This window comes from Pseudoalteromonas sp. T1lg122 (assembly GCF_002964825.1).
Taxonomy (GTDB): domain Bacteria; phylum Pseudomonadota; class Gammaproteobacteria; order Enterobacterales; family Alteromonadaceae; genus Pseudoalteromonas; species Pseudoalteromonas gelatinilytica.
Window position 1 is genome coordinate 173,015 of sequence record NZ_PQCG01000005.1, and the last position, 57,061, is coordinate 230,075.

At 42.2% G+C, this 57,061-nt stretch carries 59 protein-coding genes and 2 pseudogenes (2 of these 61 cut by a window edge); 31 read left to right on the plus strand and 30 right to left on the minus strand.

Annotation, left to right across the window (positions count from 1 at the left end):
• From tatC to C2M33_RS05010, 7 genes are all read right to left on the minus strand, one after another.
• Nucleotides 1–463, minus strand: the 5' portion of a protein-coding gene (gene tatC, locus C2M33_RS04980; RefSeq protein WP_063700986.1) for a twin-arginine translocase subunit TatC. 278 nt of this gene lie to the left of the window's left edge; 463 of the gene's 741 nt are visible here — the first part of the coding sequence; the start codon lies at nt 461–463; its stop codon lies off the left edge, out of view.
• A 50-nt stretch (nt 464–513) separates the two neighbouring features.
• The gene (gene tatB, locus C2M33_RS04985) at nt 514–846 is read right to left on the minus strand and encodes a Sec-independent protein translocase protein TatB (RefSeq protein WP_105173902.1); all 333 of its coding nucleotides are present in this window, start codon (nt 844–846) and stop codon (nt 514–516) included.
• 5 nt (nt 847–851) lie between these two features.
• On the minus strand, nt 852–1,091 hold the full coding sequence (tatA, locus tag C2M33_RS04990) for a Sec-independent protein translocase subunit TatA (RefSeq protein WP_063700991.1): 240 nt from the start codon (nt 1,089–1,091) through the stop codon (nt 852–854).
• A gap of 78 nt (nt 1,092–1,169) precedes the next feature.
• Complete coding sequence (gene ubiB, locus C2M33_RS04995; RefSeq protein ID WP_105173903.1) at nt 1,170–2,771, minus strand: ubiquinone biosynthesis regulatory protein kinase UbiB; 1,602 nt, start codon at nt 2,769–2,771, stop codon at nt 1,170–1,172.
• 17 nt (nt 2,772–2,788) lie between these two features.
• On the minus strand, nt 2,789–3,394 hold the full coding sequence (locus C2M33_RS05000) for a ubiquinone biosynthesis accessory factor UbiJ (RefSeq protein ID WP_105173904.1): 606 nt from the start codon (nt 3,392–3,394) through the stop codon (nt 2,789–2,791).
• 28 nt (nt 3,395–3,422) lie between these two features.
• Entirely contained in the window at nt 3,423–4,178 is a 756-nt protein-coding gene (gene ubiE, locus C2M33_RS05005) for a bifunctional demethylmenaquinone methyltransferase/2-methoxy-6-polyprenyl-1,4-benzoquinol methylase UbiE (protein ID WP_063700994.1), read from the minus strand.
• Nucleotides 4,179–4,299: 121 nt separating this feature from the next.
• Nucleotides 4,300–5,286, minus strand: coding sequence for a GGDEF domain-containing protein (locus C2M33_RS05010; protein ID WP_063700996.1), 987 nt, complete (start codon nt 5,284–5,286; stop codon nt 4,300–4,302).
• 359 nt (nt 5,287–5,645) lie between these two features.
• Here C2M33_RS05010 and C2M33_RS05015 point away from each other — a divergent pair, with 359 nt between their 5' ends.
• Nucleotides 5,646–7,424 (plus strand): DUF885 domain-containing protein, encoded by a 1,779-nt coding sequence (locus C2M33_RS05015; RefSeq protein ID WP_063700997.1) that lies wholly within the window; start codon nt 5,646–5,648, stop codon nt 7,422–7,424.
• Between the two features lie 103 nt (nt 7,425–7,527).
• On the plus strand, nt 7,528–9,012 hold the full coding sequence (locus C2M33_RS05020; protein WP_063700999.1) for an FMN-binding glutamate synthase family protein: 1,485 nt from the start codon (nt 7,528–7,530) through the stop codon (nt 9,010–9,012).
• A 56-nt stretch (nt 9,013–9,068) separates the two neighbouring features.
• On the opposite strand, the gene mtnK is transcribed toward C2M33_RS05020, so the two are convergent.
• Nucleotides 9,069–10,286 carry an S-methyl-5-thioribose kinase gene (gene mtnK, locus C2M33_RS05025; RefSeq protein WP_105173905.1) on the minus strand — a complete coding sequence of 406 codons (1,218 nt, stop codon included), beginning with the start codon at nt 10,284–10,286 and terminating at the stop codon, nt 9,069–9,071.
• Between the two features lie 145 nt (nt 10,287–10,431).
• Between mtnK and mtnA the strand changes: the two genes are divergently transcribed.
• Nucleotides 10,432–11,457 carry an S-methyl-5-thioribose-1-phosphate isomerase gene (gene mtnA, locus C2M33_RS05030; RefSeq protein ID WP_063701003.1) on the plus strand — a complete coding sequence of 342 codons (1,026 nt, stop codon included), beginning with the start codon at nt 10,432–10,434 and terminating at the stop codon, nt 11,455–11,457.
• Between the two features lie 4 nt (nt 11,458–11,461).
• Here mtnA and C2M33_RS05035 read toward each other — a convergent pair whose 3' ends face one another.
• The 5 genes from C2M33_RS05035 to C2M33_RS05055 all read right to left on the minus strand — a co-directional run bounded on the left by C2M33_RS05035 (nt 11,462) and on the right by C2M33_RS05055 (nt 15,919).
• Entirely contained in the window at nt 11,462–13,630 is a 2,169-nt protein-coding gene (locus tag C2M33_RS05035) for a winged helix-turn-helix domain-containing protein (RefSeq protein ID WP_105173906.1), read from the minus strand.
• Between the two features lie 94 nt (nt 13,631–13,724).
• The gene (locus tag C2M33_RS05040; RefSeq protein WP_063701007.1) at nt 13,725–14,066 is read right to left on the minus strand and encodes a gamma-glutamylcyclotransferase family protein; all 342 of its coding nucleotides are present in this window, start codon (nt 14,064–14,066) and stop codon (nt 13,725–13,727) included.
• A gap of 1 nt (nt 14,067) precedes the next feature.
• Nucleotides 14,068–14,610, minus strand: coding sequence for a 1,2-dihydroxy-3-keto-5-methylthiopentene dioxygenase (locus C2M33_RS05045; protein WP_063701010.1), 543 nt, complete (start codon nt 14,608–14,610; stop codon nt 14,068–14,070).
• Nucleotides 14,607–15,293 (minus strand): acireductone synthase, encoded by a 687-nt coding sequence (gene mtnC / locus C2M33_RS05050; RefSeq protein ID WP_063701012.1) that lies wholly within the window; start codon nt 15,291–15,293, stop codon nt 14,607–14,609. Before mtnC ends, C2M33_RS05045 begins: the two co-directional genes overlap by 4 nt.
• Nucleotides 15,290–15,919 (minus strand): methylthioribulose 1-phosphate dehydratase, encoded by a 630-nt coding sequence (locus C2M33_RS05055; protein ID WP_063701015.1) that lies wholly within the window; start codon nt 15,917–15,919, stop codon nt 15,290–15,292. The genes mtnC and C2M33_RS05055 overlap by 4 nt, the downstream gene beginning before the upstream one ends.
• A 99-nt stretch (nt 15,920–16,018) precedes the next feature.
• Here C2M33_RS05055 and C2M33_RS05060 point away from each other — a divergent pair, with 99 nt between their 5' ends.
• Together C2M33_RS05060 and C2M33_RS05065 are read left to right on the plus strand one after the other, a co-directional pair.
• Entirely contained in the window at nt 16,019–17,161 is a 1,143-nt protein-coding gene (locus C2M33_RS05060) for a methionine aminotransferase (RefSeq protein ID WP_105173907.1), read from the plus strand.
• The gene (locus C2M33_RS05065) at nt 17,149–17,922 is read left to right on the plus strand and encodes an amidohydrolase (protein WP_063701019.1); all 774 of its coding nucleotides are present in this window, start codon (nt 17,149–17,151) and stop codon (nt 17,920–17,922) included. Before C2M33_RS05060 ends, C2M33_RS05065 begins: the two co-directional genes overlap by 13 nt.
• Before the next feature lie 85 nt (nt 17,923–18,007).
• Here the strand turns inward: C2M33_RS05065 and C2M33_RS05070 are convergent, their stop codons facing one another.
• Together C2M33_RS05070 and C2M33_RS05075 are read right to left on the minus strand one after the other, a co-directional pair.
• Nucleotides 18,008–19,321, minus strand: a complete 1,314-nt coding sequence (locus tag C2M33_RS05070) for a short-chain fatty acid transporter (protein ID WP_063701021.1) — start codon at nt 19,319–19,321, stop codon at nt 18,008–18,010.
• Nucleotides 19,322–19,435: 114 nt separating this feature from the next.
• Nucleotides 19,436–20,389: a chemotaxis protein CheV gene (locus C2M33_RS05075; RefSeq protein ID WP_063701026.1), complete on the minus strand. Its 954-nt coding sequence runs from the start codon at nt 20,387–20,389 to the stop codon at nt 19,436–19,438.
• Nucleotides 20,390–20,534: 145 nt separating this feature from the next.
• Between C2M33_RS05075 and C2M33_RS05080 the strand changes: the two genes are divergently transcribed.
• From C2M33_RS05080 to C2M33_RS05090, 3 genes are read left to right on the plus strand one after another with little or no spacing between them, the layout of a single operon-like run.
• Nucleotides 20,535–21,599: a potassium channel family protein gene (locus C2M33_RS05080; protein ID WP_063701029.1), complete on the plus strand. Its 1,065-nt coding sequence runs from the start codon at nt 20,535–20,537 to the stop codon at nt 21,597–21,599.
• A 6-nt stretch (nt 21,600–21,605) separates the two neighbouring features.
• On the plus strand, nt 21,606–21,818 hold the full coding sequence (locus C2M33_RS05085) for a hypothetical protein (protein ID WP_063701030.1): 213 nt from the start codon (nt 21,606–21,608) through the stop codon (nt 21,816–21,818).
• Between the two features lie 19 nt (nt 21,819–21,837).
• Complete coding sequence (locus tag C2M33_RS05090) at nt 21,838–22,443, plus strand: hypothetical protein (RefSeq protein WP_105173908.1); 606 nt, start codon at nt 21,838–21,840, stop codon at nt 22,441–22,443.
• A 91-nt stretch (nt 22,444–22,534) separates the two neighbouring features.
• On the opposite strand, the pseudogene C2M33_RS05095 reads toward C2M33_RS05090, so the two are convergent.
• Both C2M33_RS05095 and C2M33_RS05100 read right to left on the minus strand, forming a co-directional pair.
• Nucleotides 22,535–23,565: pseudogene (locus C2M33_RS05095) on the minus strand (cytosolic protein).
• A gap of 85 nt (nt 23,566–23,650) precedes the next feature.
• A complete protein-coding gene (locus C2M33_RS05100; protein ID WP_063701034.1) occupies nt 23,651–24,112 on the minus strand; it encodes an EVE domain-containing protein in 462 nt (153 codons plus the stop codon).
• A 79-nt stretch (nt 24,113–24,191) separates the two neighbouring features.
• On the opposite strand from C2M33_RS05100, the gene tesB reads away from it, so the two are divergent.
• Nucleotides 24,192–25,049 (plus strand): acyl-CoA thioesterase II, encoded by an 858-nt coding sequence (gene tesB / locus C2M33_RS05105; protein ID WP_063701036.1) that lies wholly within the window; start codon nt 24,192–24,194, stop codon nt 25,047–25,049.
• On the opposite strand, the gene plsB is transcribed toward tesB, so the two are convergent.
• A complete protein-coding gene (gene plsB / locus C2M33_RS05110; protein ID WP_063701038.1) occupies nt 25,046–27,496 on the minus strand; it encodes a glycerol-3-phosphate 1-O-acyltransferase PlsB in 2,451 nt (816 codons plus the stop codon). The two genes, tesB and plsB, sit on opposite strands and share 4 nt — an antisense overlap.
• 483 nt (nt 27,497–27,979) lie before the next feature.
• Between plsB and rpsJ the strand changes: the two genes are divergently transcribed.
• The 14 genes from rpsJ to C2M33_RS05180 all read left to right on the plus strand — a co-directional run bounded on the left by rpsJ (nt 27,980) and on the right by C2M33_RS05180 (nt 34,980).
• The gene (rpsJ, locus tag C2M33_RS05115; RefSeq protein WP_002957900.1) at nt 27,980–28,291 is read left to right on the plus strand and encodes a 30S ribosomal protein S10; all 312 of its coding nucleotides are present in this window, start codon (nt 27,980–27,982) and stop codon (nt 28,289–28,291) included.
• A gap of 27 nt (nt 28,292–28,318) precedes the next feature.
• The gene (gene rplC, locus C2M33_RS05120) at nt 28,319–28,954 is read left to right on the plus strand and encodes a 50S ribosomal protein L3 (protein WP_036974218.1); all 636 of its coding nucleotides are present in this window, start codon (nt 28,319–28,321) and stop codon (nt 28,952–28,954) included.
• Between the two features lie 17 nt (nt 28,955–28,971).
• Complete coding sequence (rplD, locus tag C2M33_RS05125; RefSeq protein ID WP_063701040.1) at nt 28,972–29,577, plus strand: 50S ribosomal protein L4; 606 nt, start codon at nt 28,972–28,974, stop codon at nt 29,575–29,577.
• Entirely contained in the window at nt 29,574–29,876 is a 303-nt protein-coding gene (gene rplW, locus C2M33_RS05130; RefSeq protein WP_063701042.1) for a 50S ribosomal protein L23, read from the plus strand. Before rplD ends, rplW begins: the two co-directional genes overlap by 4 nt.
• Nucleotides 29,877–29,893: 17 nt before the next feature.
• Entirely contained in the window at nt 29,894–30,718 is an 825-nt protein-coding gene (rplB, locus tag C2M33_RS05135) for a 50S ribosomal protein L2 (RefSeq protein WP_063701045.1), read from the plus strand.
• Between the two features lie 16 nt (nt 30,719–30,734).
• Nucleotides 30,735–31,013 carry a 30S ribosomal protein S19 gene (gene rpsS / locus C2M33_RS05140; RefSeq protein WP_010376377.1) on the plus strand — a complete coding sequence of 93 codons (279 nt, stop codon included), beginning with the start codon at nt 30,735–30,737 and terminating at the stop codon, nt 31,011–31,013.
• A gap of 14 nt (nt 31,014–31,027) precedes the next feature.
• Nucleotides 31,028–31,360: a 50S ribosomal protein L22 gene (gene rplV, locus C2M33_RS05145; protein ID WP_004588690.1), complete on the plus strand. Its 333-nt coding sequence runs from the start codon at nt 31,028–31,030 to the stop codon at nt 31,358–31,360.
• Between the two features lie 11 nt (nt 31,361–31,371).
• A complete protein-coding gene (rpsC, locus tag C2M33_RS05150; RefSeq protein WP_063701047.1) occupies nt 31,372–32,073 on the plus strand; it encodes a 30S ribosomal protein S3 in 702 nt (233 codons plus the stop codon).
• A 12-nt stretch (nt 32,074–32,085) separates the two neighbouring features.
• Nucleotides 32,086–32,499, plus strand: coding sequence for a 50S ribosomal protein L16 (gene rplP / locus C2M33_RS05155; protein WP_036974208.1), 414 nt, complete (start codon nt 32,086–32,088; stop codon nt 32,497–32,499).
• Entirely contained in the window at nt 32,499–32,690 is a 192-nt protein-coding gene (gene rpmC, locus C2M33_RS05160; RefSeq protein ID WP_054552371.1) for a 50S ribosomal protein L29, read from the plus strand. The genes rplP and rpmC overlap by 1 nt, the downstream gene beginning before the upstream one ends.
• The gene (gene rpsQ, locus C2M33_RS05165; protein ID WP_063701050.1) at nt 32,690–32,947 is read left to right on the plus strand and encodes a 30S ribosomal protein S17; all 258 of its coding nucleotides are present in this window, start codon (nt 32,690–32,692) and stop codon (nt 32,945–32,947) included. Before rpmC ends, rpsQ begins: the two co-directional genes overlap by 1 nt.
• A gap of 376 nt (nt 32,948–33,323) precedes the next feature.
• The gene (locus tag C2M33_RS05170) at nt 33,324–33,962 is read left to right on the plus strand and encodes a hypothetical protein (protein ID WP_063701053.1); all 639 of its coding nucleotides are present in this window, start codon (nt 33,324–33,326) and stop codon (nt 33,960–33,962) included.
• A 66-nt stretch (nt 33,963–34,028) separates the two neighbouring features.
• Entirely contained in the window at nt 34,029–34,319 is a 291-nt protein-coding gene (locus tag C2M33_RS05175) for a hypothetical protein (RefSeq protein WP_105173909.1), read from the plus strand.
• A 70-nt stretch (nt 34,320–34,389) separates the two neighbouring features.
• Nucleotides 34,390–34,980 (plus strand): hypothetical protein, encoded by a 591-nt coding sequence (locus tag C2M33_RS05180; protein WP_063701057.1) that lies wholly within the window; start codon nt 34,390–34,392, stop codon nt 34,978–34,980.
• Between the two features lie 42 nt (nt 34,981–35,022).
• Here the strand turns inward: C2M33_RS05180 and C2M33_RS05185 are convergent, their stop codons facing one another.
• Nucleotides 35,023–36,663, minus strand: coding sequence for an endonuclease (locus C2M33_RS05185; protein WP_105173910.1), 1,641 nt, complete (start codon nt 36,661–36,663; stop codon nt 35,023–35,025).
• A 347-nt stretch (nt 36,664–37,010) separates the two neighbouring features.
• Here C2M33_RS05185 and C2M33_RS05190 point away from each other — a divergent pair, with 347 nt between their 5' ends.
• The 5 genes from C2M33_RS05190 (at nt 37,011) to C2M33_RS05210 (ending at nt 42,734) form a co-directional block, all read left to right on the plus strand.
• On the plus strand, nt 37,011–38,825 hold the full coding sequence (locus tag C2M33_RS05190; RefSeq protein WP_105173911.1) for an assimilatory sulfite reductase (NADPH) flavoprotein subunit: 1,815 nt from the start codon (nt 37,011–37,013) through the stop codon (nt 38,823–38,825).
• A gap of 48 nt (nt 38,826–38,873) precedes the next feature.
• Nucleotides 38,874–40,571 carry an assimilatory sulfite reductase (NADPH) hemoprotein subunit gene (gene cysI / locus C2M33_RS05195; RefSeq protein WP_105173912.1) on the plus strand — a complete coding sequence of 566 codons (1,698 nt, stop codon included), beginning with the start codon at nt 38,874–38,876 and terminating at the stop codon, nt 40,569–40,571.
• Nucleotides 40,572–40,609: 38 nt separating this feature from the next.
• Nucleotides 40,610–41,350, plus strand: coding sequence for a phosphoadenylyl-sulfate reductase (locus tag C2M33_RS05200; protein ID WP_063701066.1), 741 nt, complete (start codon nt 40,610–40,612; stop codon nt 41,348–41,350).
• A gap of 100 nt (nt 41,351–41,450) precedes the next feature.
• Nucleotides 41,451–42,179, plus strand: a complete 729-nt coding sequence (locus C2M33_RS05205) for a substrate-binding periplasmic protein (RefSeq protein ID WP_105173913.1) — start codon at nt 41,451–41,453, stop codon at nt 42,177–42,179.
• A gap of 12 nt (nt 42,180–42,191) precedes the next feature.
• Complete coding sequence (locus tag C2M33_RS05210) at nt 42,192–42,734, plus strand: DUF4124 domain-containing protein (protein ID WP_105173914.1); 543 nt, start codon at nt 42,192–42,194, stop codon at nt 42,732–42,734.
• Here C2M33_RS05210 and C2M33_RS05215 read toward each other — a convergent pair.
• The 5 genes from C2M33_RS05215 to C2M33_RS05235 form a co-directional block, all read right to left on the minus strand.
• On the minus strand, nt 42,731–42,976 hold the full coding sequence (locus C2M33_RS05215; RefSeq protein WP_063701070.1) for a hypothetical protein: 246 nt from the start codon (nt 42,974–42,976) through the stop codon (nt 42,731–42,733). The genes C2M33_RS05210 and C2M33_RS05215 overlap by 4 nt on opposite strands.
• An 81-nt stretch (nt 42,977–43,057) precedes the next feature.
• Complete coding sequence (locus C2M33_RS05220; protein ID WP_105173915.1) at nt 43,058–43,945, minus strand: DUF4097 family beta strand repeat-containing protein; 888 nt, start codon at nt 43,943–43,945, stop codon at nt 43,058–43,060.
• 175 nt (nt 43,946–44,120) lie between these two features.
• The gene (gene acnA, locus C2M33_RS05225; protein WP_105173916.1) at nt 44,121–46,871 is read right to left on the minus strand and encodes an aconitate hydratase AcnA; all 2,751 of its coding nucleotides are present in this window, start codon (nt 46,869–46,871) and stop codon (nt 44,121–44,123) included.
• Nucleotides 46,872–47,090: 219 nt separating this feature from the next.
• Nucleotides 47,091–47,510, minus strand: a complete 420-nt coding sequence (locus C2M33_RS05230) for a hypothetical protein (protein WP_063701076.1) — start codon at nt 47,508–47,510, stop codon at nt 47,091–47,093.
• A gap of 70 nt (nt 47,511–47,580) precedes the next feature.
• Nucleotides 47,581–47,955: an RNA-binding S4 domain-containing protein gene (locus C2M33_RS05235; RefSeq protein ID WP_105173926.1), complete on the minus strand. Its 375-nt coding sequence runs from the start codon at nt 47,953–47,955 to the stop codon at nt 47,581–47,583.
• 236 nt (nt 47,956–48,191) lie between these two features.
• Between C2M33_RS05235 and C2M33_RS05240 the strand changes: the two genes are divergently transcribed.
• Both C2M33_RS05240 and C2M33_RS05245 read left to right on the plus strand, forming a co-directional pair.
• Nucleotides 48,192–48,479: a hypothetical protein gene (locus tag C2M33_RS05240; RefSeq protein WP_062566674.1), complete on the plus strand. Its 288-nt coding sequence runs from the start codon at nt 48,192–48,194 to the stop codon at nt 48,477–48,479.
• A 57-nt stretch (nt 48,480–48,536) separates the two neighbouring features.
• Nucleotides 48,537–49,199: a hypothetical protein gene (locus tag C2M33_RS05245; RefSeq protein ID WP_063701078.1), complete on the plus strand. Its 663-nt coding sequence runs from the start codon at nt 48,537–48,539 to the stop codon at nt 49,197–49,199.
• On the opposite strand, the gene C2M33_RS05250 is transcribed toward C2M33_RS05245, so the two are convergent.
• The 5 genes from C2M33_RS05250 to glnA all read right to left on the minus strand — a co-directional run bounded on the left by C2M33_RS05250 (nt 49,196) and on the right by glnA (nt 54,293).
• Nucleotides 49,196–49,654 (minus strand): Crp/Fnr family transcriptional regulator, encoded by a 459-nt coding sequence (locus tag C2M33_RS05250; protein ID WP_105173917.1) that lies wholly within the window; start codon nt 49,652–49,654, stop codon nt 49,196–49,198. The two genes, C2M33_RS05245 and C2M33_RS05250, sit on opposite strands and share 4 nt — an antisense overlap.
• Before the next feature lie 25 nt (nt 49,655–49,679).
• On the minus strand, nt 49,680–51,065 hold the full coding sequence (ntrC, locus tag C2M33_RS05255; RefSeq protein WP_063701083.1) for a nitrogen regulation protein NR(I): 1,386 nt from the start codon (nt 51,063–51,065) through the stop codon (nt 49,680–49,682).
• Between the two features lie 18 nt (nt 51,066–51,083).
• Nucleotides 51,084–52,154: a nitrogen regulation protein NR(II) gene (gene glnL / locus C2M33_RS05260; protein ID WP_063701086.1), complete on the minus strand. Its 1,071-nt coding sequence runs from the start codon at nt 52,152–52,154 to the stop codon at nt 51,084–51,086.
• Between the two features lie 80 nt (nt 52,155–52,234).
• Nucleotides 52,235–52,756, minus strand: coding sequence for a DUF4124 domain-containing protein (locus C2M33_RS05265; RefSeq protein WP_233999112.1), 522 nt, complete (start codon nt 52,754–52,756; stop codon nt 52,235–52,237).
• A 130-nt stretch (nt 52,757–52,886) separates the two neighbouring features.
• Entirely contained in the window at nt 52,887–54,293 is a 1,407-nt protein-coding gene (gene glnA, locus C2M33_RS05270) for a glutamate--ammonia ligase (RefSeq protein WP_063701091.1), read from the minus strand.
• Nucleotides 54,294–54,800: 507 nt separating this feature from the next.
• On the opposite strand from glnA, the pseudogene typA reads away from it, so the two are divergent.
• Nucleotides 54,801–56,623: pseudogene (gene typA / locus C2M33_RS05280) on the plus strand (translational GTPase TypA).
• 214 nt (nt 56,624–56,837) lie between these two features.
• Here the strand turns inward: typA and C2M33_RS05285 are convergent.
• Nucleotides 56,838–57,061, minus strand: the 3' portion of a protein-coding gene (locus C2M33_RS05285; protein ID WP_105173920.1) for an ATP-binding protein. It continues 1,933 nt past the right edge of the window; only the last 224 of its 2,157 coding nucleotides appear in the window; the start codon falls outside the window, past its right edge — the gene reads right to left on this strand; the stop codon is at nt 56,838–56,840.

Below are 57,061 nucleotides of genomic sequence, written 5' to 3' on the forward strand. Positions count from 1 at the left end.
AGTAGCTACTAATATCTGGTGCTAATGTCATCATATCAGGGCCAGTGTTGGTGAAAAACCCTAAAATAATAGGTAACACCACAAAGTAGCAAAATGCGATACCACTATAAAATAGCAAAATACTAGAGGCCAAAATAGGCATCAGCATACGCTTTTCATGTTGATACAAGCCAGGTGCAATAAAGCTCCAAACTTGATGCAGTATCATAGGAATAGCAGCAAATAACGCCACAAATAAGGTGAGTTTAAACGGCGCAAAAAAGGGTGCTGTGACATCCGTTGCGATCATGGTGGCAGTGCTAGGCAAGTTTGCAATAAGTGGAGCTGCAACAAAGCTATAAATATCGTTGGCAAAATACACCAAGCTGATAAATATTAGCAAAATGCTTAACAAAGCTTTCATGAGTCTGTTTCGTAACTCAATTAAGTGGCCAACAAAGCCTGTGTGAGCTTGCTCGGTCATAATTTACTATTCATCATCGTTGTTATTGACCACAAAAGCAGAGTTTAAATTCACTTTTTTTCGTCATTATTATTAATTTCTGCTTTTTCAGGCGTGTCTTTTTTGTAACTGTGGGTGACTGACTGAGCAGCCTTTTGAAGTTCGTTTACAGAGTCTTGCAACTCAGGCGAGAGTTCTTGCAAGTTTTGTTGCTCTGCTTTTTTTAAATTTTCATGAAGCTCATGGATACGGAGTTCTTCGTTCACTTCAGCTTTCACTGAGTTGGCGACTGACTTTAATGTTTTTACCCAGCGGCTCACTGTGCGAATTGCCACAGGCAAGCGCTCTGGGCCTAATACAATCAGACCCACGATCAGTACGACAACAAGTTCCCACATCCCCATGTTGATTAAGCCTTATGGTCGTCTTTGCTTTTCTCTACGGTTTCTTTGCTTTGCGTGTTAGAAGCTTGTTCTATTTGCTCGCTTTTAGCGCTAGTTTGGTCATCGTCAGACACGGCTTTTTTAAAGCCTTTTACCGCGCTACCTAAATCACCGCCGATGCCACGAAGTTTTTTTGTGCCAAATAACAAAACGATGATTGCCAAAATAATGATTAATTGCCAAATACTGATACCACCAAAACCCATGGGTTACTCCGTTTTTTATCAAATTTATTGAATAGACTTGTCTCGATTATACTCACCAAAACATAAATAGCACTTAGTTTATGCGCTGCGCCATGCTGCGATAAAGCCCACGACAGCAAAGCCTGCCGTAATTGCACTGGCGACTAAGTCATGCTGTAAATAACATAAGCCTGAAACAATCAAACAGCTACCAGCAAAGATGCTAAGTAACAAAGGTTTAGCTGATTGCGGCGCTGGCAATTGTACAGGTTGTTGCTGACGTTTTAAGTTTTGATAAATTAAATCAGGTAATTCAGGCATTTTTTCTGCCCAAAATGGCAAGTTCGCATACATTTTTTTCATTACTGCAAGCGGACCAACTTGTTCTTTGACCCAATCTTCTAGAAAAGGTTTAGCGGTTTTCCATAAATCAAGCTGCGGATACAGTTGTCTGCCAAGGCCTTCAACATACAACAGCGTCTTTTGCAGTAACACTAATTGCGGTTGAACTTGCATATTAAAGCGACGAGCCGTATTAAACAGGTTTACTAACACATGGCCAAACGAGATTTCGGCAAGCGGTTTATTGAAAATGGGTTCGCACACAGTACGAATCGCAAACTCAAACTCTTCAATACTGGTATCGGCTGGCACCCAGCCAGAATCTACGTGTAGTTGTGCGACTTGGCGGTAATCACGGTTGAAGAAGGCAATAAAGTTCTCTGCTAAATAGCGTTTGTCTTCACGATTAAGGGTGCCGACAATGCCGCAATCGATGCCGATGTACTTTGGATTATGCGGGTTTTCGCGAGACACGAAGATATTACCCGGGTGCATATCTGCATGGAAAAAACTATCACGGAAAACTTGTGTGAAAAACACTTCGACCCCGCGTTCAGCCAGCAGCTGCATATTGGTATTTTGTGCCAGCAATGCGTCGGTATCAGATACTGGAATACCGTAAATACGCTCCATTACTAATACATTACTGCGGCTATAATCACTGTAAACAAAAGGAATGTAGAGAGAGTCTGAATCTTCAAAGTTACGGCGTAGCTGAATCGCATTCGCCCCTTCACGCATTAAGTCGAGCTCATCCAGCAAGGTTTTTTTGTACTCGTTTACTACCTCAATTGGGCGTAAACGTTTTGCTTCTTTTAACAACTTAGCCACTAAGCGTGCGACTTTTTGCATTAGCATTAAGTCGGCATCAATTTGCTCTTTAATGTTAGGGCGAATGACTTTAATCACCACATCTTGAGGTGTGCCATGTTCATCAATTAAGGTTGCCGTGTGAACTTGTGCAATCGATGCTGATGCCAAAGGTGTTTGCGAAAAATCACTAAACAACTCACTGATATCATTAATGCCAAGCGCTTTTTCAATAAGCTGCTGAGCAAGTTCACCTTCAAAAGGCTCAACCTGATCTTGCAATAAGGCAAGTTCTAATGCGACATCATGCGGCAGTAAATCACGGCGTGTCGATAGCATTTGGCCAAACTTGATCCACACCGGGCCAAGCTCTTGCAAAGCAAGTCGCAAGCGCATACCTGCAGGTTTATCTTTATGTTGATTACGTAACCAAAATAAGCTGCCACGGGCAAGCTTTGCAAACCAAGGCACTCGCTTACGTGGAATTAATTCGTCTAAGCCATAGCTCAGGAGTGTTTTAGTGATGTAATAAAGGCGAGCAGACGACACACAAGTTCCTTAGCGCATTAGCGAGACTGTAACAGCGCGTTAATTCGCATCTCTAACTGAGATACTTGGCTTTTTAATTGGCGATTTTGCTGTTTAAATTCAGCAAGTTCTAGTGGGTGAATAGTCACTGATAGCTCATCTTGGCAAAGTGTTGTTAGGGTATTTTCTAACTTACTTTTTGTTTGTGAACCACGACGTTTTAGAGCTTGGAAAGAAAGCCATAACTGCTGGGCTGGCGCATCACCAATATAACGCGAAAAATGTTCAGGCCAATCAATATCAAGCTCTGCAAACGCATTGCTAAAACCTTGCGCAAGATTTAAATCGCCTTGTAGGTCAAGCTTATCTTGGCGAATGAGTTGCGTCAGCATTGATGGATCTTTAAGGGCCAACAAGGTGTTAATATCGGCGCTGATCATGCAGTCAAACCTGCGCTCTTGCGTGCTGTATAAGTGAATTTGCTCGTCGCTGTAAACGCACAAAATGGATTGTTGCCAATCACGAACTTCAATCAGCAGCTGTTTATCAGCAATTGCTGCAAGCTTGCCCTTTAACTGGGGGTCTAGCGGCAGCAATTGATTAATGATTCGTTCGACGAGTGATAACAGAGCGTTTGCTAACATCGCGTTACCTACTTACTTTACAGAATTTCTAGTATTTAAAACCACGGTGAAGGGCAACAATACCGCCAGTTAGATTTTGATAGCTCGTTTGTTCAAAACCGGCATCTTCCATCATCCCTTTCAATGTTTCTTGGTCTGGATGCATACGGATTGATTCAGCAAGGTATTGGTAAGACTCGCTGTCATTTGCCACTAACTGACCCATCTTAGGTAAGATATTGAATGAATAGAAGTCGTAGGCTTTGCTTAGCGCTTCGTGTTCTGGTTTCGAGAACTCAAGCACCAGTAAGCGGCCGCCCGGCTTAAGAATACGATACATTGAGCGAAGTGCTTTATCTTTATCGGTCACGTTACGAAGACCAAAGGCAATCGTAATTAAATCAAAGCTGTTGTCAGGAAATGGCAATGCTTCGGCATTCATTTGTACATATTCAATATTGCCAACACGACCAAGATTACGCAGTTTCTCGCGGCCAACTTTCAGCATTGAAGAGTTGATATCGCCTAAGATAACTTGACCTGTTTCACCAACTAACTGACTAAATTTAGCGGTCAAATCACCTGTACCGCCAGCAAGGTCTAATACATAGTGACCTTTACGAACACCAGAACTTGCAATAGTTTGGCGTTTCCATAAACGATGAATACCGAACGACATTAGATCATTCATTACGTCATACTTTGCAGCGACTGAGTGGAATACATCTGCAACCATTGATGCTTTGTCGTTTTCAGCAACGGTTTTATAGCCAAAATGCGTGGTCTTTTCTTGATTCTCGTTCATGATTAATCTCTATCGTGGCAATAAAGACTAGTGTACTTGATTGTAGCTGTGGGGTGCAATTTGATTATAACTAAATCATCAGATTAGCGTGGCTTTTCATGACTTAGCGCAGTTTTAAACTTTATTGGCCGGCAATAAAACTACTTTGCCCTAGTGACTTTGCTTTTGCTGCTGCTAAAGATGCTTTTCGGGCTAAACTGTTAAAGTCGCCATCACCTTCATGTTTCGCGATCCCTAGAGCTAGGGTAATCGCGGGGAGTTTAGTGCCATTTTTGGAGCTGACAAAACGTAGCTTTTCGACACCATTTCGTACTTTTTCGGCAATTAAGTTCGCCGTTTCAGGCTCTATATCAGCAAGTAAAATGGTAAACTCATCTTTACTTGTACGCCCAGGTAAACCGCTTTCACGCACGTACTTTTGCACTTGCTTCGCGACTTTATTTAAAATCACCTCACCAATCACATCGCCATAGTTTTCAATAAAATGGTTTAAGTTCTCAATATGAATAGAAATCGCACAAACCGCTTTATTTTGACCAACCCAGAGTTGGGTTTGTTGATTTAAGTAATGGCGTTTGTATAAGCCAGTTTGCTGGTCGGTGATATGTTGCTTACGTAATTGGGTGAGTTGTTTTTGGGTTTTTTCTTGAAGTGCTTTTGCCTTTGCTATTTCTTGCTTAAATTGACGATGTTGATTGAGCAGCACTTCAGACTGTTTACTGAGCATTTTTAATGCGTGGCGCGTTTGCTCAATGTTGTTTTCATCAATTGAATGCACACAATCGGTAATTTGTTCGGCAAAGCGCACAATGTTTTGTTCGTTATTGCTGGCATTACGCGAAAGGGTATTTATAACCGAGTCAACATTGCGAACAATCGCCGTTTTCATTTTATGGCCTTGTTCCATAAAATCGAAATACAACTGTTCTACATAAACACAATCGATGGTTTTTCTTTGTGCGACTGCACGGTCAATAGCGGCGTTAAGTTTTGGATTAGATTGGCTGACGTAGGTATAAACAACCTGATAGTTTAGTGGTGACGGCGGTAATGCGTGATGTTCTAAAAAGATACATACCTTTGTCATTTTTTCTTGAGCAATAGCCATGGAATCATGGAACATCATTTTTCAATACCACTAAATACGCATATCAACCAATTAATAATCTCTTCCGTAAGGTGTATTTGCTTCCAAGCATAAATACTGAGTCTACAGTAATCTGTAATCAACCTATTTAAAAGCAAAATCGCTAACTTTGGAACTTAAATTTGTTTCGTTTGTGTCTATTAGCTGATTTTCTCAACAACTTTAACAAGTGTAATTAAAAATTGTTTAAAGCTTGCTCACTGTTGTTTACACAGCGCTGCTAATTTAAGCGCATTTAACCTGAGCTTGGTCGCATTTGCTTGGGTTTTAGCCAGTGCTGCGCTACTTTAGCGATACTGATTAAAACTAAAAAGAATGCTATGAAACAAACACTGTCGCGAACTTTAAACCGCTCTGTTATTGCGGTTGCTTTAGCGTGTACTTTAAGCGCTTGTCAGGTAACAAATATTGATGCTGATCAGCAATTTACTCAAGTAGCCGAAAATATTGTTAATTATCGCCAAAGCATCAGCCCATATGGCAAAGAAAATGGCGTAGATGGGTATTTATTAGAAAATCTATCGGCTGAATTTTTAGAGCAAAAATACAAGAAGAATACTGAATTACTTGCTGAGCTAGATGCTATAGACCGTGATAAGTTATCTGAAGAAAACCGCATTAACCTGACTATTTTGCGTGGCCAAGTGCAAAATAGTGTCGATGAATATGTCTTCAATACGCACTATATGCCACTGACATCTGAGTATGGGTTTCATTCTAGCTTGTCGTTTATGGTTTCTAGCTCTGATTACACAAAACCGCAAGACTACCAGTTATACCTTGCTAAATTGCAGCAAATTCCCCGCTATTTCTCGCAAAATATCGGCTGGATGCGCAAAGGTCTTGAAGTGGGTTTAACCCAACCAAAGGCTGTGTTAGAAGGCTATCAAGACTCTATTACGGCTTATATTGTTGATGATGCTACCCAGTCTGAATTTTACAAACCATTCTTAAATAACACGGCAGGTTTGAGTGATAGCGAATTTGCTGCATTACAAAAGCAAGCACAAACCATTATTAAAGAACAGGTTATTCCGGCTTATCAAGGTTACTTAACTTTCTTTAATAACGAATATCAACCGGGTGCACGTACTGACATTGGCATTTCAAGTACACCAAATGGTAAGGCGTTTTATGAAAATCGCGCCAAGTATTACACCACTACTGATATGACGCCGAAAGAAATCCATGAGCTGGGTTTACAAGAAGTCGCGCGTATTCGTGCAGAAATGGAAAAAATTATTGAGAAAGTAGGTTTTGAAGGCTCGTTTGCTGATTTTGTCCACTTTTTACGTACTGATCCGCAATTTTACGCAAAAACACCGAAAGATTTGCTAAAAGAAGCGTCTTACATCGCCAAAAAAATGGATGCGCAGTTACCTAAATTATTCCATACCTTACCGAGAATGCCGTACGGTGTTGCGCCAGTGCCTGAGAGTATTGCCCCTAAATATACAACCGGTCGTTACTCAGGGTCTCGTCGTGATGATCAAGCGGGTTATTACTGGGTTAATACCTATGCGCTCGATAAGCGTCCGTTATATGTTCTTGAAGCATTAACGCTACACGAAGCTGTACCTGGTCATCATTTACAAATTTCACTTAATGCTGAACTTGAGTCATTACCAAGCTATCGCCGCAATGCATATTTGTCGGCATTTGGCGAAGGTTGGGGCTTATATTCGGAATTTTTAGGTATCGAAGCGGGCTTTTACCAAGACCCATACAGTGATTTTGGACGATTAACTTATGAAATGTGGCGTGCCGCGCGTTTAGTGGTTGATACAGGTATGCATATGTATGGCTGGAGTCGCGAACGCGCAATGAAATTTATGAGCGAAAACACCGCGCTTTCATTACATAACGTGAAGACTGAAACCGACCGTTATATTTCATGGCCTGCACAAGCGTTGTCATACAAAATTGGTGAGCTAACGATTAAACGTTTACGCCATGAAGCTGAGCAAGCGCTTGGCCAAGACTTTGATATTCGCGAATTCCACCACCAAATATTACGTCATGGCTCAGTGCCAATGTCGGTGCTTGAAGAGCAAATTCAACTTTATATTAAAGCTGAGCTAGCAAAACGAGCAGCATAGCAGATGAGAAAGGCGTGATTTACATCACGCCTTTTTTGTTTATTGCACGTAATATAAACACCTTATATGCTTTGAAGGATGTCATTTCACAAAGGGGCCTTGGATGAGTGATTTTATAATTTTTAGTATCGATGTTTTTGCCAGCTTATTTATTTTTGCACTCGGCATAGGTTTGCTGGTGATTGTGTGCTTTTACATTAGTGATGTGACGCAGTCTAAACAGGCGATTCGCCGTAATTACCCGGTGATCGGCCGATTTCGTTATTTCTTTGAGCGCCAAGGTGAATTCTTCCGTCAATACTTCTTTGCAATGGATAGAGAAGAGTTGCCATTTAACCGTGCTGATCGAAGCTGGGTTTATCGTGCTGCGAAAAATGTTGACCGTACTACGGCCTTTGGCTCAACACAAAGTCTTGAGGCAACGGGCACTGTGATGTTTATGAACTGTGCGTTTCCAACCTTAGATGAAGATGCACTTGACCCTAGTGAAGTCACGTTAGGGCCTTATTGCCAAACTCCTTATACAACAAACTCGTTATTTAATATTTCTGGTATGAGCTTTGGTGCCTTATCTAAGCCTGCTGTTCGTGCGTTATCGCGAGGTGCAAAGTTAGCAGGCTGTTGGATGAATACAGGCGAAGGTGGGCTCAGTCCTTATCACCTTGAAGGTGGTGCAGATATTGTGTTTCAGATTGGCACGGCAAAATATGGTGTACGAGATGAGCACGGCAAATTAAGCATCGAAAAACTCAAAGCAATTGCTGAGCATGAACAAGTTAAAATGTTCGAAATTAAAATGAGTCAAGGTGCCAAACCCGGTAAAGGGGGGATGTTACCAGGGCGTAAAGTGACTGCTGAAATTGCAAAGATCCGGGGCATTCCTGAAGGGCATGACTCGATTAGTCCAAATGGTCACCCAGAGATTAAATGCCCAGCAGATTTACTCGATATGATTGAAACGGTACGCAGTACCACAGGTAAACCAACCGGTTTTAAAGCGGTGATTGGTGAATACACTTGGCTCGAAACCTTGTTCAGTGAAATTAATAACCGAGGCATTGAATCAGCGCCTGATTTCATCACTATTGATAGTGCCGACGGCGGTACGGGCGCAGCTCCTCAACCCTTGATGGATTCAGTTGGTTTACCGCTTCGAGAGAGCTTGCCTTTGGTTGTCGATCTGCTAAAAAAACATGGTCTCAGAGAGCGAGTGAAAGTGATTGCATCGGGTAAGCTAATCGTACCGTCAAAAGTGGCTTGGGCATTGGCACTTGGGGCTGATTTTATTGTTTCGGCGCGCGGTCATATGTTTTCGCTAGGTTGTATTCAGGCTCTGCAGTGTAATAAAGATACCTGTCCGACCGGTATTACGACTCACAATGAACGCTTACAACGAGGCTTAGATGTGACCGATAAGGCACAGCGTGTCGCTAATTATAATAAGTTTATTCACTATGGTGCAGGGCTGATTGCTCACTCGTGTGGTGTATCAAGTGCCCGTGAGTTAGCTCGCCAGCATGTGCGTGTAGTACAGGAGAATGGTTTATCAGAGCCGCTCGATAAAATGTATGAACACTACAATAAATAATCTAGTTGAGTTGAATAATTAAAAGGCGCATTGAGCGCCTTTTTACTTTTTGCTAGTTAATTTAATAAACTGATTAATAAAGAAAAGAACTCGTCTTTATTGTTACAGCTTGTGGCATTGAGCATCAGTTGTTCGCCAAGTACGAGTGTTTGTTGTTGTACTGCTAAACGCGCTTGTTCATCTTCAATTCCATCGATATCAGCAACATGGGCTAAACCAATAGTACGGCGAATAAGTTCAGCGCCACAGTAACCAATTGCATCACGCAATACGTGTTGTAAGTAATCTTCGATAAAGGCGCGGTTTGCAAAGCTAATATCAGTTGCTTCGCTGCTTGCTAGGTTTAACCAATGTTGTTCAAATTGGCTGTAACAGTCTTGTAAGCAGGTTAATAAATGAGTTTGATACTGACGGCGCTTTGCTTGTTCGGCAATACGTCCATTTTGGGCACAGTAATTTAGTAACAAATTACCCATAAATGAGCCGATATCGAAGCCAACAGGGCCAAAAAAGCCGAACTCTGGGTCGATCATTTTAGTGGTTTTGCTATCAACAAAAATGCTGCCACTATGCATATCGCCATGCAATAAAGTTTGCGGGCATGATAAGAATTTAGCTTTTAATTTCGCTGCGGCTAGTTTTAAAGCATCATTATTACGAATACTTTCGACGTGCTCAGTAAGCTCTGCAGGGAAATTATTGCGCTCATGCTCAATGTACGGATCGGTAAAGAATAAGTCTTCCGTGATCTTACATAAATCAGGGTTAATAAATTGACTGACTTTGGCTTTTTTATCTTCAGCAGATAAATAAAAGTCTGAGTTATAAAAGCCTGTACGGCTTAAATACAGTGCAACATGATTGGCCAGTAATGGGAATTGCTCGGCCTTGATTTGTGCGCCACGTAAAATTTGTAGGTCGCCTAAATCTTCTAATACGGTTAACGCCAACTCGACATTGTGATGCAGTATTGCCACAGTATGTTCAGGGCATAACTGACCATGATTAATCAATACTTCGGCTTCAATGCGTGCGCGGTCTAACGATAACGGCCATGACTCACCTACACAACGGGCGTAAGGAAGTGCCTGCTTTAAAATTACACTGTTGTTGTGCTGATCAGCAACCCGAAAAACTAAGTTTAAGTTTCCATCACCAAATTCGTATGCAGTCAGTGTTGCATCAGCAGCGAATACTGAGCTTAACTCATTTTCGATAAGTTTTTTAATGTAATCAACAGCATGCTCTGCAGTGAAGGCAGTATAGTTAGCCATAGCTTTATCTCGTAATACAATTAACTTTAAGCATTCTATACCTGTAACCGTTTAGATGTCCATACATCTAGCTTGTTAGTTGTCAAAACTGATGTAAAATAACTATTCACTTAAATTAGTTTTTCATTAGTAATTCGGATTCAGTATGCAAGATCTCATCGCCAGCAGTATTAAATATCAGCAAGGTACGTTAACTGTGCTTGACCAGTATTTGTTGCCACATCAACAGCATTGGCATGTGTGCAATGATGTTGAAACGATGAAAGACCTGATCTTGACCTTAAAAATTAGAGGCGCACCTTTAATTGGCTTAGGAGCGAGTTTATTGGTTGCACATTTAGCAGAGCAGGGCATGAGTCAGTCAGCACTTGCGGTTGCTATAGATGAACTAGAAGCAACCCGCCCAACCGCCGTTAACCTAATGCACTGTATGGCCAAGTTACGTACAGCACTGATAGAGACTGATTATGTTGCTGCTGTTGTCGCGACTGCTGAACAGTTATTTAAAGAAGATATTGCCCTTTGCGATAGCATGGCAGAACGTGGTGCAGCCTTGGTTGATAAAGGCGATAACATTTTAACGCACTGTAATACAGGTGCGTTGGCAACGGCTGGTGTAGGCACTGCATTAGGTGTGATTTATAAAGCGCAGCAACGCCATGGTGATATTCATGTTTGGGTTGATGAGACACGACCGTTACTGCAAGGCGGTCGCTTAACAGCTTTTGAGCTTGAGCGTTGGCAAATCCCTTATACTTTGATTTGCGATAACATGGCAGCCAGTTTAATGGCTGCGGGCAAAGTAGATAAAATCTTTGTAGGTGCAGACCGTATTGCTGCAAACGGTGACTTTGCAAATAAAGTCGGCACTTATAACCTCGCTGTGTTAGCGCATTTCCATAACATTCCATTTTATGTCGTTGCGCCACTTACGACGCTTGATACACAAACGGTGTGTGGTGCCGATATCGAAATTGAGCAACGCAGTCCCAACGAAGTGCGCGGTGTTAGCGGTAGTTTTGGTGAAGCGATGTGGGCACCGACTAACGCAAAGGTTTATAACCCGGCATTTGATGTTACACCGGCGAGCCTAGTCACAGGCTGGGTGCTCGATAGCGGCGTTTATAACCAATCCGATATCGAGCAAGGTGTTCTAAAGCAGCTAAAGTAGAAAATTACTCAGCACTTTTTTTAGTGTAAAGCTCAATGCTGTTTTGAGTATTTGCTGTTAAGAATGAAATAGCGAGCTTGTCATTATTGGCATTGAGATGGCTAATAAAGTGCAAATGCTGCAGTTGAACTGCAAGTTCAACATCCTTCATTTTTGCTAAGTTGATGCTATACACTTCTGCTTCGGTGGCGATGTACAAGCTGTGCTGGTTACTTGCCATCGAGATAATCGAAGGTTTTAGCTCGATAAGTTTGTCTGGGGTCACCAGTTCACTATAGGTATTATTGTCACTGTCTAGTAGCAGGTATTTTGCGTACTTAGAATGCACGATTAGCTGATCATCATCATACCAAGCAATTTCTAAAGGGGTGTCGATGGTGCTTTTAACAACGTGATCGCTATTGGTGTGCAAAATCATTATTTGGTTTTGCTGGCTGCTAAGCTCTGTATAAATCACTGCAATTTTATTGCCTCTGATTGCTGCCAATTTGCTGTTTCCTGGTAGCGTCCAGTGTTTAATTTCTGAAAAATCATTGGCACTTAATAAGCTTAGTTGCTGAGTGGTTTTATTAAAACTTACGAGCTGACTGCTGTCGCTATTTGCAGTAATAACGGTCGTATCTTCGCCAAGCTTGTCGGTTATATCTATATATTGGTTATCTTTTCTCAGCCAATGTTGGCGCTTATAGAATTCAAAATCAGCGAAGTAGAGATCATTATTCGGTAGTGCGACAACATCATCCTCATGCTTATTTGCCGTAGCAATATAGCTCATTTGTTTTGATTTTAAGTCAAATATGGCCCCATCATTGTCGTGTAAATCAGTGCTGATCAAAACACTTTGTTTATTAAGGGGGTAGGCGAAATTAGCTCGCTTTACTGGTGCTTTAACAGGTTGTCCTCGGCTCATGGTATCAAACGAAAATGATTCGATCGTCAATTTACCGCGGTTATACCAAACCAGCGAGTTAGTTTGCTCATCATAAGTCGCAGCCCAAGAGCGGTAGTTGTTCGTCGTTAAGAGTTTAAGTGAGCTGCCGTCTAAATTTGCCATGTAAATCTCTGCTTGACCCACATTATGGCGCTCGAAAATAATCCGACTAGGGTTTTTGATGGTGGTTAAAATGTAGTCGCCAGTACCTGTGATATTTGGTGAAGTAATGCGAATTTCTTCACCTGTTTTTAAATCTTGAGCATAAAGGGCGTTTAAGTGAGTTAAACCACGGTAGTTATTTCGTCTTGTAATTGCCACATTGCCGACCTCCATGTACTGGGTTGGAGATAAGCTACGTATAAATTGATTGGTTCTAGGCTTAATTAAAGCTTCATTCGATAACAGGTTGCTTGCTTGCCAAGCAATACAATCGTTGTAATCACTTCCTTCACATGAACCATAGAATAGACGCTCGCCATCGTCAGACCAGCCTTGTAAAAAGAGATCCCCTGATGCAATTTGGTACTCTTTTTTAGTTGTTAAGTCGACAACATAAAGGTACTTATCATCAATATCATTTTGCAGTATGTAGGCTAATTTTGTTTTGTCTTGATTGAGCATTAAGCGGTAGTGTGTGCCTTTATGCCAGGAAATCGTTTCTACTTGCAGGTCTAAAAGTGGTGCTTCGCTTTGGTCTTCAGTAGTGGCTTTAGGTTGTTGTAAGAACAACCAAATAGCAGCAAGCAGTAAACTCAATACTAAGGCTGCAAAAGGCCACGGCCAGCGAGAAGTATGATCTTTTTTTGGACTAATGTTGGCTGTATTAACTTGAGTCTCAGCGTCTTTATCTGCTGTTATTACATTTTCTGTTTTTAGCGGCTCTGTACTCACCGCGTGATCAAGAAACTTAACTTCAATAAATAAACTGTAGCCTTTGCGGTAATGGGTTTTAATGGTTTGCCCAGGCTGCTTTTCTGACTTGAGTACTTTTCTTAATTCTGAGATGGCGCGGTTGATGGCATTGTCATCAACGAAGCTTTGTTGCCAAATGTTTTCAACCAATTCTTGGCGAGTGATAATGCGATCATTATGGGTAATGAAAAAGCACAAGAGTTTATAAAGTAAAGGTTCTAGTTCGCGCGTATGCGTGCCATCGCTGATGGTTTGCTGCTGAGTGTTAAATTGCCACTCACCCACATAAATAACGGTATCGCGTAAGGGTGAAAATGCCGACCCCATGTTTAGTCCTTTAACTAAAATGTAATAATCTTGATGGGGAAGATAATAACAGCTTTTGTTCTTGATTTGGGTTTTTTTGTTTTATATTTGTAAATTAAAGGCTGTTTTTTGCAACATATAGCCAAGCTTGGCTGCTACACTGAAATGTTTCTGCAATTCTTTGATAATCATCCACTTCGTAAGCGTCTGCCTGAGCAAGCTCTTGTTCGGTGATTAAATAAATTGTGCCATTAACCGTATCACTTTGTTTGCCCGTTTTGATTAACGCTGGGTGAAAACGCTGGCCGCTACTTTTAAGGACAGCTTCGTCGGTGATCTCGACTTCACCAATAACATAACCGGTTAATGTAGCTGGTTGACCTTCGAGCAAGCGCCCGAAGGTATCTAGCTGAACCTGCGGATACTGTAAGGTACCGTAAGAAAATAGCTTTTCCATGTTAGTCCAGCAGTGGGAAGGTGTTTGCAATGGTTGACTCAGTACTTTTAGCCACCCAACCTTCGGTATTATTAAATAAGCGAATTGCTGTGAATTCAGGGTCGCTGCCCATATCAAACCAATGCGGTGTGAGCTCAGGAACAGAAATAAGGTCACCTTGCTGGCACAGCACTTGATACACTTTATCGCCTAAGTGTAAGCAAAATAAACCTTGGCCTTTCACAAAAAAACGTACTTCATCTTCGCTATGTGTATGCTCAAATAAGAACTTGCTGCGTAATTCGCTAGCATTTGGATTACCTTTAGCAAGCGAAATAACGTCCACTGTTTGATAACCCCCTTCAGCCTTAAGGCGCTCTATATCGTTAGTATAGGCAGTTAAAATAGCGTCATGGCTGGTATCTTGGTCAATCTGTGCCGTTGCTTGCCACTGCTCAAAGCGAACGCCAACCGCATTCAGCTCACTCGCAATCGCGCTTAAGTCTTCACTGTGAAACAGTATGTTGTCTGCGTTGTTATCATTAAAAATAGTTAATTGGCTCATGCTAAAAGCTCCGCACTAAATGCAGTGAAATCGTTAATGTATGGGTGAGCGTCGCTGACTGCTTGGCCATCGCGAACAAGGTGTAAAGTGCCAAGACCAGCAGCTTTGGCAGCATCAAGCTCTGCTTCCACATCACTTAAGAACAGCACTTCTGCAGCTTCAAAAGGCAAGGCTGCAATAATATTCTCATAAGAGCTCTGCTGTTGTTTTGCGCCAACTTTGGTGTCGAAGTAATCACTAAATAAAGGTCTAACATCACCATAATCAGAAAACTCAAAAATCAGGTGTTGCGCTTTCACAGAGCCCGAAGAGTAGACATATAAACTTTTACCAGCTTGTTTTTGGGCTTGTAAAAAGTCATAAGCATCAGGGTAAAGGTGGCCAGTAAAATCACCATTTTCGTAGCCTGTTTGCCAAATTAACCCTTGTAACTGCTTAAGTGGGGTAATTTTTTGATCCGTTTCAATCCAATGAATTAAATGGCTAATAACCGTGTCGATATCGGCTTCTGGTTGCTCTATATGTGCCTTAACAGCCTCTATTTGGGCTGCTACTTCTGGGTCACTTTGATGTGACTTCACAAACTCAGGTAATTGCCCTGCCGCGTAAGGAAATAATACGTCTTTAACAAAAGAAATGCGGGTAATTGTGCCTTCAATATCGGTTAAAATTGCTTTGATCATGCTTGAACTCCAGCTTGAATGCCTTCTAGTTTTAAGCGTTCAAGTTCACAGCTAAACAAAAACTCTAAGCCTTCTAAATGACGCTGTACTTCTTTGATATCGCGACCAACCACGTATAAACCATGACCACGAATTAATACGGCATGCTCAATAGGGGTGTGAAGATGATGATCACTGACCAATAAACTTAAACGGTCAATGTCTTGGTCATTATCAAAAATAGGAATACTTAGCGTATCTAAATGTGACTTAACGCCACTTAAAGATTTTTGCATTTCGTAGCCATGTAAATTGATAGCGTGGCCTTTGATCACACGCGATAACACGGTTGCTGCAACAGAATGGGTATGCAAAACAAATTTAGCTGATGGGATCAGCTTATACATATTTAAATGTAGCTCAGTTTCAGCTGATGGATTACCAGAGCCTTTAGTGCGATTACCTTCATGGTCAAATTCAATAAACGCATGAGTGCCGAGTTGGCCTTTATCGAAGCCACTTGCTGTGACGACATAACCGCTTGCAGTGCGGGCTGAAAAGTTACCACCAGTAGCAGGGACCCAGCCACGTTGGCTTACCCATTTACCAGCTTCAATTAGTTCTGAAATAGCGGTATTGTTATGCATATATTCCTCGACATTCTAAAAGTTATTTAGACGGCTATACATCTGTTTTAAGCAATGATAGCATCGCTTCGGGCGCAAAACCATCTTTAAGGAACCTCTGTGTTTGAAAGTAAATTGCCGAATTTAGGCACCAGCATTTTTAGTCAAATGACAGCTCTGGCAAATCAGTATCAAGCTATTAACTTATCTCAGGGTTTTCCTGAGTTTGATGCACCTGAATTGCTAAAAAAACAACTCAATCATTATGTACTTGAGGGGGTAAATCAATATGCGCCTTCAAGTGGTATTGCAAAGCTACAACAGCAAATAGCGACTCTGATAGCGAGAAAATACCATAACAACATAAATTACGAGCAACAAGTTACTGTTACATCAGGGGCAACAGAGGCATTATTTGTAGCGATTCAAGCACTTGTCAAAGAGGGTGACGAAGTGGTGGTGTTTGACCCTGCTTATGACTCTTACCAACCAGCAATTGAGCTTGCAGGCGGTCGTTCAGTTCATGTCGCTTTGCATGCGCCAGATTATAAAATCGATTGGCAAGCCGTAGCCGATGTCATCACAGACAAAACACGTGTCATCATCATCAACACGCCACATAACCCAAGCGGTAAAATCTTTAAAACAGAAGATATTAACGCCCTTAAAGCGCTTGTTGCTGAGCATGATTTATATGTGATCAGTGATGAAGTGTATGAGCACATTACCTTTGATGGCGCTTTGCATTTAAGTGCGCTGACCGACTCTGAGTTATTTGCACGTAGTTTTGTGATTTCAAGTTTTGGTAAAACCTTTCACAGCACTGGTTGGAAGATGGGTTACTGTGTAGCACCCGCTCAGCTCATGGTGGAGTTTCGTAAAATTCACCAATATGTGACTTTTTCAAGCTTTACGCCTGCTCAGCATGCATTAGCCGATATGCTTGAGTTAGAGCCTGATCATGTTGATGAGCTAAGTCATTTTTATCAACAAAAACGTGATTTACTCAGCGAAGCGTTAGCGCAAAGCCGTTTTAAAATATTACCAAGTGAAGGCACTTACTTCTTACTACTCGATTATAGTGATGTGTCTGATCTTGATGATGTTGAGTTTTGTCATTGGTTGGTCGAGCAAGCGGGGGTTGCAGCTGTGCCACTCAGTGTGTTTTACAACAGTGCAAGCAGCGATAAAGTGATTCGTTTATGTTTTGCAAAAAATGATGACACATTAAAACGTGCTGCGGAGATTTTATGTCAACTTTAACCTTGGCTTTAGTGCAGTCATCACTGCATTGGCTTGATAAAAACGCTAATCTTACGCATTTTTCTGAGCAGCTTAATAACTTAAACGAGCAGGTCGATTTAATTGTCTTGCCAGAAACGTTTGCCACGGGTTTTGCGATTAATCTAGATTGCAGTGAGCCTGAACAAGGCGACGTACTTAGCTGGTTACAAGCCACTGCGAAGCAAAAGAATGCCGTGATTGCTGGTTCTGTTTTAGTTGCAAAAGGTGACAAAAAGGCCAATCGATTTTATTGGGTTTGGCCAAATGGTGAAGTAAAGTATTACGATAAACGCCATTTATTCTGCTTAGGTAACGAAGGTAATTTTGTTGCAGCAGGTACGCAACGCGAGATATTCACAATCAATGATTTTCGCATTTTACCGCAAGTGTGTTACGACCTGCGCTTTCCTGTATTCCAACGAAACTGCAATGACTACGATGTGATGATCAACGTAGCCAATTGGCCGGCGGCACGTCGCCATGTATGGGATACCCTGTTAAAAGCACGCGCAATGGAAAACGTGTGTTATGTCGTGGGCGTCAATCGTATTGGTGCAGATGGTAATGATATTGCTCACAGTGGTGGCACCGCGGTTTATGATTTTAAAGGTGATACTTTGGCTGCGCTTGAAGATAACCAATCGGGTATCATTATTAAGCGCTTAGAAAAATCACCGTTAGATGACTTTAGAAAGGCTTTTCCTGCTCACTTAGATGCTGACCAATTTCAATTACTGTAATTGCATTGCATAACTTTAAGCTCATGATTAGCCTATTTACAAAACTAATCATGAGCTCTACTCAATACTTACCTTAATATGGCTATTAAGGATAAAAGCTCAGCATCACAGATATAAACACGCCAGTGATCACTAGTTGCACTAAGCAAAAGCCCATGATGTCTTTTGCTTTTAAGCCTGCAATGGCGAGAACAGGGAGTGCCCAGAACGGCTGAATTAGGTTGGTCCAAGCATCACCCCATGCGACAGCCATAGCAACACGTGGCATATCAGCACCAAGTGATTGTGCTGCGGGAATGACAATTGGCGCTTGCACTGCCCACTGACCGCCGCCTGATGGCACAAAGATATTCACAAACCCTGCACTTAAAAAGCTCCAAAAAGGCAGCGTTTCGGCTGTTGCAATGGCAATAAATCCTTCAGAGATTTGTTGAGCAAGTCCCGTTTTTACCATGATAGCCATGATCCCTGCATAAAACGGAAATTGAATCACTATGCCAGCTCCACTGGGAATTGCTTGCTGTAAGCTACTGAGTAAATTATGCGGTGTTTGATGCAGTAAAATTGCGCTAAATAAGAAAATCGCGATCACGCTATTTAAATTTAGGCCACCTCCGGTGAGCACAAAATAATAGAATAAATAGCCAAGGCCAACGGCACCTATTCCCATACCTAGCAAACGACTATGCTCTATTATTTCGGCAGGGCGGGTAGGTGTTGCTGTTTGCTTAGTTTCATCATCAAGCTTTGCGGGGTCAACATAAACGCTGTCTGTCTCGCTTGGCAACATATAGCGATTTACAAGCGGCATAATAATAAATAAGCCCACAACAATGGCGATATTAAATGCAGAAAAAATTGTCTCCTCGGTGCCTATAATACCAATGCTTTGCTGTGCAAAATGGCCATCGGTTGCGATGGTCAGCGGCACTGAACCGGCTAAGCCACCATGCCAAACAATAAAGCCTGAATAGGCACTGGCTACTAACAAACGGTAATCAACGCGGGTTTGTTTCGCAATTGCTTTGGCGAACAAAGCGCCAATCACTAAACCGAAACCCCAATTTAGCCAGCTAGCTAGCAAAGATACGAGGGTCACGAGAATGATTGCTTTAGCAGGGCTGTTGGCGAGAGTTGCCAATTTGTTGAGTATACTGCGCATAACGGGAGTACTTGCTAGCATATAGCCCGTTAGCAGAACCAGCAGCATTTGCATGGCAAATTGTAATAGGTTCCAAAACCCTCCACCCCAAGCGGCAAGTACTTGTGTGGGTGTTGATGGGGTAAAGAGGCTTGCAACGATGAAGCTCAGTAAGGTGAGCAAAATAACAAATATAAACGGGTCGGGTAGGTAACGCTCAACTAGTTTAGTGAATGGTTTAGCAACGCGATTTAGCATAGTTTTTATTGTTGTCGTCGAATCGATAATGCCAATAAATCATGAATAACGATGATTGGCAAATTGCGACGCCGTTGCTTTAGCGTATGTTTTAAAACTGGATGCTAAAAACGCTTACTGTGAATCTTGCTCAAGCACGGCTTTTAAACGGGCTTGAACTTCTTCGACTAACAGTATTGGCTGGAATTTAGATAAGAACGCATTACAGCCAACCTTCTCGACCAAAGCTTGGTTAAAGCTACCACTCAAGGATGTGTTGAGCACGATATGTAGGTTCTTCATGCGGCTGTCGTTGCGAATTTCGTGTGTTAAACGATAACCATCCATTGCGGGCATTTCTGCATCGGTGATCACCATAAGTAATTCTTTTTCAACATCTCTGCCTTGATCAGCCCAGCTTTTTAGCATTTCGAGTGCTTCAAGTCCGTTACGAGCAGGAATAATCTCGATGCCAAGCTGCGATAAAGTATCGCTTACTTGTTTACGAGCCGTTGGTGAATCATCAGCATGAAGAATTTTGCGGCCTGCAAATTCGTTTACGATACTTTTATCAAGAATATCTTCAGAAATGTGAACCTCGTACTCGACGATTTCGGCAAGTACTTTTTCTACATCGATTATTTCAACCAAATGCTCTTGGCCATCGCGTTTTACTTTTGTTAAGGCTGTGAGGTAGTGATTTTTACCAATTGCGGTTGGCGGCGGCATAATGTCTGACCAAGTCATATTAATGATCTGATCAACCTTGCCAATTAAAAAGCCTTGTACGGTGCGATTGTATTCAGTGATGACGAGGTTTGTATCTTCGATGTGCTTCGCTTCAGGCATGTTAATCGCTTTGCGCAAATCAATCACCGGAATTGATTCACCGCGAATATCAACCACACCCGACACTTTAGGATGCGCGTGAGGAATTTTGCTAATATGTGGCAGCTTTACCACTTCTTTAACTTTAAACACATTGAGTGCAAATAAGTGACGACTGTGTAGGTAAAATAGCAAAAGCTCTAAGCGGTTTTCACCGACCAGTTGCGTACGCTTATCAACAGAAGCAAGAACACCTGACATATTTCACCCTAAACACCTAATACAGAGATAGTATAGTCTACTATTATTTTTCATCGACATGCATTAGGAATTTTCCATCAGTTGCCAAAGAGCTGGCATTCCAGTACCGTATCGTTAATTTCTTCCACGATAATTCGCAAGGATCATGCACTATTTATTAAATCGTATAGTGGTACTTATCCGCAGTCATATTGATCAAGTAAGTTGGCAGGCTGTGGTCGTTACCACGCTTTTGCATATGCTACTTATATGGTGGCTGCTTATGCTTGCAGGAGAGCAAGCTTTAACACCACTAAGTACCTACGTATATTATTATGTTGTGACAACATCAACGGTTGGCTATGGCGACTTTAGTGCCAGCACCGAGCTTGGCCGCTGGATTGTTGCATTACTGCAAATACCTTTTGGTTTAGCACTATTTGGCGTTCTGTTGGGAAAAACAGGGCAAACAGTAACTTACTTAATCAGGCGCGCTATGACGGGTGATAAAAGCTTCGCACATATAAACAATCACATTATTATTTTTGGTTGGCACGATACTCGAACTAAGAAGATGGTTGACTATATTCTTGCTGATCAAAAACGCTTAGATCGTCGAATTCTATTGGCGGTTACTGAACAAATGGAGCACCCATTTTTAACAAATCCAATGGTTGATTTTGCTCGTCTTAGTAGCTTTACCGACCTAGATGAGTTGAAAAGAATCGCGATTGAACGCGCTGATAAAATTATCATTGATGGGCAAGATGATGATCAAACGTTCACAACAGCATTGCGTATCAGCAAGTTAGTAAATAAGCATTGTCACATTAGTGCGCACTTTACTGACGAAACTAAAATCGAAATGCTGCATGAGCACTGTCACAATGTTGAATGTAGCAGTGCTAAATCAGCCGAAATCTTAGTACGTTCAATGCAAGATCCAGGTTCAAGCCGGGTGCAAGAAGAGTTGTTATCAACACTTCATGGTGATACTCAGTTTAGTTTACCTATTCCAAAAGGCGTGCAAGCAATGGAATTTGGCAAGCTGTTTCATCACTTTAAATACAGCCACGATGCGATATTACTCGGTGTAGCACATAATTTGAGTGCAAAAAATATGGACCTAAACCCGCCGTTGGATTATGTAGTAAGTGAAGGTGATATTTTGCATTATATTGCTGCAGAACGAGTTTTGAGCGACGAAGTTGATTGGTCTGCGTTGGTATGATGATCTATGAATGAAGTTGCGTTTTTAATTATTGTTTTGAGTGCCTACATTTTGCCTGTGGTCATTGTGCTCAATAGTAAACGCACTCAGGGCCACGAAAAGAATGCTTGGTTAATCGGTATCATCTTCTTTTCGTGGTTAGCTTTAGTGATGTACTTAACTATTATCCCCAAACACGGGCGGGTCAAAAAACACCGTAAAGTGAAACCTAAGAGCTAGTATTTAATAAGGAATTGTATTGTCAAAAAAACAGCACTTATTTATCGCGCTAACCTTATTATTTGCAGGTGCTTTATCGACAAGCCTAATAAGTAAACCTTTAATTGAAATTATTAATTTTATTTCCGCCCTTGGGGGAGGCATTAGCGGTGTCTGTGCACTATATGCTTTATTGATTTGGCGAAAGCAGATCAATTACTCAAAGAAGCTAGAGGTTTTAGAGGCTTTAGAAAAAGTTCATATTACTTGCGGGAGTCTCACATCTATTGGCAATGATGTTTATTCACTCCTTTATAGTTCCAATAATATAGAAAATGGTGAAACTAAAAAATATTACGCTAAGTTAAGTAGCTTGTATTTTGATAAGGTTGAAACTCTCAAAATGTTGAACGTAGAGTTTTTGACAAAAGCTCGTATGTTGGAAGTCATTATGAAAAGTAATGAACTTCGTACCTTGAAAAATGATGTAGTTTCTTCTACTAATCAGTACATAAACTTTAAACTCCCTATTGATTTGAAAAGAGAAAAGAGTGTTTTTTTACTGATAAATGAGTTAACGCATAGTCTTAGCAACCGCAACAATGAAGTGTGTGCAAATTATAGAAATTATATAACTCCACAGTAAAATTTTGAGTTTACATATATAAGTGCTGTTTATATTTTGATCAGACGGCTGACGGCTGACGGCTGACGGCTGACGGCCTACTGCTGTTGTATCACTTCAACTGTTTTAGTTTATGCTCAATCAAGGGATCATCTGGCGATAGCTGCTGCGCGACTTCTAAAATTTTAATGGCATCTTTGGGGTGCGCATCCTGATGTTTGATGGCCACATCAATCAGTGGCTGCACATCGATCGCATCTTTTTGCTCTTGCAGATGCTCCGCTTTTTCTTCAGTTAAAATAGTGTGGGCGGTGCTCAGTAGCGCTAAGCGATGTGGCGATGTTTTGTTGGCCTTATTGAGTCGACGGTAATAGTCTTCTTTAAATCGTAGCGTTTTTGTTTGTTGGCGGAATTGTGCAATATCGACTTGCTGGTGGCGAATAAAATCAACGGCCACATCTTTATAAAAACCAAACTTATTGAGGTATGTTGCATGAACACTATGGCCCATACCAAACACCCGTAAATGGGTGAGTTTTGGGTAGCGTTTTGCATGAGCTCGGTCAATGCGATTGGTCGGGTCGTAAATAATATAACCCTTTGCTTGGCCTAAATCTAAATCGTGATAGTCGCCATTCCAATCGAACTTTTGCGCGATATCTGTGCTAGAACGGTCATCCCACGGCGCTTTGTCTTTATTTTTTGTGCTGACAGGGTGAAATAATAAGACCTTATCAAGCTTCAACAAATTGGCAAAGGCTCCTACAGCAAAGCCACCGCGGCTCAAACCATATCCTAAGCGCTCTTTAAATCCACCAATCAGCGGCGCTAATTGCTCAATAAAAAATAATAAGTTGCGGTGTCTAAACCAGTTACTAATACCTAAATGCTGAAAGGCAATCACATTCACATCTTGTTTTTTCGCGAGCTTATAAGCCCAAGGCGAAAAATCATCTGTGAGATCATGTTCTTGGTAGTTGGTTCCGGCAGGTGAGAAGGTAAATAGCAGAGGCTTATTAGCATCGATGATATGGTATTTCACATACACATCACCAAGTAAATCACCGCCGCTAAAGGGGACTTGGCTTTGTTGTGCATCGCGGGGCAGGTTGATCCATCATCTAACCAATATAATAATTTCATACACCCCCCACGCACCCTCTTAAATAAAGGTGGCGAATTATAGCAAAAATAGCAGCTCATTAAAAATGGCCGCTATTTTATATGCTTAGCGCTCGCTCATTGCGATTATCTGTTGCCAATCATGTTCCGTTACAGGCATTACAGATAGCCGACCGCCTTTTTTAAGGGCAATTTCGGTGATTGCATCATTGGCTTTAATTGCTTGCAGGCTAACTAGTTTTTTCAGGTGTGATTGATAGGTTACATCAACGACAAACCAGCGCGGGTTATCAGCGGTTGCTTTGGCATCGTAGTAATCGCTGTTTAAATCAAATTGTGTTGGGTCGGCATAAGCTTCTCGGCTGACCGTGGCTATTCCTGCTACCCCTACTTGCTTACAACTTGAATGATAAATCATCACCAAGTCGCCTTGTTTAAAGCCATCGCGTAGAAAGTTTCGGGCTTGATAATTACGCACGCCATCCCACATAGAGGTTTGCTCGGGAGCGTTTTTTAGATCATCAATTGAAAATGCATCGGGTTCTGTTTTTAAAAGCCAATAAGCCATAATGAGGTGCTCTTACAAAGATTTACTTCCAATTAGTCTATAGTATCATTAAACGCTTGTCGGGATTGAGGATAAATAAATGAGCCAAGTATTAGATGACTTACTGTCGTTGTTGTCGTTAGAGGAAATTGAGCAAGGCTTGTATCGTGGCCAAAGCCAAGATTTAGGGTTTAGAGCGGTTTTCGGTGGCCAAGTAATGGGCCAAGCGTTATCGGCCGCTAAAGAAACATTACCAGAAGGGCGTATTGTTCATTCGTTGCATTCATACTTTCTACGTCCGGGTGATGCTGCCAAACCAATCGTATATGATGTAGAAAATATTCGCGATGGTAAAAGTTTTAGTACTCGCCGTGTCAAAGCAATCCAATACGGTAAGCCCATTTTTTACATGACCGCTTCTTTCCAAGGTGAAGAAGAGGGCTTATCGCACCAAGCACAAATGCCAGACGTACCACAGCCTGAAGAGTTAAAGTCTTCACTTGAGTTCTACCAAGCGAATGCAGAGCTTATTCCTGAACCAATTCGCAATAAGTTTATTCGTGAAGTACCCATTGAAATGCGTCCAGTGACCTTTCATAACCCATTTAAGCCACAAGTGATGGAGCCGGTTAAACATATTTGGTTTAAAGCCAATGGTGAGATGCCAGACGATCAGCGTATCCATAACTACTTACTTGCGTACGCATCTGACTTTGAGTTTTTACCAACGGCGTTACAACCGCACGGTGTATCGTTTATGCAGCCTAACATGCAGGTTGCGACGATTGACCATGCAATGTGGTTCCACCGTCCGTTTAGACTTGATGATTGGATTTTATATTCGATTGATAGCCCAAGTGCGAGCTCAGGTCGAGGATTGGTACGAGGTCAATTCTTTGACCGTCAAGGCAACCTCGTTGCCTCAACGATCCAAGAAGGGGTAATGCGTCAGCGTTAATCTTTTGCGTGCTGAGCTTGGCTTTGCACTATATCGTCAATTGACTGCCAGACCCGTGCTGGCAGCAATGCTTTAAGATATAAATACACTTCACACAGCTCATTACTGCCCGTTAAGCCTTGCTCTGTCTCTGTAATTAGTTTTTGCTCACGTAAGCTAGAAATAAAACCAACCAGCACTTTTTTGTCAAAGAATTCCGGTGTTTTAATGCCGTGTAAGGTGCCCAAACGTTCTGCTAATACTTGGCTTTCGTGCTCAAGTTCTTCACGTTCAATGCCACTACTTGTTTGAATAAATCCAACCACGATAGCGTAGCGTTGTAATGTTAAGCTTAAAGCGCGGCCGAGCATTTCAAGTTTTGCCAAGCAGTCGTTGCTATTGGTGATTTTGATGTTATCACCCTCAATTTCAATCAGATCTTGGTCAACGAAACTAGCAAGAACACGCGTAATGTAGTTTTCATCTAACTCATGTAAGAACCACTCTTTGGCAAATAATGGGTAAAAACGTGCGATCAGGGCTTGGCAATCTGCCATAGTCGTTTTATGTGCCTTAAATAAATGCAGTGCCAGCAAGCTTGGTACAGCAAATAAGTGTAATACGTTATTACGGTAGTAATTGAATAACGTTTTCTCTTTATCATTGATAGCGATAATTTCGCCAAATTCATCACTGATAACATCAAACTTATTAAGTTTAAGGGCATGCTCTAATAGCTGTTCAGCACTTTCATTAGGGGTGGTTACCTTGTCGCTGTAGCTGGCGCTACGCTGTAAATGTAAATAAAACTCAAGCTGAGCAATCAACTTAGGCTTACTCAACGCGTGCTTATCATTCACCAGTAAAATCATCGCGAGAAGGTTCACAGCATTGAGTGCAGCGGCGCTATTAATATTAACCATTACTTTATCAGCAAGGTTGGCAACCTGCGGTCCAAGCCATTGCGGCTTTTGTACGTCGGTTGGGTGAATAGACTCGCGCCAATCAGGCTGTTGTTCATTCAAGTATTGGTTAATCGATATAGGGTCGCCAAAGTTTAAGTAACCACGGCCATAGTTCTTCAGGTTTTTAATGGCTTTGAAAATACCTAATACCGACTCACCTTTTTTGTCGTTGCCGGCAAGCTCTTTTAAGTAGGTATTAATTTCCATCACATGTTCATAACCAATATACACAGGCACAATTGAAATTGGACGGTCAATGCCACGGAGCATCGCTTGTAACGTCATAGCGAGCATGCCTGTTTTTGGCGGTAATAAGCGGCCTGTACGACTACGGCCGCCTTCCGTGTAAAACTTCACCGAGTAACCTTTAATGAATAACTGACTCAGGTACTCTTTAAATACCGATGAATATAACTTATTGCCCGCGAATGAACGGCGAATAAAAAAAGCACCACTGCGACGGAATACACCACCGGCTGGGAAGAAATTTAAGTTGATACCGGCAGCGATATGCGGCGGTACTAACCCTAAATGGTAAATAGAGTAGGTCAGCAATAAGTAATCCATGTGCGAGCGGTGACATGGCATATAGATAATTTCGTGACCTTTATCTGTGAGCTCATGGACTTGCTCAGAAAACTTAATATCAATACCGTTATAGAGCTTATTCCATAGCCAGGTTAAAATTCTATCTGCTACACGAATGGTGGCATCACTATAATTTGCCGCAATCTCATCAAGTAACTTCAGCGCATTTTGACGCGCTTGCTCTTGGCTGATGTTCTTTTCTTTTGCTTCTATTTGAATCGCTTTTTTTATTGTGGGTGAGGCTAGTAGCGAATTAAATAGCTGTTCACGTGATGGCATTTTCGGGCCTGTCGCTGCCAATTTTTGACGACGAAAGTGCACGCGAGCAACACGTAGAAGCTTATGTGGTAGTTCATCAACATCGGCTTTTTCATTGACCAGTAATGATAAGTCGAGCGGTTGGCTAAAACGGATAAAGTTATCGCGGCCTGAGAATAGCAATACAAAGAACTTGCGAAACCAGCTTGGGGTTAACGAATGCGACACTAAGGTGCCTAAGCCTGGCTTCTCTTTACCCGGATTTCGGCCCCATAAAATAGTCACTGGGATCACTTGGACGTTTTTCTCACCTGATTGCATCAGATGATCGATAATTTGTTTACCTTGCTGCAGCGCATTACTTGGTTTGCTTTTATTACCAAACAGCGGAGGTGGGTTTTGAATACCAATAAAACGCTCTAGTTCAGCATTACCTAACAGTTGCTCTTGCGTCGGGTTGGGTAAACCATACTTTTTACATACCCGTGCCAGTGCGGCTAAATCTGAGCGCGCATTGAGCCTAACGATATAGAAGGTCGGGTTGGCTGGATTAAGATTGTATTGTTCAATCGGGTTTTCTGGCAGCACCTTACTTTTTACAAACAAGCGGTTCATACCGGCAGAAATGAAATTTAAACAACGATTAATGATACGCATCAACTCACCAAAGCTATTACACCAATTTACAAAGGCATCTCATTATGTAAATTGGTATCAGTAAATATTAAATAGACCGAGAGTGGCCAAAAATAAGCGGCATAGAATAACAATTATTAACTGGACTGACCATTGCGATTCTTCAGCTTTTGCATTTATTCAAATTAACTATAGTAAAGCAAAGACATAGCGAAGCTGAATATAGTTCGTATTTAATCGAAATTTAATCTAAAGGCGGCCTTGTCGCTTTTAATTCTAAAAAGTTGTTGCATTTATCACCAATCTCACTATAATACGCAGGCTTTCAAAATTCCCTCGGGAACTTGGAAGGATAGATTAAGCTTGGATTTCAAGCTAATAAACAGGAATTCCGATTTGGAATTCAACGTAGATATAAGAGAACAGCCGACATCTTAGTTAGTAAGATTGTTTCGGTCGTTTTTTTATGCTCTTTTTAAATGCTCTTTATATTGAGGTTTAAGAATGTCAAATCAACGCATTCGTATTCGCCTAAAAGCTTTTGACCACCGTTTGATTGACCAATCAACGGCGGAAATCGTGGAAACTGCGAAACGCACTGGCGCTCAAGTACGTGGTCCAATTCCACTACCTACACGCTTTGAACGTTTTACTGTACTAACTTCACCGCACGTAAACAAAGACGCGCGTGATCAGTACGAAATCCGCACCCATAAACGTCTGATCGACATCGTAGAACCAACTGACAAGACTGTTGACGCTCTTATGCGTTTAGATCTTGCTGCTGGTGTTGATGTTCAAATCAGCCTGGGTTAATCGGAAGATTAGAGAGGTTTTAGGAAAATGGCATTAGGTCTAGTCGGTCGTAAAGTGGGTATGACACGTATCTTCACTGAAGATGGTGTATCTATCCCTGTGACAGTTATCGAAGCGACACCTAACCGTATTGCTCAGATCAAATCTGAAGCAACAGACGGTTATAACGCGCTTCAAGTAACCGCAGGCACTAAAAAAGCAAGCCGTGTAAACAAAGCAGCAGCGGGTCACTTCGCTAAAGCTGGTGTTGAAGCGGGTCGCGGTCTGTGGGAATTCCGCCTAAATGGTGGTGAAGGCGATTTTGAAGTAGGCGCTGAGCTTACTGTTGAATTATTCAACGAAATCAACAAAGTTGACGTAACCGGTACTTCTAAAGGTAAAGGTTTCCAAGGTGGTGTTAAGCGCTGGAACTTCAGCATGCAAGACGCTACTCACGGTAACTCTCTATCTCACCGTGCTCCTGGTTCAATCGGTCAAAACCAATCACCTGGTAAGGTGTTCAAAGGTAAGAAAATGGCCGGTCACATGGGTGCTGAGCGTGTAACGACTCAAAACTTAGAACTAGTTCGCGTTGACGCTGAGCGTAACTTGCTTTTAGTTAAAGGTGCAGTACCTGGCGCTATCGGCGGTGACGTTATCGTTAAACCAGCTGTTAAAGCATAAGTCCTGGAGATTTAGTGATGGAATTAGCAATTAAAGACGCTTCTGGCGCTCTTGAAGTTTCTGAAGCTACTTTTGGACGTGAGTTTAACGAAGCATTAGTACACCAAGTAGTTGTTGCTTACGCAGCAGGTGCTCGTCAAGGTACTCGTGCTCAGAAGACACGTTCTGAAGTTAGCGGTGGTGGTAAAAAACCATGGTCTCAAAAAGGTACTGGCCGTGCACGTGCTGGTACAATTCGTAGCCCAATTTGGCGTTCAGGTGGCGTTAGCTTCGCAGCTAAACCACAAGACCACAGCCAAAAAGTAAACCGTAAAATGTACCGCGGTGCGATCAAAAGCATCTTATCTGAATTAGTTCGTCAAGAGCGTTTAATCGTTGTTGAACAGTTTGGTCTTGAAGCACCAAAAACTAAAGAACTAGTTGCTAAGCTTAAAGAACTTGAGCTTAAAGATGTTCTAATCGTGACTGAAGAATTAGATGAGAATCTATTCTTATCGGCACGTAACCTGTACAAGGTTGACACGCGTGATGTAGCTGGTATCGATCCTGTAAGCCTAATCGCTTTCGATAAGGTACTTATTACAGCTGCTGCTGTTAAGCAACTTGAGGAGGCGCTAGCATGATCCGTGAAGAACGTCTTTTAAAAGTGATCCTTGCTCCACACATCTCTGAAAAAAGCACTATCTCTGCTGAAGAGAACAACACGATTGTTTTCAAAGTAGCTAAAGATGCAACTAAAGCTGAAGTTAAAGCTGCAGTTGAGAAGCTTTTTGAAGTAGAAGTAACTGGTGTTCGCACACTAAACGTTAAGGGTAAAACAAAACGTACTGGCATGCGTTTCGGTCGTCGTTCAGACTGGAAGAAAGCTTACGTTACTCTTAAAGAAGGTAGCGAGCTAGACTTTGTCGGCGGCGCCGAGTAATAAGGGGAGTTAGAATTATGGCACTTCAAAAGTGTAAACCAACTTCTGCGGGTCGTCGTCACCTGGTTAAAGTGGTTAACCCAGATCTTCATAAGGGTAAACCTTACGCACCACTACTAGAGAAAAACTCTAAGTCTGGTGGTCGTAATAACAAAGGTCGTATCACGGTTCGTCACATCGGTGGTGGTCACAAGCATCATTACCGTGTAATCGACTTTAAACGCACTAAAGATGGCATTCCAGCTGTTGTTGAGCGTCTAGAGTATGATCCAAACCGTAGCGCAAACATCGCTCTTGTATTATATGCAGACGGTGAGCGTCGTTACATTATTGCACCTAAAGGCTTACAAGCTGGTGATTCAATCCAGTCTGGTGTTGATGCACCAATCAAAGCTGGTAACACATTACCAATGCGTAACATGCCTGTAGGTTCGACTGTTCACAACGTAGAATTAAAACCAGGTAAAGGTGCTCAAATCGCACGTTCTGCTGGTGCATACGTTCAAATCCTTGCACGTGAAGGTCAATACGTGACTCTACGTCTTCGTTCTGGCGAAGTTCGTAAAGTTCCAGCTGACTGTCGCGCAACACTTGGTGAAGTAGGTAATGCTGAGCATATGCTTCGTTCACTAGGTAAAGCTGGTGCAAATCGCTGGCGTGGTATCCGTCCGACAGTTCGTGGTGTTGCCATGAACCCGGTAGATCACCCGCACGGTGGTGGTGAAGGTCGTACATCTGGTGGTCGTCATCCTGTGTCTCCATGGGGTAAACCGACTAAAGGTGCTAAGACACGTAAGAACAAGCGTACTGATAAGTTTATCGTACGTCGTCGTACTAAATAATAGTTGAGGAATAGCCATGCCACGTTCTCTCAAGAAAGGTCCTTTTATTGACCTACACTTGCTGAAGAAGGTAGAGAAAGCGTTGGAAAGCGGTGACAAGAAGCCAATTAAAACTTGGAGCCGTCGTTCAATGATCATACCTAACATGATCGGATTGACCATCGCTGTCCATAATGGTCGTCAGCACGTTCCTGTGTTCATCACAGACGAAATGATCGGTCACAAACTAGGTGAATTTGCACCAACTCGCACTTACCGCGGTCACGCTGCGGATAAGAAAGCGAAGAAACGTTAAGAGGGGAATGATAAATGCAAGCATTAGCTAAACATAAATTCGCCTCTGGTTCGGCGCAAAAAGCACGTCTAGTTGCAGATCAGATCCGCGGACTTCCGGTTGATCGCGCTCTAGAAATCCTGGCGTACAGCCCTAAAAAAGCGGCTGTATTAGTTAAGAAAGTACTTGAGTCTGCTATTGCTAACGCAGAGCATAACGAAGGTGCTGACATTGATGAGCTTCGTGTAACTACGATCTTTGTGGACGATGGTCCTACAATGAAGCGTATTATGCCACGTGCTAAAGGACGCGCTGACCGCATCCTTAAGCGTACAAGCCACATCACTGTTGTGGTTTCAGATAGCTAGGAGTATAAGTAATGGGACAAAAAGTTCATCCTACTGGTATTCGCCTAGGTATCTCTAAACCTTGGGTTTCTACCTGGTACGCGAATTCAAAAGATTTCTCTGATCAGCTTTTTGGCGATCACAAAGTACGTGCATTCCTTACTAAGGAATTAAAAGCGGCTTCTGTGTCTAAAATCGTTATCGAGCGTCCAGCTAAATCTATCCGTGTAACAATTCACACAGCTCGTCCTGGTGTTGTTATCGGTAAAAAAGGCGAAGACGTTGAAAAACTACGTCAAGCAGTAACTAAGATTGCAGGTGTTCCGGCTCAGATCAATATTTCTGAAGTTCGTAAGCCTGAACTTGATGCACAACTAGTAGCTGACGGTATTGCGTCACAACTAGAGCGTCGTGTTATGTTCCGTCGCGCTATGAAGCGTTCGGTACAAAATGCAATGCGCATTGGTGCAAAAGGTATCAAAGTTGAAGTTAGCGGTCGTCTTGGCGGTGCTGAGATCGCACGTTCAGAATGGTATCGTGAAGGTCGTGTACCTCTACATACTCTTCGTGCTGATATCGACTACGCAACTTCTGAAGCCTTAACCACTTATGGTATCATTGGTGTTAAAGTTTGGATCTTCAAAGGCGAAGTTATTGGTGGTTTACCACTAGTACAAGAGCAAGAGAAGCCAGCTAAACGCGCGCCAAAGAAAGCCAAAAAAAGTGCTAAGTAGAGGTAGCGAGTAATGTTACAGCCAAAACGTACAAAATTCCGTAAAATGCACAAAGGCCGCAACCGCGGTTTAGCGCAAAACGGTAACAAAGTAAGCTTCGGTACTTTCGGTTTGAAAGCTACTGGCCGTGGCCGTATGACTGCTCGTCAAATCGAAGCAGCTCGTCGTGCTATGACACGTCACGTAAAGCGTCAAGGTAAAATCTGGATTCGTGTATTCCCAGATAAGCCAATTACGAACAAACCATTAGAAGTTCGTATGGGTAAAGGTAAAGGTTCTGTTGAATATTGGGTTGCTGAAATTCAACCTGGTAAAGTACTTTACGAAATGGAAGGTGTTTCTGAAGAGCTTGCTCGTGAAGCATTTAACCTTGCAGCGCGTAAATTACCATTCACAACAACTTTCGTAACTCGGACGGTGATGTAATGAAAGCTAGCGAACTAAAAGACAAAAGCGTAGAAGAGCTTAACGCTGAACTTCTAGGACTTCTTCGTGAGCAGTTTAACCTGCGCATGCAAGCAAGCACTGGTCAGTTAGCTCAGACACACACGCTAAGAACAGTACGTCGCGATATCGCGCGTGTAAAAACAGTTATTAACCAGAAGGCAGGTCAATAATGAGCGATAAAATCCGTACTCTTCAAGGCCGTGTAATCAGCGACAAGATGGATAAATCTTTCACTGTTGCTATCGCACGTTACGTGAAGCACCCAGTTTATGGGAAATTCATCAAACGTACGACTAAACTACACGTACATGACGAAAACAACACAGCTCAAGCTGGTGACGTAGTTACTATCCGTGAGTGTGCTCCTATTTCTAAGACTAAGTCTTGGACTTTAGTAGACGTTGTTGAACGTCCAAAGCAAGCTTAATTTTTAATTAAGTTTACTTACTAAAAAGCCCTGGCATTTGCTGGGGCTTTTTGTTTTTGAAATACAGCAAAAAGCGTTTAGCTGTCAGATGTCAGTCAAGCAATAGGGTTTGTTGCTGCATAGCTATAAAACCACATGTCACACCTCATGCTGAATCCAAACCATCTCAACGAACAGACTTAACCTAGAACCTTAAAACGTTACTCCCGTTAACTTGCTAACTCACCACTTTTTCTTATGAACTATTTCATTCACTTAACACTCTTAAAAATAAAAATGAGGCGCTTGAGTGTTAAAAGGGAATTACAAAGCATGGATCATCTCGATTACGCTACATGCTATGCTTTTATTGTTATTTGTTCGATATGGAAAGTCTGTGAAACTCCCCGCAGTCGCTGAACCGCCAAAAGTAATCAACGCGTATGTGAGTGTTGATTTAACTTCGTTACCTAGTTTACAGAAAACCCAAGACAAACCTTTACTGGAGCAACCGCAAGAAATAGTTGATGAGGCTAAGGCTTTACCGCAAAAAGAGGAAGCCGCTTATAGCAGCCCTAAGCAGAAAAGCGATGCTAAGGTCGTTGAACATTCAGTTAGTGAGCCCAAAGAAGTGACGAATAATAAGGTCATAAAGCCCAGTCAGACACCTGATAATTCAAAAACAACCGAAGTACCCTTTAAAAAACTCAACCCGTATGCGCCAATCCCAAAGCTTAATTTTGAAAATGGCTCTTCTAATTCGTCATTATTTGGGCAGGTTGAAGGGGCAAATAATAATTTGCCTGTAGGCAGGGTTTCAGTGCCTGCACAATTAACGGTTTCTGATAAAGCAACCGTCGTTTGGCAGAGTGGTGATGGTAGCAAGCGTATCGAGGTGTTAAATGGTATGTGTTATGGCATAGATTTTAACTCGGTGTTTGGTAAATCTGGGGTGCCAAGCGGATCGCCCAGACCCTGTGAAGACAAAGAGGCTAAGTTATTTAAAGACATTATGAATAAGTGGAGTAAAAAGTAATAATAAAACACTTTACCTCAACTTAACTTGAGCTTTTAAAGTGGCGTTTTTAAAAAGGACGCTACAATGAATCTATTAGAAAATTATCTGTTAAGTCTGCAAGTTAATACTTATAACACGTCGATTTCTCAAGTTATCGAAATACAAACGCGTATCTGGCAGTCGATCCATTCAGGTTCTAGCTATGCACAAGCGATGTTAGAGGTGTTAGAAGTGGAAAATCACTCACCACAGCAGCAACATCAAGCTCTGTTAAAACAGGTGTTACAGCTTCTTGGCTATAGTGCCCAATCTCAAGTTGATAATAACTTGCTGATTGCACATAAGCGCTTTTCACATGTATTAAACTTATCATGAACTGTCATTAGCAGGTCATAAAGTTTAGGTGAAATAAGGTCGTTTTAAGGATAAAACGGAGTTTTGCATTATGCATGAGCCGCCACAGATAATTATTCTAGGTAATGGTCCGATTAATACCGAGCTTGCTGAGCAGGTCGATAATTGTCCATCTGTTGTGCGTTTTAATCGCTGTGCAGCAATGCCTGCGCACCTAGGTAAGCGTTGCACAGATCTATGGTTATTGGGGCGAGGGAGGCAGGCGCAAAGTTTACTTGAACAGCCACTTGTTATGCCGCTTGAAGGACTTAACAAGATTATGGTCACTGATCCTGCGCCAAACTTATTCATGCAGCAACTATTCAAACTGATCCGTCGTCATGGCCGACTTGATCATGGTGACGCTTTGTTTAATTACTATGGCACAGGCTTGCAGCAAGAACGATTAACCCAGCAATTTCGCCAATCACTGCTTGCGTACCTACTAACGTTAGGACCGACAATACATAAGCCATATTGCCCAAGTTCAGGTACTTTAGCGATTGCTCACTACCTTAAATTGTTTTCAAAAGTGCATATAGCAGGTTTTGGTTTTCAGGGCTGGAAGCGTCATCCGTGGCATTTAGAAAAGCGCTATGTGGCAGAGTTAATTGACGAAAACAAAGTCGTTGTGCTTGATTAAAAAAGGCACTTAGCCGAAACTAAGCGCCTTGGCTTAACGAAGTTACCAAATCATTTCTACAAATTCTGGGTGATCCACAAATGGGTTGCGGTTACCTTGATGTTCATAAGCTGCTTGGTTACGGTCAAGCTCTAATTGGCTAACAGGGTCCGCGTTATGCCATTTTAATAACATTGCAACGACCCAGTTCTCAAAGACCTGATCAGATGAACCATTTAATACAGCATTACTGTAGGTTGTGTTGTTTTGCCATGAGCCAATCACATTTTCATAGCGTGTTGCCATATAGAAATACGCTCTTGCAAAGTCACCTTTAAATTCATCAATAGGTTCAAAAACCGTTCCTGAGTAATTTAATGAGCTAGCAGCGCTGCCTAATTTGCTGCCGTTACTAGAGGTGTAGCTTGCACTACCTACTTCACCAAATGGGTAGTTACTGCGTTTTGAATTCACATAACCATCAGTGGCGAAAATGTGATGTACGTCAGAGTTCATTGGCTCAACTGTTCCACCAAACCAACTTTTCGGGAAAGAATGCTCACGGTTGTAGCAATCTGCTTCGCTGTTGTATGTCCCACATTGGTCGCTCACAGCAACATAGTTGTAGCTATCTTGGCCTGCAGGGTTTTCTGAATAACGGTCTAAAATAGAGTTGTCGTTTTCAAAATACTTATCGCGTGAAGCAACATCGTAAAAGCTCCAAATCGCAGAATAGCCTTGTGAGTTGTGATCTTTAATGATGTTGTATAACTCTGTTTTCAGTGCATAACCACTAAGGCCTTGCGTTGTAACATAGTATCCCGTTGGCTCTGTTGGGGTTGTACCACCACCGTCACCGCCGCCTGAGCTATCACCCAAAGTAAACGGCGTTGCTTCTGAGCTTTGGAAACTTGCACCACTGGCAAGGACTGTTTGACCTAAAGAAAGGCTGTAACTGCCATTGCCGAATGAGCAGCAAATGCCATCGCCATAGCTATCAAAAATCGTAAAAGTATAGTCACCATCCGTTAAACACGCTTGCTCACTGTACTGAGTATTTGCAGCATAGCTACCGCCTGATGCTACTGCACTACCTTGGCTATTGGTGATTTGCCAGCTGGTTTCTTCACCATAGTTATCGGTAGTGAGCGTTAAAGATATTTGGTTATCTGCGCAGCTGCCCGTAGGAGGTGGGGTTGAGCCAGTGCTTGGTGCAAAGTTATCGACATACACTACTTCACTGCCATCAAAGCCTGTTACATCGTAAAAGCGCAGGCCAACACTAATTGACGTGGTAGCAGAGGCCGTGTACTGGTAACTGATTTGTTGCCATTGATTAATTAATGCCGAATTAGAATAGCCCTGATAGCCATCAACCACTAAACGTGCTTTTACGCCACCTTCTGTATGGTAAACCCAAGTAGAAAACTCATAGCTTTCACCCGCCACTACATCCACTAACTGTAGTAAGTCGGTATTACTTTGCGTGCCAGTATTAACCACGACTTGCGCTGAGTAATTGCCTGAGTAAACCACACTGCTATTAGCACTAAGGCTTATACCGCTATCTATGGTGCTCCAGCTGGCAGGGTTGTTTGCTGACCAGTTTTCGAAGTCGGCATTATTAACATTTGCCAATGTTGAACTCGCTAAACACAGTAAGCTACTGGCTAGCATGTATTTTTTACATGTCCCGTGTGACATTATCGTTTCCTTTTTATATTTTAATAGTTTTTGCTGTTCTCAAAATGAACACAGCGAGTATAGGCTAATTGGCTTATGTTGCAATAATGTTAATTAATAAAAGTTTCTTATTTGGGGATTCATACTTCTAATATGTTTTTTTTGGATAAATACTAAATTAATAACTAAATGGAATATCAAAGCAGATTCTATTCTTTTTTAAACGCCTCAGACCTCGTTATTCTTCACGCTCAGATAAACCTTTAAAGCATTTCTATTGGGTCTTTAAAGTCGAAAAAATTGTTCGCGAAATGATGGTAGCAAGTTCGTTTCGCAGTTAACTTTTCAGGGTTACGAGGAATAAATTCATGTTGTTAAGTCAACTAAATGCAGCGGCGAGTCCGCTATCGCAAGAGCAAGTACAGAAGCTGCAAGGCTTAGTGGCTGAACTTAATCCAATTCAGCAAGCGTGGGTAAGTGGTTACTTAGCCGCTAACGCAAACGCAGGCGCATTAACCGGTGGTGTTGCTGCCGCTCCAGCTGCGGGTGATGCTGCACCGCTAACTATTTTATACGGTTCGCAAACGGGTAACGCTAAAGGCGTGGCGAGCAAGTTAAAAGAACAAGCAGAGTCACGTGGTCTATCGGTTAAGCTAGTCAACATGGCTGACTACAAGCCAACTGCCCTGAAAAAAGAAAAGTTCATCACGGTTGTTGTTTCAACTTACGGTGAGGGTGAGCCACCTGAAGATGCTGAAAGCCTGCATGAGTTTTTAGCGACTAAAAAAGCACCAAAACTAGATGGTGTTAAAGTTGCTGTGATTGGGTTAGGTGACTCAAGCTACGAATTCTTCTGCCAAACAGCAAAAGATTTTGAAGAGCGTTTTAACAAGCTTGGCGCAGAAACTATTTTCCAGCGTGCCGACTTAGATGTTGATTACGATGATGAAGCTGCTAAGTGGATTGATGGTGCACTTGATGCGTTTGAACCTGATCTTAAAGCGCAGCAACAAGCAAGCGGTGGTCAAGTTGTGGCGATGCCATTTGGTGCAGCGGCACCAGCAGCAAGCCAATACACCAAGCAAAACCCATTTGCTGCAGAGCTAAGCGTTGTGCAAAAAATTACCGGTCGTGATTCAACCAAAGATGTGCGTCATGTTGAAATTTCATTAGAAGGTTCAGACATTACCTATACACCGGGTGATTCGCTAGGCGTTTACTTCTTAAATGACGAAGCACTTGTTGATGAAGTACTTACGCTTACTCAAATTGATGCATCTAGCACGGTTAAACTCGGCGACGAAGAGCTAAGTATTCGTGATGCATTAATCGAAAAATTAGAGTTAACCCAGTCATACCCAGGTTTTGTTGAAAAATATGCAACAGCAACTGGCAATCCTGAATTATTAAAGTTAGTTGAAGATAAAGCGGCAATGCGTGAGTACATCGAACCTCGCCAAATCTTCGATATTATTCGTCAAAACCCAGCTCAACTAGAAGCGCAAACCTTAGTAGACTGCTTACGTAAACTACAAGCACGTTTATATTCGATTGCATCTAGCCAAGCTGAAGTTGAAGAAGAAGTTCACTTAACGGTGGGCCTGGTTGAGTTTGATGCATTTGGTAGCGAGCACTTAGGTGGGTGTTCTGGTTATTTAGCACGTCGTGCTGAAGAAGGCTGCAAAGTAAAAGTATTTAGCGAGCATAACGATAATTTCCGTTTACCGGCTAATGATGAAACGCCAATTATCATGGTAGGTCCGGGTACGGGTATTGCACCATTCCGTGCGTTTTTACAAGAGCGTGATGCGCGTGAAGCAAGTGGTAAAAACTGGTTATTCTTTGGTAACCCACACTTTACTCAAGACTTCTTATATCAAGTTGAAATTCAAGGTTACTTGAAGTCAGGTTTACTGACTAAAGTGGATGTGGCGTTTAGCCGTGACCAAGCGGAAAAAGTATATGTTCAAGACAAACTTCGCAAAAACAGCCAAGAAGTATTTGCTTGGTTAGAAGCGGGTGCTCATTTCTATATCTGTGGTGATGCAAACCGTATGGCGAAAGATGTTCATCAGGCGCTTGTAGACATTATCAAAGAAAATAGCGGCAAAGATGATGAACAAGCTGAGCAATATTTAAAAGATTTACGTAGCGCAAATCGCTATCAGAAAGACGTGTACTAATCACGTTTAAAGCTAACAGCCGTCACTGTAACAAATTTAGGAAATACCATGAGCGAACAAGACAAAAACGTAAAGCTTTCTGATAACGAGCGTTTGAAAAGAGAAAGTAACTTTTTACGTGGCACCATTGAACAAGATTTAAAAGACGAGATCACCGGTGGTTTCACTGCTGATAACTTCCAACTGATCCGTTTCCACGGCATGTACCAGCAAGATGACCGTGATATTCGCCCTGAGCGTGCTAAACAAAAATTAGAGCCGTTACATAATGTTATGTTACGTGCTCGTATGCCTGGCGGTATCATCAAGCCAGAGCAATGGTTAGCGATTGATAAGTTTGCAGAAGAGAAAACCAGCTATGGCAGTATTCGTTTAACCACGCGTCAAACGTTCCAGTTCCATGGTGTGCTTAAGCCAAATATTAAAGGCATGCATCAAATGCTCAATAGCGTGGGCATTGACTCAATTGCAACGGCGGGCGACGTAAACCGAAACGTATTATGTACAACGAACCCAGTTGAATCTGAGCTTCACCAAGAAGCGTACGAGTGGGCAGCGAAGATCTCTGAGCACCTATTACCAAAAACTAAAGCATACGCTGAAATTTGGTTAGATGGTGAAAAGAGTGAAACCACAGAAGAGCCAATTTTAGGTTCAACTTACTTACCACGTAAGTTTAAAACCACAGTAACAATTCCACCGAACAATGAGGTGGATGTGCATGCGAACGACTTAAACTTTGTTGCAATTGCAGAAAATGGCAAGTTAGTTGGTTTTAACGTGTTAGTGGGTGGTGGTCTTGCGATGACTCACGGTGATACAGCAACGTATCCTCGTAAAGCGGATGACTTTGGTTTTATTCCACTTGAGCACACCTTGAAAATTGCTGAGCACGTCGTGTCTGTACAACGAGATTGGGGTAACCGCTCAAATCGTAAAAATGCGAAAACTAAGTACACACTAGACCGTGTAGGTACGGATGTATTTAAAGCTGAAGTTGAAAAACGTGCTGGTGTTAAATTTGAACAGAGCCGCCCGTATGAGTTCACTCACCGTGGTGACCGTATCGGTTGGGTTGAAGGTATTGATGGTAAGCACCATTTAACGCTGTTTATCCAAAGTGGTCGTATTTTAGATTACCCAAATCAACCTCTTAAAACAGGCTGCCGTAAAATTGCGGAAATTCACCAAGGTGATTTCCGTATGACAGCAAACCAAAACTTGATCATCGCAGGTGTTCCAGCTGATCAAAAAGCGGTAATCGAAGAGATCGCTCGTAACCATGGCTTAATTGATGACAGCCATACAGAGCAGCGTAAAAACTCAATGGCGTGTGTGGCATTACCAACGTGTCCGTTAGCGATGGCAGAAGCTGAGCGTTATTTACCAAGCTTAATTGAGAAAACAGAAGCGCTATTAGCGAAACATGGTATTGGCGATGACAACATCATTATGCGTGTTGTGGGTTGTCCGAATGGCTGTGGCCGCGCAATGTTGGCAGAAGCGGGTCTGGTTGGTAAAGGTCCAGGAAAATACAACGTGTACTTAGGTGGTAACCGTGAAGGCACGCGTATTCCAAAACTGTATTTAGAAAATGTTGGCGAAGACGTATACCTAGACGCATTCGATAAGCTAATTGGCCAATGGGCAAGTGAGCGTAATGAAGGCGAGTGTTTTGGTGATTTTGTAATTCGCAAAGGCATTGTTGCTGAAGTTAAAGTTTCAGTAACTGATTTTCACGCATAATTTTATAAGCGACACCGCTTTAAGGTTTGGAATTAACCATGAGTGAATTTAAAAACATCTTAACGATGAGCAAAGAAGACCAAACAGCTATGTTGGCTGATATTAATGGTCTTCTGGCTGATAAAAGCGCAGAGGAGCGTGTTGCGTGGGCACTTGAAAACTTACCAAGCACGCACTTTTTGTCGTCGAGCTTTGGTATTCAAGCGGCGGTGATGTTGCATTTAGTGACATCGCAGCAGCCAGATATTCCTGTGGTACTGACTGACACTGGTTATTTGTTCCCAGAAACCTATCAGTTCATCGAGCAAATGACGGAGCGACTTTCGCTTAATCTTAAAGTGTATAAAGCTGAGCTTAGCCCGGCGTGGCAAGAAGCGAAGTTTGGTAAACTTTGGGAACAAGGTGAAGCCGGTATTAAGCAGTACAATCAACTGAATAAAGTTGAGCCAATGACCCGTGCTTTAAACGAGCTTGAAGCGGGTACGTGGTTTAGTGGTTTGCGCCGTGATCAATCATCTAGTCGAGCTGACAAGCAAATTGTTGAAATCAGCCGTGGTACTGTGAAAGTGTATCCACTTATTGAGTGGAACAACCGCGATATTTACCAGTATCTAACTAAGCATGATTTGCCGTATCACCCACTTTGGGAGCAAGGTTATGTATCTATGGGCGATGTTCATACAACCCGTAAACTTGAGCCTGGTATGACAGAAGAAGAGACTCGTTTCTTCGGTTTAAACCGTGAATGTGGCTTACATATTGATGGTGACGGTATCTAATCCTAAATTCCTATCAGAATTTTCGTAAAGCGCAACCTAGGTTGCGCTTTTTTTGTGCTATTTATATACAATCCCTGGCTCAATTTTATGAGAGAAAATTATGAGTCGTGCTGTTGTTTTTTTATTATTGCTTTTAATTGCGCCTTTAGTGCGAGCAGAAACGTTACAGGTTGCGCTGTATGACACGGATTATCCCCCTTATCATTTTGCTGACAGTGGCCATAAAGGACTTGTTGATGAGCTATTAACTCGTTTTGCTGAAAAATATAATCACGATATTCAATACATGCTGGTACCCGAGGTGCGTTCACAGCATTTACTTGATGAAGGCAAGGTTGATGTGCGCTTAGAGTCTGAGCAATGGTATCGTGGACATAAGCAATACTATTGGAGTGATAGTATCGCTGTTGTAGAAGATATTTTAGTGATGCCCAGTGGTTGTCATATTCCAGCGATTGATAAGTTAGGCGGCTATGTGTTGATGGCCCGTTTTGGTTATACCTACCCGCAATTTGAAGCATTGTTTGCATCAGGTAAGTTGCACCGCGAAGACTTTTACTCTGAAATAGATATGCTGAAGGCTTTAGTTGATATGCAGCAAAATCAACGTGTTGCTGTTATCGCAAAAAACACACTGCAGTGGTATGCCTCAAAAAATAATGCCTTTAAAAAATTCACGGTAAGTGATTACAGTGTGGGCAAAGCGCCGATGCAATTACAGTTTGCTTACAATGAAAAAGGGAAGCGTATGAGCGAGCAATTTAATGAATTTATGAAAAATCTTAAATCATCCGGTGAATTTGCTAAGATTGAGAGTAACTACCAATAATCGGTAAATGGAATGATTAAGCGTTTTTGTTATCTTGCGGTTATGTTGCTTCTGACCAGTGTTGCCCTGCTGTTTTACATTAAAAAGCCAGACGGAAAACCTTACCTAGAGCTGAGCATGTTCGAGCGTTACTCAGAAAAAGTAAGTGGTGATGTGAGTGATTTTGCTTCGCAAAGTGCCGATACACTTACCAGCCAAGCAAAAAAGCTCACTGAGAAGTTGAGCTTGAGCAAAGACGCAAATGCACCTGTCGTGGTGTATAAATGGCAAGATGAGCATGGTCAGTGGCACTATGCTGATACCCCTCACCCTAATTACGTTAGTACTGCGGTAAGTTTAGATCCTAACGACATAACTGTGTTACCGGCAGAGACATTTCAAGCTGATGAGAAGCAAGCAGCAACAGTTAAAACTAACGAAACATCTTCGGTGCTTGGGGTATACGACCCTAAAAATGTACAAAAGATGATGCAAGATGCTGAGCAAGTAAAACAGCTTATGGAGCAACGTAACAAGCAACTTGAGCAACAGCTCAAAGAACAAGGTAGGAATTAGCTTTGCTTGTCCTGTGCTGTGAGATCGCTTTCCATTTTCATCAGTAAAATAGTGAGATAAATTTTGGTGGGCAAAGAGAACAGCACACCAACAGCAATGCACGCTGCGCTGATCATAATGCCATGCACACCCATGCTATCACCTAAGTAATTACCAGCTAATAAAGAATGCCCCAAAATAATTAGGCAAATACCTAAAATAATAAAGGTTTTTAAGATTCGAATGATGGTTTGTTCAGTCATACAAGCACCTCACTTTAGCCTTAATTAAAGTGTAGGTGCTGTTGTTATTAATAGGATTGTTCTAAATCAAGCAATTGTCGGTTATCTGTCCAATTTTACTGGGCCGTTGATGTTATCGATACTTAAATCACCGGAACCCGCTTCGATAATTGTGAGGCCGAGTGTGTCATCAACATAAATGCTGCCAGAGCCATCGGTAATGGTAACCAGCCCTTTGATTTGTCTTACATCTATATCACCAGAGCCATCTTCGATAGTAAGCGCACCAGCCAATGTTTTAACGCTGATACTACCTGATTCATCAATAATACGTGCAGGGCCTTGGCTGTTTTCGATGCGGATATCACCAGAGTCATCTTCAATATCAATACGCCCTTGGCCTTGGTCTATCATAATTGAGCCTGAGTCGTCTTCAATGCTGATATTGCCGCTGACATTGCTAATACGTATATCGCCCGAGTCATCATCAATATTAATAGTGCGACCCCCTTCGATCACAATTGATCCTGAGTCATCATCAATGCTGATATCGTTTTGCATCGCACGTATCACGATATCACCTGAGTCATCATCGATATCTAGTTTTAGGTTACTAGGCACAGAGACAATTAAATCAATATGAGGTGATGAGCCACTGTAAAACGATAAGCTACCATTATTGAGCTTGCTGATAAGCTCAGCCGTGTCGCCATGCTTTTCGAGGGTTAGCGTATAAGTTTCATCGCCTTTAGCCGCATAGATATTAGCATTCACTGTGATAGCCGTGGCGTTGCTGTCGCCTTTGATGATCAATGAACCGGCTTCAGCATCAATTTTTAATTCGTTGATATTTGCAGCCGACACGCTTAAGTCTTGTTGTTTTTGTTCTGCGATTTGACCCGGAGAGACATGAATTACACAGCCTGTTAATAATAAACTTGATGAGATGGCCGTTGCGCAAATTGCGCGTTTGAATGATGCAATAGTCATAGGAATTCCAAAATTATTATGGTTGTTATCTGGTTAGCAGTTGCAAACTATGGTCCAATTTTAACATGCTGATTTTTATGTGCTTTTCATTTTTTGTAAATAAGTGTGTTGCTCTAAACTGTAATTTATTGAAAAAGGGGCTGAAAATTCAGCCCCTTAGTTAACTTAACAGCAATTACTGCTCAGCCAGCATATTACGCAGTACATACTGTAAAATACCGCCGTGTTTGTAGTAATCCCACTCTTTCGGGGTATCTATACGCACATCAACACTAAAGCTAATTTGTTTGCTTTCACTGTTGGTCGCAATCACACTGACTTCATTGGTTTTGTCATATAAGCCTTCAAAGTCGAATGACTCTTGACCCGTTAGACCCAATGACTCATAGCTTTCACCTTCTTTAAATTGTAGGGGTAAAACACCCATACCAATCAGGTTTGAACGGTGAATACGCTCATAGCTTTGTGCAATAACGGCTTTAACACCAAGTAAAAGTGAGCCTTTAGCTGCCCAGTCGCGTGATGAGCCCGTGCCATATTCCGCACCCGCTAAAATAATCAGTGGCGTGCCATCTTGCTGATATTGCATCGCAGCATCATAAATGCTGGCAAGCTCATCGCTTGGCTGCATACGGGTCACACCGCCTTCGGTACCCGGTGCTAATAGATTACGTAAACGCACATTAGCAAAGGTACCTCGCATCATCACTTCGTGGTTACCACGACGCGAACCATACGAGTTAAATTGTGCTTTTTGCACACCGTGCTCTTGCAAGTAAAGACCTGCTGGGGCATCTGCTTTAATTGCACCTGCTGGCGAGATGTGGTCGGTGGTTACTGAGTCACCTAATTTTGCCAAACAGCGTGCACCACTAATGCTCGGAATGCCTGGAGGCTCAATTTCCATACCATCAAAGAATGGCGCTTTTTTGATGTAGGTTGACGCATCATCCCAATCATAAAGTTTGCCATCAGGAATTTGAATTTTCTGCCAGCGATCATCGCCTTGATACACATTACCATAGCTTGATGCGAACATTTCTTTGGTCACGGTTTCACGGACGAGTTCGTTTACTTCACTAACACTTGGCCAAATATTTTTTAGATAAATGTCATTACCATTTGGGTCTTGCGCAAGCGGTTCGTTATACACGTCGATATCTGTACGACACGCAATTGCGTATGCAACCACAAGGGGTGGTGAGGCTAAGAAGTTCATTTTCACATCTTGGTGAATACGGCCTTCAAAGTTACGGTTACCCGATAAAATAGAGCTGACAACCAGTTTATGCTTTTGAATTGCTTCACTGATTTCATCAGCTAAAGGCCCTGAGTTACCAATACAGGTTGTACAACCATAACCAACAAGGTTAAAGCCTAAGGCATCTAAATCATCCATCAAGTCGGCTTTTTTCAAGTAATCAGTCACCACTTGAGAGCCCGGAGCAAGTGAGGTTTTAACCCATGGCTTCACCTTTAAGCCTAATTGCTTGGCTTTTTTAGCCACTAAGCCTGCCGCTAAAATAACACTAGGGTTTGAAGTGTTTGTACAGCTAGTAATTGCAGCAATGACACACGCACCGTCTTTCAGCTCAAACTGTTCGCCTTTAAAGTTAACTTTAGCCGCACCCATATATTGTGCTTCGTTTACTGGCTCATCAGGGTTAGTTGTTGGGCCTTCGTCTTCAATGCGCGCTTCTTGGGCATCGCTTTTATCACGGTGTTGCATGCGCTCATCTTGGAAGCCTTTTAAGTGCTCACCAATAATGCTACCTGCTTTATCAAGGGCTATTCTATCTTGCGGGCGTTTAGGGCCAGCAAGACTCGGCACCACATCATCAAGGGATAACTCGAGAGTGTCTGTATAATGAGCTTCATCGCCAGGGTTACGCCACAAGCCTTGATGTTTTGCATAGTCCTCGATGAGTTTAAGTTGTTTGTCATCGCGGTTAGTTAAACGCAGGTAGTTAATGGTTTCATCATCAATTGGGAAAATACCGCAAGTTGCACCATACTCTGGTGCCATGTTTGCGATAGTTGCACGGTCTGCAAGTGGTAAATCAGCAAGACCATCACCATAAAACTCAACAAATTTACCCACAACGCCATGCTTACGCAGCATTTCTGTGACGGTTAACACAAGGTCAGTTGCCGTTGTGCCTTCTGGTAGGCGACCATTGAGCTTAAAGCCAACCACTTGTGGAATGAGTAAGCTGATTGGTTGACCAAGCATTGCGGCTTCGGCTTCAATACCACCCACACCCCAGCCAAGTACCCCAAGACCATTGATCATGGTGGTGTGCGAATCGGTTCCGACTAGGGTATCTGGGTAAGCGAGTGATTTCCCATTTTTACTATCGTTAAATACCACACGGGCTAAATATTCTAAATTAACTTGGTGTACGATGCCGGTAGCGGGAGGTACGACCTTCAAGTTATCGAAGGCGGTTTGCCCCCAGCGTAAAAATTCGTAACGCTCTTTGTTGCGCTCATATTCAAGTTTCGCATTTAAGTCGAAAGAACCATCTTCACCGTAACCATCAACTTGCACAGAGTGATCAATTACCAGCTCAGCAGGTGACAATGGGTTTATCTTCGCAGGATCGCCACCGAGTTTTTCCATGGCATCACGCATCGCGGCTAAATCAACAATGGCGGGAACACCTGTAAAGTCTTGCATGACAACGCGAGCAGGCGTAAATGCGACTTCTGCAGATGGTTTAGCTTGTGGATCCCAGTTTAATAAGGCATCGATATCTTGCTTTTTAATATTGACGCCATCTTCATTGCGCAACAGGTTTTCAAGTAAGATTTTTAATGAGAATGGCAGACGTTTTGCTTTGTCGCCTAAACCTTGTAAAGAGTGAATATGATATTGCTCACCATTAATCGTAAGCTGTTTTTGGGTATCAAAACTGTTATTCATTATTTGCCCCTGTGGTTTGAGCAAGCAATTTGGCTTGCTTTGTTGTTTCCTTTTCGAAATAGACACAGTGTTATTGCAAACTTAATACCAGCTGAGATATTCATCTAGCTGATGAAAAAATATGCTATCTAATATAGTTGCTGCCGATGTGATTTATTTCAAGGGGGAGGGACAGATAAAAGGGTAGTTACTTTAAACTACCCTCAGAAATAAGTGTTTTTAGTTGAGCCAATTTTGTTGTTTACCTTTATGGCTAATAAACAGTAATAGTAAGCCAATAACGATCACACACAGTGGCATTGCTAATGCGCTGGTACCAAACATGGCAAGGCTATCTATCACCACAAAATTATAATATTGCTGGACTAAGACAGCGATAAACGAGATTAAAAATAGCTCGCGCGCAAGCGCTTTTTTGGCGAGTAATAGAATGCTCGCGAAACTGGCTGCAAACACGGCTATCGCAAAGGCAGCCGTTGACCAGAGCGGGATGTCGCGGTATGCGGCTTGTTGTGCTTCAGGGAGTTGGCTAATCATTTCGGGTGTGATCAACAGCTGCATTACAAATGCAATGACACCTAAAAGATTCCACACAAGGGCTGCCCAAGCAAGTGGCTTGAGCCAAGCTGGAGGGTTCATAAATCACCTTTTATTGTTGTTATTATCACATTCAATTAAAGGTGATTTATGTTAACTAAGCAAGCTCTAGTTAACCAAAAGAGATAGGGCGACGGCCGGTTTTTTCGTCCACTTTTGACTTTTTAGTACGTTTACGCTTTGATTTTTTTGGCGCTTCTTCAGCGCTTTGTGGTTGTGCTTTTTGTACTGGTTCTGGTGGGCGAGGATTTGGTGTTGCATCTTCGCTTAATGTCAGTTGGAACAGCTCACCATCAAATGCAAGCACGTCACCACTGTATAATTTTTTCCGTTTTATTGTACAAATTTCATAGTTAACCCCAACATAACCTTCACCAATTAAGGCTTTTGCTTGGCCGCCTGTTTCGACTAGGTCGAGCACTTTTAGCAAGTTACATAGCTCTATTGGCTCTTCTTCTAGTTCAATTTCGATGAAATCTTCGTTCATGTTGGTCTCTCTTAATTCAATCGCAGCCATTATAAAGCCTAGCACTCAATTGAACCAAGATTAAATTTTTAAGCTCTTCAAGCGGTTAAAATTTACAGCAATAAATAATCTGAAATTTTTACAAACAGTAAAAAAACTGCAGTATTTACTGGATACACTGCGCGCGTTTGGAATTGGTGTACAAATTGCTAAATGCATGTCCGTTTCATTTTTTTATTCGTTCAGGAGAAGTTGTAATGGGCGTAAGATCAGCGCTAAGAAAAGAGTTAATGGGTTTGCAAGATTCGTCTCTGCTTGCTGCAGATGATGTGCGAGCTTTGTTAACACAAACAATTAAGTCTCAGCCTGAAAAGTCAGAACAAGGTTTTGCGTTAATTTCGCGATTTAATGATAATCATAGCCAGCTGAGTTCAGGGGAAACAAATAAAGAAAAGCTGCTCCAGCATCAAACCCACCGTTTATTTAAAGATATTCTATATACCCGTCAAAGTGTTAATAGTTGGCTAAAAAAACATCTTAATTAATTGATTTATTGTTTTTCTCACTTTAGACTACACTTGTAATCCAAAGTGAGAAAAACAATGAAAAGGATAATTTCAGCAGCCATATTTTTAATTTTGGCAGGTTGTCAGCAACCAACAGTCTACGTATACACTGAAAACCTTGATGAACAACAGCTGCTCACATTAGAGCAAGCTTTAACGAAGCAAAGCTTACCTTATGAATACACAAAGCTACCTATTCCTAGAGACTTTGCTGATGCAACCTTAATGTTATCGAGCGATAAAATTCTCACTCATGAAACCGAGCAACTTGCAGAAATTATGCAGAGGCTGGGTTATCAAGCTGAAATTAAATACACCACAGACGCTAATCACTTTTACAATCAAGGCAATATAGGTTTTTACTTACGAGCAAAAAATGGCTTAACCGGTTTTACTATGCCGGCTCGAGTCATCACAACCGGTTGCGTTGAGGATAAGTTTAATGGCCTTGCAGTTACATTTAGTGATAAACAGGCCGAGTTTAATCTAGCAAGTGGTAGACGAGTCTCATTGGAGTGGGATTACTTATACGGCTATTTAGTCATTTATTATAAAAACTATTCGCAAAGCTACAGCCATTTAACGCCAGAAGTGAGTACCCCATTTGGTATGAAACCATCAGATACCTATCGTTACACGGCACGCGTTAATAGCCCAAGTTGGTTAAATTGCTCATTACAAATTGTGTATATGGACTAGCTACGCGACTCAAGGTATGTGCTTAACTTAGTAATGCGTTCACTCATGCCTTCGATGATGCGATCTTTAATTTTCTCGCGGATCACATTCGGTAAGCGGGTAAGTGCTTCAGGGGTGATAGCTAACAAAATGGTATCAACTTTTGCGCGTGCACTGGTACTGTGCTCGCGGTTATTGATAAAAGCACCTTCTCCGATAAATTCACCGGGTTCAATGGTGCCAAGTTCGAGTAAGTGGCTTTGTTTGAACACCATCAGTGAGCCGCTTAGCACAATATAAAGTCGTTTATCAGTATCGTATTGCTTGAAAACACCGCGGCCTTGTTTGACTAAATACAAATGACTAAATGACTCTAACAACACCTGCCGTTCACTGAGAGAAAACTCTCTAAAGAACGACAACCTGTTAATGATTTCCATTTGTTTAATTAGTGGAATGTGCTCGATTAACTTCATTGACTCACATGGGTATAGCGCGAAATTAGCTAATATTGCGCTCTTTTAGCTTGCGGGTCAATGTATTGCGGCCCCAACCAATTTTCACCGCAGCTTCTTGCTTGTGCCCAGCACAATTGGCTAATGCCGTTTTAATCAAGCGAGTTTCAAGTTGTGCTTGAATGGCTGGCCAAATATTTTCTTTGCCTTGTTTAAGTTCCAGATTAAGCCATTGTTGAAATGCATCCAGCCAATCACCTTCTTGCTCAATGGGTGTGACAGCGACGATTTCTGGCGGTAAATCTTGTTCACTTATAAGCTCACCCGGCGCCATAACTGTTAACCAGCGACAGGTGTTCTCTAGTTGGCGCACGTTACCAGGCCAGTTAAATAAGCGCAGTTGCTCAGTGGCTTTAGGGCTTAAAATCTTGCTTTCAACTTGCAGCTCTTTGGCGCTTTTATGTAAAAAGTGCTGTGCCAGACGTTCAATATCTTCAGTACGCTCACGTAGTGCTGGTAAGCGTAAACGCACCACGTTTAGGCGATGAAATAAGTCGTCACGAAACTTGCCTTGTTTAACCAAGTCTTCGAGGTTTTGGTGCGTTGCCGCAATAATACGTACATCAACTTTAATACTTTGATGGCCGCCCACGCGGTAAAACTCACCATCGGCTAACACGCGTAACAAACGCGTTTGAACGTCGAGTGGCATATCCCCAATTTCATCTAAAAATAAAGTGCCACCATTCGCTTGTTCAAAGCGGCCTTTACGAATGCTGTCGGCTCCGGTGAATGCCCCTTTTTCGTGACCGAATAATTCTGACTCGACCAATTCTTTAGGAATGGCAGCCATATTCAGAGCAATAAACTGGTTTTCTTTACGAGGGCTGTGGTTATGCAGGGCACTAGCAACAAGCTCTTTACCTGTTCCCGACTCACCGTTAATCAGCACGCTCATGCTCGATGCTGATAATTTACCAATCGCGCGAAATACCTCTTGCATTGCAGGTGCTTCACCTATGATATGCGCATTGGTTTGTGGTGCTTGTTTGCGTTTAGTTTTCTTCGTTGAGTTAGCACGACAGGCGCTTTCTACCAGCGCAACAGCTTCGTCTAAATCGAACGGCTTAGCGAGGTACTCAAATGCCCCTTTTTGGAAGGCATTTACCGCAGAATCTAAGTCTGAGTGAGCGGTCATGATAATCACTGGTAAGCCAGGATTTTGCTCGGCAATGGTTTCAAGTAACGCCATGCCATCCATGCCAGGCATGCGCACATCGGATACCAGTACCGTTGGCTGGCTAAACTTTAATGCATTCAGCACGTCTTGTGCATTTGCATAGCTTTCAGTTTCAAATCCTGCACGTGCCAACGCTTTTTCTAATACAAAGCGGATAGAGGCATCATCATCAACTAACCAGACTGTTTTCATGACTACTCCAAAAAACCATTAATCCGTAAAAGGCAAATAGATATTAAATTCTGTATGGCCTGGCCAACTGTCACAATCAATGTGGCCATCATGTTGGTCAACCAAGGTTTGCGCTATGGATAAACCAAGCCCTGATCCATTTTCTTTATTGGTGATCATTGGGTAGAACAAGGTTTCACGTAAACTTTTGTCTATTCCCGGGCCGTTATCCGAAATTTGGATCAGCAAGGTTTTCTTCGGTGCCTTACCTGGTCGCCTGTGTTGATGGTTGATGCGGGTTTTTATTCTTATCTCGCCACCATCAACGAGTGCCTGTTGTGCATTACGAATAATGTTCAGTACCACTTGCTGGATTTTACCTTGGTCTATGTACACGCTCGGTATACTTGGATCGTAGTCTTTCACTAAAGTGATATTGGCATTGTTATCTAACATGCTCAGTTTAATCACTGACTCTAAGGCTTGGTGAATGTTGCCATAAGATTTATGTGGCAATTGATTCGGACCAAGCAAGCGGTCAACAAGCTCACGTAAACGGTCTGCTTGTTCAATGATTAATTCGGCACATTGATCTCGTTCTTGCTGATCAACCTCATACTGCAATAATTGCGCCGCTCCGCGAATTCCACCTAAAGGATTTTTAATTTCATGTGCTAAACCACGAATTAAATTACGTGCAGCTTGATATTGGTGCATTTGATTAGAGGCTTGATCGTGGCGAATTTCATCGTCCATTTGACGACATTCGAACAGAATATAATTGTCATCGTTGTTACTAATTCTGCGCGTACTAATGGTTAATTTCGCGTGGCGAGAATCAACGAACACCACGTCAGCCCTGTGCTGGTGGCAATCGACACCATCGAATAACGAATATTGGGCAATGCGTTTTAAGTCTATTGAGTGGTAATTAAATAGGTTATCGAACGGTTGGTTGATAATGCGTTTTGGACCTAAACCTAAAAGCTCACTGGCGCTATCGTTTGCATAAACCAGCTTAAAATCTCGGTCGAGTAAAATGACGGCAGTACTTAAATTTTTCCAAATACTGTCGAGTAATTCAGAATTAAAGTGTGTTTCACTGAGCATGATTGCACCATTTTAGTGCGTTGCGATTAAGTGCAGCTTAGCATACTCTTTTTACATTAAGAGACGTTATATCGAAAATTTTAGTTTCCGCCATAAATCGATGTTCTATGCATAAAAAAGGTGCTGACTGGGCTAACCGAAACGAGTTTATTATTCGCATCATAAAGTTTGGCTTGTAATGTGTGTTCACCTCGCTCGACCTCTCTTAGTGCAAAGGTCGTGCTATTACTTGGTGCACCATGGGCTGAGCCATCAAATAAAAGTTGTACTTTAAAGCCATTTTCGAAGCGAGGGCTAATGCGTGCAGTAACGTACACAGAGCCGGTATTTTCTCTTACGGTTGCTTCATTTGCTGGTGATGAAATACTGACGTTAAATTTGACTGGCATTGCGCTTGGGGCGCTATCAAGTATGCTGGTGTCGGTAGCTGGCATGGTCAGGTTTTGGGTGTTCATCTTTACTTCTGTCGCACCAGGTCGTGGTGTATCAGAAAATACTAAAACGCCGTTCTTATCTTTCCAAGAATAGACTTTTTGCGCTGCGCCATAGCTAAAAAAGCTTAGAAAAATCAGCGATAGTACCAATAAAGTTGTGCTTTTCACCCTGCAACCCTGCATTTTTTAATCTAACTAAAACTGTAGAGTAGAACCCGCTCAATTACCATTAAAAAAGCCCGCGGAGCGGGCTTGAGAACACACATTTATTATCTTTAGATAATTCTGCTACAGCGTATTACACGCTGTAGTACATTTCGAACTCAACTGGGTGAGTTGTCATGTTAAGTTTTTCAACTTCTTTGCCTTTTAGCGCGATGTAAGCATCGATTAGGTCATCAGTGAACACGCCGCCAGCTTTTAAGAACTCACGGTCAGCGTCAAGTGATGCTAGTGCTTCAGATAAAGAAGATGCAACTTGTGGGATCTCAGCTGCTTCTTCAGCAGGTAGATCGTATAAGTCTTTGTCCATTGCATCGCCAGGGTGGATCTTGTTTTTGATACCGTCAAGGCCAGCCATAAGCATTGCAGAGAACGCTAAGTATGGGTTAGCTGTTGGATCAGGGAAACGTACTTCGATACGACGTGCTTTAGCAGACGGTACCACTGGAATACGGATTGAAGCAGAACGGTTACGTGCAGAGTATGCAAGCATTACTGGTGCTTCGAAGCCAGGTACTAGGCGTTTGTATGAGTTAGTTGACGCGTTAGCGAATGCGTTGATTGCTTTAGCGTGCTTGATGATACCACCAATGTAGTAAAGTGCTTCTTCAGAAAGACCAGCGTACTTGTCACCAGCGAAGATGTTCACGCCATCTTTACCTAGTGATTGGTGACAGTGCATACCAGAACCGTTATCACCAACGATTGGCTTAGGCATGAAAGTCGCTGTTTTACCATATAAGTGAGCCATGTTATGGATAACATATTTCATCTCTTGGATTTCGTCAGCTTTTAATACCATTGTATTGAAGCGAGTTGCGATCTCATTTTGACCCGCAGTTGCTACTTCGTGGTGGTGAGCTTCTACAACTTGACCAAGTTCTTCAAGAACTAAACAAGTCGCTGAACGCCAATCTTGTGATGAATCAACAGGTGAACACGGGAAGTAACCGCCTTTAACACCTGGACGGTGACCTTTGTTGCCACCTTCGTAGTCTTTATCAGAGTTCCATGAAGCTTCGATGTCATCGATTTTGTACATTGAACCAGACATGTCTGATTTGTATTTAACGTCGTCAAATAGGAAGAACTCTGGCTCTGGACCAAATAAAACAGTGTCAGCAATACCAGTAGAACGCATGTACTCTTCAGCGCGTTTTGCAACAGAACGTGGGTCACGCTCGTAACCTTGAAGTGTTGAAGGTTCAACTACGTCACAACGGATGATTAGTGTTGCTTCTTCAGAAAATGGGTCCATTTTCGCAGACTCAGGAACAGGCATTAATACCATGTCTGATTCGTTGATACCTTTCCAACCAGCAATTGAAGAGCCGTCGAACATTTTTCCGTCTTCAAAAAAGTCTTCATTAACTTGATGATGAGGAATAGAAACATGCTGTTCTTTACCTTTAGTATCAGTAAAGCGTAAATCAATGAACTTAACGTCATTTTCTTTGATAAAATCTAAAACCGATTGTGACATGTGTCCTCCAATTGTTGGGTTTTATTTTTGCTGCATTATTGCTTTTGACTTATATAAGCTGGTTTCGTGCCATGTTTTTAACGCATTGTTTAGCCTTGTAAAAAGTAAACGCCTTCTGGTTTTGTTAACTTTTTTTGCACTAATTTGGTGCGTAAAAAGATCATTCTGGTGCGTAAAAAGTGCGACTGCGATTTGCACAATAATTGCGCATGCCAATTTGTCTGTTGTAAACACGATTTAGTGCCAAAATATGGTTCAAAAACTAAAATTTCGCCAGTTTTGAGTTCAGATTCACTTTAATTTTCATAAATTTGTCATTTATAAAACAGATACTTATAAAAAGCCTGAAGAAAGTTTATAAATTTATATTGGATAAACTTTCATCCATGCCATTATTAAGGGATAATATGCGCCCTTTTAAATCCTATGCTGGGACATCTGGTGAAAATGCAGGTGAGTGCGTAGATCTTGCAGGATCAATGAGATTCAATTTCTCTGAGAAAAAATATGAGCATCGAAAAGTTAAGAAATATAGCGATTATCGCCCACGTTGACCACGGTAAAACAACTCTGGTTGATAAACTGCTTGAGCAATCAGGCACATTAGAAACGCGCGGCGGTAACGAAGAGCGCGTAATGGACTCAAACGACATTGAGAAAGAGCGTGGTATTACCATTTTAGCTAAGAACACTGCTATCTCTTGGAACGACTACCATATCAATATCGTAGACACCCCAGGACACGCCGACTTCGGTGGTGAAGTAGAACGCGTACTTTCGATGGCTGACTCAGTATTACTACTTGTTGATGCTCAAGAAGGTCCAATGCCGCAAACGCGTTTCGTAACGCAAAAAGCATTCGCACAAGGTTTAACGCCGATTGTTGTAATCAACAAAATCGACAAACCAGGTGCACGTCCTGACTGGGTTATGGACCAAGTTTTCGACTTATTCGATAACCTAGGTGCAACTGACGAACAGTTAGACTTTAAAGTAATCTATGCATCAGCTATCAACGGCTGGGCAACAATGGATTTAGACGAGCCATCAGATAACATGGAACCAATGTTCCAGATGATCGTTGACGAAGTATCTCCACCGGATGCAGATCCTGAAGGTGCTTTCCAAATGCAAATTTCTCAGCTTGACTACAACTCATACATCGGTGTTATCGGTGTAGGTCGTATCAAGCGTGGTACTGTTCGTCCTAACCAACAGGTTACTGTTGTAAGCGCAGACGGTACTAAGCGTAACGGTAAAGTTGGCCAAGTAATGAGTTACTTAGGTCTTGAGCGTCATGAAGCAGAATCTGCTGGCGCGGGTGACATCATTGCAATCACAGGTCTTGGTGAGCTGAAAATCTCAGACACTATCTGTGATGTAAATACCGTTGAAGCATTACCACCGCTAAGCGTTGATGAGCCTACAGTAACAATGACGTTCTCTGTAAACACATCACCATTTGCTGGTAAAGAAGGTAAATTCGTAACTTCACGTAACATCCTTGAGCGTTTACAAGCTGAGCTTGTTCACAACGTTGCATTACGTGTTGAAGAAACTGACAACCCAGATAGCTTCCGTGTTTCTGGTCGTGGTGAGTTACACTTAGGTATCTTAATCGAGAACATGCGTCGTGAAGGTTACGAGCTTGCTGTATCTCGTCCACAAGTAATCCTTCGTGAAGTTGATGGTCAAAAAGAAGAGCCATACGAAACACTTACAATCGACTGTCAAGAAGAGCACCAAGGTTCTATCATGGAACAAATTGGTCTTCGTAAGGGTGAGCTAACTGACATGTCTCCAGATGGTAAAGGCCGTATTCGTATGGACTTTATGATCCCAAGCCGTGGCTTAATTGGTTTCCAAACTGAATTCATGACATTAACGTCAGGTTCTGGTCTTCTTTACCATACGTTCGATCACTACGGTCCGTACAAAGGCGGTACTATCGGTGCTCGTAAGAACGGTGTAATGATTGCTAACGCAACAGGTAAAGCACTGACTAAGCATTATTCAACCTTCAAGATCGTGGTAAGTTATTCATCGGTCACGGTGTTGAAGTTTACGAAGGTATGGTTATCGGTATCCACAGCCGTGATAACGACCTAACAGTAAACGCGCTTAAAGGTAAGCAGTTAACAAACGTACGTGCGTCTGGTACAGACGAAGCGCAAACGTTAACGCCACCACTAAACTACACGCTTGAGCAAGCGATTGAGTTCATCGATGATGACGAGTTAGTAGAAGTAACACCTGAGAGCATTCGTATTCGTAAACGTCACTTAACTGAAAGTGAGCGTAAACGTGCGAGCCGTGCAGCTAAAGACTAATAACGTCTTTCGCTTCGAAAAATGAGAACCGCCGTATTGAAAAATACGGCGGTTTTTTGTTTTAGCTTTCAAAAGAACGAGAGGTCAGATATTAGACATCAGTCGTTAGTTGATCGAGAGCGGCATTATTTTCGCAGTTGTAGAGCTAAGCCATCATGCTCAAGGTTAAACGGGGTTTAGTTTGCGCTAGAAGCGAGAAGTTAAGAGCTAGCTCTTATGCTAACTCACTTCTAACATGCTTCAAGTAGGCCTGTAGGCTTTCTTGCCATAGCACTAAAGCTTCGGTTAATGATTCTTTCAAAGGTTTGTTGTCGAGTAGCTTACGCTCAATTTTCTTGAGCTCTAGACCATAACGGTTAAAGCCTAGTTGTAAAGCAGTGCTAGCTTGGCGGTGCAAAAGTTTAATACACTGATCTTTATCGTCTTCAACGAGTTGTT

Coding starts and splice junctions, on each gene's coding strand:
- rplV (WP_004588690.1), top strand. CDS start 31,028: ATGCAAGCATTAGCTAAACATAAATTCGCCTCTGGTTCGGCGCAAAAA.
- cysI (WP_105173912.1), top strand. CDS start 38,874: ATGAGCGAACAAGACAAAAACGTAAAGCTTTCTGATAACGAGCGTTTG.
- C2M33_RS05000 (WP_105173904.1), bottom strand. CDS start 3,394: ATGTTAGCAAACGCTCTGTTATCACTCGTCGAACGAATCATTAATCAA.
- C2M33_RS05175 (WP_105173909.1), top strand. CDS start 34,029: ATGAATCTATTAGAAAATTATCTGTTAAGTCTGCAAGTTAATACTTAT.
- C2M33_RS05245 (WP_063701078.1), top strand. CDS start 48,537: ATGAAAAGGATAATTTCAGCAGCCATATTTTTAATTTTGGCAGGTTGT.
- C2M33_RS05215 (WP_063701070.1), bottom strand. CDS start 42,976: ATGACTGAACAAACCATCATTCGAATCTTAAAAACCTTTATTATTTTA.
- C2M33_RS05185 (WP_105173910.1), bottom strand. CDS start 36,663: ATGTCACACGGGACATGTAAAAAATACATGCTAGCCAGTAGCTTACTG.
- rplB (WP_063701045.1), top strand. CDS start 29,894: ATGGCACTTCAAAAGTGTAAACCAACTTCTGCGGGTCGTCGTCACCTG.
- C2M33_RS05015 (WP_063700997.1), top strand. CDS start 5,646: ATGAAACAAACACTGTCGCGAACTTTAAACCGCTCTGTTATTGCGGTT.
- rplC (WP_036974218.1), top strand. CDS start 28,319: ATGGCATTAGGTCTAGTCGGTCGTAAAGTGGGTATGACACGTATCTTC.
- mtnA (WP_063701003.1), top strand. CDS start 10,432: ATGCAAGATCTCATCGCCAGCAGTATTAAATATCAGCAAGGTACGTTA.
- mtnK (WP_105173905.1), bottom strand. CDS start 10,286: ATGGCTAACTATACTGCCTTCACTGCAGAGCATGCTGTTGATTACATT.
- glnA (WP_063701091.1), bottom strand. CDS start 54,293: ATGTCACAATCGGTTTTAGATTTTATCAAAGAAAATGACGTTAAGTTC.
- rpmC (WP_054552371.1), top strand. CDS start 32,499: ATGAAAGCTAGCGAACTAAAAGACAAAAGCGTAGAAGAGCTTAACGCT.
- C2M33_RS05180 (WP_063701057.1), top strand. CDS start 34,390: ATGCATGAGCCGCCACAGATAATTATTCTAGGTAATGGTCCGATTAAT.
- C2M33_RS05200 (WP_063701066.1), top strand. CDS start 40,610: ATGAGTGAATTTAAAAACATCTTAACGATGAGCAAAGAAGACCAAACA.
- C2M33_RS05080 (WP_063701029.1), top strand. CDS start 20,535: ATGCACTATTTATTAAATCGTATAGTGGTACTTATCCGCAGTCATATT.
- C2M33_RS05240 (WP_062566674.1), top strand. CDS start 48,192: ATGGGCGTAAGATCAGCGCTAAGAAAAGAGTTAATGGGTTTGCAAGAT.
- plsB (WP_063701038.1), bottom strand. CDS start 27,496: ATGCGTATCATTAATCGTTGTTTAAATTTCATTTCTGCCGGTATGAAC.
- C2M33_RS05075 (WP_063701026.1), bottom strand. CDS start 20,389: ATGTCAGGTGTTCTTGCTTCTGTTGATAAGCGTACGCAACTGGTCGGT.
- tesB (WP_063701036.1), top strand. CDS start 24,192: ATGAGCCAAGTATTAGATGACTTACTGTCGTTGTTGTCGTTAGAGGAA.
- C2M33_RS05210 (WP_105173914.1), top strand. CDS start 42,192: ATGATTAAGCGTTTTTGTTATCTTGCGGTTATGTTGCTTCTGACCAGT.
- rpsC (WP_063701047.1), top strand. CDS start 31,372: ATGGGACAAAAAGTTCATCCTACTGGTATTCGCCTAGGTATCTCTAAA.
- rpsS (WP_010376377.1), top strand. CDS start 30,735: ATGCCACGTTCTCTCAAGAAAGGTCCTTTTATTGACCTACACTTGCTG.
- tatB (WP_105173902.1), bottom strand. CDS start 846: ATGGGGATGTGGGAACTTGTTGTCGTACTGATCGTGGGTCTGATTGTA.
- C2M33_RS05085 (WP_063701030.1), top strand. CDS start 21,606: ATGAATGAAGTTGCGTTTTTAATTATTGTTTTGAGTGCCTACATTTTG.
- acnA (WP_105173916.1), bottom strand. CDS start 46,871: ATGAATAACAGTTTTGATACCCAAAAACAGCTTACGATTAATGGTGAG.
- rplW (WP_063701042.1), top strand. CDS start 29,574: ATGATCCGTGAAGAACGTCTTTTAAAAGTGATCCTTGCTCCACACATC.
- rplP (WP_036974208.1), top strand. CDS start 32,086: ATGTTACAGCCAAAACGTACAAAATTCCGTAAAATGCACAAAGGCCGC.
- C2M33_RS05220 (WP_105173915.1), bottom strand. CDS start 43,945: ATGACTATTGCATCATTCAAACGCGCAATTTGCGCAACGGCCATCTCA.
- C2M33_RS05205 (WP_105173913.1), top strand. CDS start 41,451: ATGAGTCGTGCTGTTGTTTTTTTATTATTGCTTTTAATTGCGCCTTTA.
- ubiE (WP_063700994.1), bottom strand. CDS start 4,178: ATGAACGAGAATCAAGAAAAGACCACGCATTTTGGCTATAAAACCGTT.
- glnL (WP_063701086.1), bottom strand. CDS start 52,154: ATGCTCAGTGAAACACACTTTAATTCTGAATTACTCGACAGTATTTGG.
- C2M33_RS05055 (WP_063701015.1), bottom strand. CDS start 15,919: ATGCATAACAATACCGCTATTTCAGAACTAATTGAAGCTGGTAAATGG.
- rplD (WP_063701040.1), top strand. CDS start 28,972: ATGGAATTAGCAATTAAAGACGCTTCTGGCGCTCTTGAAGTTTCTGAA.
- C2M33_RS05070 (WP_063701021.1), bottom strand. CDS start 19,321: ATGCTAAATCGCGTTGCTAAACCATTCACTAAACTAGTTGAGCGTTAC.
- rpsJ (WP_002957900.1), top strand. CDS start 27,980: ATGTCAAATCAACGCATTCGTATTCGCCTAAAAGCTTTTGACCACCGT.
- C2M33_RS05045 (WP_063701010.1), bottom strand. CDS start 14,610: ATGAGCCAATTAACTATTTTTAATGATAACAACGCAGACAACATACTG.
- C2M33_RS05100 (WP_063701034.1), bottom strand. CDS start 24,112: ATGGCTTATTGGCTTTTAAAAACAGAACCCGATGCATTTTCAATTGAT.
- C2M33_RS05065 (WP_063701019.1), top strand. CDS start 17,149: ATGTCAACTTTAACCTTGGCTTTAGTGCAGTCATCACTGCATTGGCTT.
- ntrC (WP_063701083.1), bottom strand. CDS start 51,065: ATGAAAACAGTCTGGTTAGTTGATGATGATGCCTCTATCCGCTTTGTA.
- C2M33_RS05035 (WP_105173906.1), bottom strand. CDS start 13,630: ATGGGGTCGGCATTTTCACCCTTACGCGATACCGTTATTTATGTGGGT.
- C2M33_RS05190 (WP_105173911.1), top strand. CDS start 37,011: ATGTTGTTAAGTCAACTAAATGCAGCGGCGAGTCCGCTATCGCAAGAG.
- tatA (WP_063700991.1), bottom strand. CDS start 1,091: ATGGGTTTTGGTGGTATCAGTATTTGGCAATTAATCATTATTTTGGCA.
- rpsQ (WP_063701050.1), top strand. CDS start 32,690: ATGAGCGATAAAATCCGTACTCTTCAAGGCCGTGTAATCAGCGACAAG.
- C2M33_RS05235 (WP_105173926.1), bottom strand. CDS start 47,955: ATGAACGAAGATTTCATCGAAATTGAACTAGAAGAAGAGCCAATAGAG.
- C2M33_RS05020 (WP_063700999.1), top strand. CDS start 7,528: ATGAGTGATTTTATAATTTTTAGTATCGATGTTTTTGCCAGCTTATTT.
- C2M33_RS05230 (WP_063701076.1), bottom strand. CDS start 47,510: ATGAACCCTCCAGCTTGGCTCAAGCCACTTGCTTGGGCAGCCCTTGTG.
- mtnC (WP_063701012.1), bottom strand. CDS start 15,293: ATGATCAAAGCAATTTTAACCGATATTGAAGGCACAATTACCCGCATT.
- C2M33_RS05040 (WP_063701007.1), bottom strand. CDS start 14,066: ATGGAAAAGCTATTTTCTTACGGTACCTTACAGTATCCGCAGGTTCAG.
- C2M33_RS05010 (WP_063700996.1), bottom strand. CDS start 5,286: ATGGCTATTGCTCAAGAAAAAATGACAAAGGTATGTATCTTTTTAGAA.
- C2M33_RS05250 (WP_105173917.1), bottom strand. CDS start 49,654: ATGAAGTTAATCGAGCACATTCCACTAATTAAACAAATGGAAATCATT.